Source organism: Zestomonas carbonaria (genome assembly GCF_904061905.1).
GTDB lineage: Bacteria > Pseudomonadota > Gammaproteobacteria > Pseudomonadales > Pseudomonadaceae > Aquipseudomonas > Aquipseudomonas carbonaria.
On the sequence record NZ_CAJFCI010000039.1, the window covers coordinates 54135 to 110260 of the forward strand.

General features: G+C 68.8%; 49 protein-coding genes and 1 tRNA gene (2 of these 50 cut by a window edge). 25 read left to right on the forward strand and 25 right to left on the reverse strand.

Annotated elements, in window-relative coordinates; genetic code table 11:
- The 3 genes in view from rsfS to PSEWESI4_RS09590 are tightly spaced (at most 13 nt apart) and all read right to left on the reverse strand, a layout consistent with a single transcriptional unit that may run on beyond the window.
- On the reverse strand, positions 1–299 hold the 5' portion of the coding sequence (rsfS, locus tag PSEWESI4_RS09580) for a ribosome silencing factor (protein WP_187670976.1). Its footprint begins 52 nt before the window's first position; 299 of the gene's 351 nt are visible here — the first part of the coding sequence; its start codon is at positions 297–299; its stop codon lies beyond the left edge, outside the window.
- 13 nt (positions 300–312) lie between these two features.
- Positions 313–972: a nicotinate-nucleotide adenylyltransferase gene (nadD, locus tag PSEWESI4_RS09585; protein WP_187670977.1), complete on the reverse strand. Its 660-nt coding sequence runs from the start codon at positions 970–972 to the stop codon at positions 313–315.
- Positions 965–2233 (reverse strand): glutamate-5-semialdehyde dehydrogenase, encoded by a 1269-nt coding sequence (locus tag PSEWESI4_RS09590; protein ID WP_187670978.1) that lies wholly within the window; start codon positions 2231–2233, stop codon positions 965–967. The genes nadD and PSEWESI4_RS09590 overlap by 8 nt, the downstream gene beginning before the upstream one ends.
- A gap of 280 nt (positions 2234–2513) precedes the next feature.
- On the opposite strand from PSEWESI4_RS09590, the gene PSEWESI4_RS09595 reads away from it, so the two are divergent.
- Positions 2514–3743 carry an alpha/beta fold hydrolase gene (locus PSEWESI4_RS09595; protein ID WP_187670979.1) on the forward strand — a complete coding sequence of 410 codons (1230 nt, stop codon included), beginning with the start codon at positions 2514–2516 and terminating at the stop codon, positions 3741–3743.
- Positions 3744–3957: 214 nt separating this feature from the next.
- On the opposite strand, the gene PSEWESI4_RS09600 is transcribed toward PSEWESI4_RS09595, so the two are convergent.
- A complete protein-coding gene (locus PSEWESI4_RS09600; protein ID WP_187670980.1) occupies positions 3958–4809 on the reverse strand; it encodes a class I SAM-dependent methyltransferase in 852 nt (283 codons plus the stop codon).
- A gap of 64 nt (positions 4810–4873) precedes the next feature.
- Between PSEWESI4_RS09600 and PSEWESI4_RS09605 the strand changes: the two genes are divergently transcribed.
- Positions 4874–5605, forward strand: a complete 732-nt coding sequence (locus PSEWESI4_RS09605) for a DNA-3-methyladenine glycosylase (RefSeq protein ID WP_187670981.1) — start codon at positions 4874–4876, stop codon at positions 5603–5605.
- Between the two features lie 3 nt (positions 5606–5608).
- Complete coding sequence (locus tag PSEWESI4_RS09610; protein ID WP_187670982.1) at positions 5609–6925, forward strand: bifunctional DedA family/phosphatase PAP2 family protein; 1317 nt, start codon at positions 5609–5611, stop codon at positions 6923–6925.
- 79 nt (positions 6926–7004) lie between these two features.
- Here PSEWESI4_RS09610 and PSEWESI4_RS09615 read toward each other — a convergent pair whose 3' ends face one another.
- Positions 7005–8033, reverse strand: a complete 1029-nt coding sequence (locus PSEWESI4_RS09615) for an AraC family transcriptional regulator (protein WP_187671087.1) — start codon at positions 8031–8033, stop codon at positions 7005–7007.
- Between the two features lie 166 nt (positions 8034–8199).
- Here PSEWESI4_RS09615 and PSEWESI4_RS09620 point away from each other — a divergent pair, with 166 nt between their 5' ends.
- The 9 genes from PSEWESI4_RS09620 (at position 8200) to PSEWESI4_RS09660 (ending at position 13561) form a co-directional block, all read left to right on the forward strand.
- Positions 8200–9060, forward strand: a complete 861-nt coding sequence (locus PSEWESI4_RS09620; protein ID WP_187670983.1) for a MaoC family dehydratase — start codon at positions 8200–8202, stop codon at positions 9058–9060.
- 137 nt (positions 9061–9197) lie between these two features.
- Entirely contained in the window at positions 9198–9503 is a 306-nt protein-coding gene (locus PSEWESI4_RS09625; RefSeq protein WP_187670984.1) for a nucleotide pyrophosphohydrolase, read from the forward strand.
- The gene (locus tag PSEWESI4_RS09630) at positions 9500–10249 is read left to right on the forward strand and encodes a methyltransferase domain-containing protein (RefSeq protein ID WP_187670985.1); all 750 of its coding nucleotides are present in this window, start codon (positions 9500–9502) and stop codon (positions 10247–10249) included. Before PSEWESI4_RS09625 ends, PSEWESI4_RS09630 begins: the two co-directional genes overlap by 4 nt.
- A 10-nt stretch (positions 10250–10259) precedes the next feature.
- Entirely contained in the window at positions 10260–10850 is a 591-nt protein-coding gene (locus PSEWESI4_RS09635) for a DUF4136 domain-containing protein (protein ID WP_187670986.1), read from the forward strand.
- A gap of 75 nt (positions 10851–10925) precedes the next feature.
- Positions 10926–11492 (forward strand): DUF4136 domain-containing protein, encoded by a 567-nt coding sequence (locus tag PSEWESI4_RS09640; protein ID WP_187670987.1) that lies wholly within the window; start codon positions 10926–10928, stop codon positions 11490–11492.
- 25 nt (positions 11493–11517) lie between these two features.
- Positions 11518–12006: a GNAT family N-acetyltransferase gene (locus PSEWESI4_RS09645; RefSeq protein WP_187670988.1), complete on the forward strand. Its 489-nt coding sequence runs from the start codon at positions 11518–11520 to the stop codon at positions 12004–12006.
- Complete coding sequence (locus PSEWESI4_RS09650) at positions 11999–12367, forward strand: DsrE family protein (protein WP_187670989.1); 369 nt, start codon at positions 11999–12001, stop codon at positions 12365–12367. The genes PSEWESI4_RS09645 and PSEWESI4_RS09650 overlap by 8 nt, the downstream gene beginning before the upstream one ends.
- Positions 12364–12819, forward strand: coding sequence for a glycine cleavage system protein H (locus tag PSEWESI4_RS09655; RefSeq protein ID WP_187670990.1), 456 nt, complete (start codon positions 12364–12366; stop codon positions 12817–12819). Before PSEWESI4_RS09650 ends, PSEWESI4_RS09655 begins: the two co-directional genes overlap by 4 nt.
- Positions 12820–12883: 64 nt before the next feature.
- A complete protein-coding gene (locus tag PSEWESI4_RS09660; protein ID WP_187670991.1) occupies positions 12884–13561 on the forward strand; it encodes a M15 family metallopeptidase in 678 nt (225 codons plus the stop codon).
- A gap of 82 nt (positions 13562–13643) precedes the next feature.
- Here PSEWESI4_RS09660 and PSEWESI4_RS09665 read toward each other — a convergent pair.
- From PSEWESI4_RS09665 to fdnG, 7 genes are all read right to left on the reverse strand, one after another.
- Positions 13644–13739, reverse strand: a tRNA-Sec gene (locus PSEWESI4_RS09665).
- 15 nt (positions 13740–13754) lie between these two features.
- Positions 13755–15674, reverse strand: a complete 1920-nt coding sequence (gene selB / locus PSEWESI4_RS09670) for a selenocysteine-specific translation elongation factor (protein WP_187670992.1) — start codon at positions 15672–15674, stop codon at positions 13755–13757.
- Positions 15671–17077: an L-seryl-tRNA(Sec) selenium transferase gene (selA, locus tag PSEWESI4_RS09675; RefSeq protein WP_187670993.1), complete on the reverse strand. Its 1407-nt coding sequence runs from the start codon at positions 17075–17077 to the stop codon at positions 15671–15673. Before selA ends, selB begins: the two co-directional genes overlap by 4 nt.
- Positions 17078–17127: 50 nt before the next feature.
- Positions 17128–18063: a formate dehydrogenase accessory protein FdhE gene (gene fdhE / locus PSEWESI4_RS09680; protein ID WP_187670994.1), complete on the reverse strand. Its 936-nt coding sequence runs from the start codon at positions 18061–18063 to the stop codon at positions 17128–17130.
- A 39-nt stretch (positions 18064–18102) separates the two neighbouring features.
- On the reverse strand, positions 18103–18729 hold the full coding sequence (locus PSEWESI4_RS09685; protein WP_187670995.1) for a formate dehydrogenase subunit gamma: 627 nt from the start codon (positions 18727–18729) through the stop codon (positions 18103–18105).
- Positions 18730–18891: 162 nt separating this feature from the next.
- Positions 18892–19818, reverse strand: a complete 927-nt coding sequence (fdxH, locus tag PSEWESI4_RS09690; protein ID WP_187670996.1) for a formate dehydrogenase subunit beta — start codon at positions 19816–19818, stop codon at positions 18892–18894.
- A gap of 8 nt (positions 19819–19826) precedes the next feature.
- Positions 19827–22901, reverse strand: a complete 3075-nt coding sequence (gene fdnG, locus PSEWESI4_RS09695) for a formate dehydrogenase-N subunit alpha (protein WP_187670997.1) — start codon at positions 22899–22901, stop codon at positions 19827–19829.
- A gap of 257 nt (positions 22902–23158) precedes the next feature.
- Between fdnG and PSEWESI4_RS09700 the strand changes: the two genes are divergently transcribed.
- Both PSEWESI4_RS09700 and PSEWESI4_RS09705 read left to right on the forward strand, forming a co-directional pair.
- The gene (locus tag PSEWESI4_RS09700; protein WP_187670998.1) at positions 23159–24415 is read left to right on the forward strand and encodes a DUF1835 domain-containing protein; all 1257 of its coding nucleotides are present in this window, start codon (positions 23159–23161) and stop codon (positions 24413–24415) included.
- Positions 24416–24494: 79 nt separating this feature from the next.
- Positions 24495–24944: a DMT family transporter gene (locus PSEWESI4_RS09705; protein ID WP_187670999.1), complete on the forward strand. Its 450-nt coding sequence runs from the start codon at positions 24495–24497 to the stop codon at positions 24942–24944.
- 67 nt (positions 24945–25011) lie between these two features.
- Here the strand turns inward: PSEWESI4_RS09705 and PSEWESI4_RS25555 are convergent, their stop codons facing one another.
- A complete protein-coding gene (locus PSEWESI4_RS25555; RefSeq protein WP_187671000.1) occupies positions 25012–26943 on the reverse strand; it encodes a methyl-accepting chemotaxis protein in 1932 nt (643 codons plus the stop codon).
- Positions 26944–27190: 247 nt separating this feature from the next.
- Between PSEWESI4_RS25555 and PSEWESI4_RS09715 the strand changes: the two genes are divergently transcribed.
- Positions 27191–28321, forward strand: coding sequence for a GGDEF domain-containing protein (locus PSEWESI4_RS09715; protein WP_187671001.1), 1131 nt, complete (start codon positions 27191–27193; stop codon positions 28319–28321).
- 6 nt (positions 28322–28327) lie between these two features.
- Here the strand turns inward: PSEWESI4_RS09715 and pbpC are convergent, their stop codons facing one another.
- Together pbpC and PSEWESI4_RS09725 are read right to left on the reverse strand one after the other, a co-directional pair.
- A complete protein-coding gene (gene pbpC, locus PSEWESI4_RS09720) occupies positions 28328–30667 on the reverse strand; it encodes a peptidoglycan glycosyltransferase PbpC (RefSeq protein ID WP_187671002.1) in 2340 nt (779 codons plus the stop codon).
- A gap of 4 nt (positions 30668–30671) precedes the next feature.
- Positions 30672–31169 (reverse strand): GNAT family N-acetyltransferase, encoded by a 498-nt coding sequence (locus PSEWESI4_RS09725; protein ID WP_187671003.1) that lies wholly within the window; start codon positions 31167–31169, stop codon positions 30672–30674.
- A gap of 92 nt (positions 31170–31261) precedes the next feature.
- Here PSEWESI4_RS09725 and PSEWESI4_RS09730 point away from each other — a divergent pair, with 92 nt between their 5' ends.
- Positions 31262–31555: a hypothetical protein gene (locus PSEWESI4_RS09730; protein ID WP_187671004.1), complete on the forward strand. Its 294-nt coding sequence runs from the start codon at positions 31262–31264 to the stop codon at positions 31553–31555.
- Positions 31556–31656: 101 nt separating this feature from the next.
- On the opposite strand, the gene PSEWESI4_RS09735 is transcribed toward PSEWESI4_RS09730, so the two are convergent.
- Positions 31657–31995 carry an endonuclease domain-containing protein gene (locus tag PSEWESI4_RS09735; RefSeq protein WP_187671005.1) on the reverse strand — a complete coding sequence of 113 codons (339 nt, stop codon included), beginning with the start codon at positions 31993–31995 and terminating at the stop codon, positions 31657–31659.
- Between the two features lie 170 nt (positions 31996–32165).
- Positions 32166–37070: an alpha-2-macroglobulin family protein gene (locus tag PSEWESI4_RS09740; protein ID WP_187671006.1), complete on the reverse strand. Its 4905-nt coding sequence runs from the start codon at positions 37068–37070 to the stop codon at positions 32166–32168.
- 292 nt (positions 37071–37362) lie between these two features.
- Between PSEWESI4_RS09740 and PSEWESI4_RS09745 the strand changes: the two genes are divergently transcribed.
- Both PSEWESI4_RS09745 and PSEWESI4_RS09750 read left to right on the forward strand, forming a co-directional pair.
- Positions 37363–38703, forward strand: coding sequence for an MATE family efflux transporter (locus PSEWESI4_RS09745; protein WP_187671007.1), 1341 nt, complete (start codon positions 37363–37365; stop codon positions 38701–38703).
- Between the two features lie 36 nt (positions 38704–38739).
- The gene (locus PSEWESI4_RS09750; protein WP_187671008.1) at positions 38740–39201 is read left to right on the forward strand and encodes a DUF2214 family protein; all 462 of its coding nucleotides are present in this window, start codon (positions 38740–38742) and stop codon (positions 39199–39201) included.
- A 316-nt stretch (positions 39202–39517) separates the two neighbouring features.
- On the opposite strand, the gene PSEWESI4_RS09755 is transcribed toward PSEWESI4_RS09750, so the two are convergent.
- The 3 genes from PSEWESI4_RS09755 to PSEWESI4_RS09765 are packed head-to-tail and all read right to left on the reverse strand — an operon-like array spanning position 39518 to position 41030.
- Complete coding sequence (locus tag PSEWESI4_RS09755) at positions 39518–39949, reverse strand: carboxymuconolactone decarboxylase family protein (protein WP_187671009.1); 432 nt, start codon at positions 39947–39949, stop codon at positions 39518–39520.
- Positions 39946–40578: an FMN-dependent NADH-azoreductase gene (locus PSEWESI4_RS09760; RefSeq protein WP_187671010.1), complete on the reverse strand. Its 633-nt coding sequence runs from the start codon at positions 40576–40578 to the stop codon at positions 39946–39948. The genes PSEWESI4_RS09755 and PSEWESI4_RS09760 overlap by 4 nt, the downstream gene beginning before the upstream one ends.
- Positions 40579–40592: 14 nt before the next feature.
- Positions 40593–41030: a GNAT family N-acetyltransferase gene (locus tag PSEWESI4_RS09765; protein ID WP_187671011.1), complete on the reverse strand. Its 438-nt coding sequence runs from the start codon at positions 41028–41030 to the stop codon at positions 40593–40595.
- Positions 41031–41123: 93 nt separating this feature from the next.
- Here PSEWESI4_RS09765 and pdxR point away from each other — a divergent pair, with 93 nt between their 5' ends.
- Entirely contained in the window at positions 41124–42539 is a 1416-nt protein-coding gene (gene pdxR, locus PSEWESI4_RS09770) for a MocR-like pyridoxine biosynthesis transcription factor PdxR (protein ID WP_187671012.1), read from the forward strand.
- Between the two features lie 436 nt (positions 42540–42975).
- Here pdxR and speA read toward each other — a convergent pair whose 3' ends face one another.
- The 4 genes from speA to PSEWESI4_RS09790 all read right to left on the reverse strand — a co-directional run bounded on the left by speA (position 42976) and on the right by PSEWESI4_RS09790 (position 47326).
- On the reverse strand, positions 42976–44889 hold the full coding sequence (gene speA, locus PSEWESI4_RS09775) for an arginine decarboxylase (protein WP_187671013.1): 1914 nt from the start codon (positions 44887–44889) through the stop codon (positions 42976–42978).
- Positions 44890–45006: 117 nt separating this feature from the next.
- Positions 45007–45378 (reverse strand): translation initiation factor Sui1, encoded by a 372-nt coding sequence (locus PSEWESI4_RS09780; RefSeq protein ID WP_187671014.1) that lies wholly within the window; start codon positions 45376–45378, stop codon positions 45007–45009.
- Positions 45379–45718: 340 nt separating this feature from the next.
- A complete protein-coding gene (locus PSEWESI4_RS09785; RefSeq protein ID WP_187671015.1) occupies positions 45719–46255 on the reverse strand; it encodes an NUDIX hydrolase in 537 nt (178 codons plus the stop codon).
- 3 nt (positions 46256–46258) lie between these two features.
- Entirely contained in the window at positions 46259–47326 is a 1068-nt protein-coding gene (locus tag PSEWESI4_RS09790; RefSeq protein WP_187671016.1) for a DUF2333 family protein, read from the reverse strand.
- A gap of 239 nt (positions 47327–47565) precedes the next feature.
- Between PSEWESI4_RS09790 and PSEWESI4_RS09795 the strand changes: the two genes are divergently transcribed.
- On the forward strand, positions 47566–49182 hold the full coding sequence (locus PSEWESI4_RS09795; protein WP_187671017.1) for a response regulator: 1617 nt from the start codon (positions 47566–47568) through the stop codon (positions 49180–49182).
- A 212-nt stretch (positions 49183–49394) separates the two neighbouring features.
- Positions 49395–51359, forward strand: coding sequence for a methyl-accepting chemotaxis protein (locus tag PSEWESI4_RS25560; RefSeq protein WP_187671018.1), 1965 nt, complete (start codon positions 49395–49397; stop codon positions 51357–51359).
- Between the two features lie 57 nt (positions 51360–51416).
- Here the strand turns inward: PSEWESI4_RS25560 and PSEWESI4_RS09805 are convergent, their stop codons facing one another.
- Positions 51417–52421 carry an extracellular solute-binding protein gene (locus PSEWESI4_RS09805; RefSeq protein ID WP_187671019.1) on the reverse strand — a complete coding sequence of 335 codons (1005 nt, stop codon included), beginning with the start codon at positions 52419–52421 and terminating at the stop codon, positions 51417–51419.
- 110 nt (positions 52422–52531) lie between these two features.
- Between PSEWESI4_RS09805 and PSEWESI4_RS09810 the strand changes: the two genes are divergently transcribed.
- The 4 genes from PSEWESI4_RS09810 to accB form a co-directional block, all read left to right on the forward strand.
- Positions 52532–53428, forward strand: a complete 897-nt coding sequence (locus PSEWESI4_RS09810) for a LysR family transcriptional regulator (RefSeq protein ID WP_187671020.1) — start codon at positions 52532–52534, stop codon at positions 53426–53428.
- A gap of 50 nt (positions 53429–53478) precedes the next feature.
- A complete protein-coding gene (locus PSEWESI4_RS09815) occupies positions 53479–55215 on the forward strand; it encodes a protein-disulfide reductase DsbD (RefSeq protein ID WP_187671021.1) in 1737 nt (578 codons plus the stop codon).
- Between the two features lie 142 nt (positions 55216–55357).
- Complete coding sequence (aroQ, locus tag PSEWESI4_RS09820) at positions 55358–55801, forward strand: type II 3-dehydroquinate dehydratase (RefSeq protein ID WP_187671022.1); 444 nt, start codon at positions 55358–55360, stop codon at positions 55799–55801.
- Positions 55802–55852: 51 nt separating this feature from the next.
- Positions 55853–56126 carry the 5' portion of an acetyl-CoA carboxylase biotin carboxyl carrier protein gene (accB, locus tag PSEWESI4_RS09825; protein ID WP_187671023.1) on the forward strand. It continues 185 nt past the right edge of the window, so 274 of the gene's 459 nt are visible here — the first part of the coding sequence; the start codon lies at positions 55853–55855; the stop codon falls past the right edge of the window.

A 56126-nucleotide genomic window follows, 5' to 3' on the forward strand; every position in this document is an offset into this window, starting at 1 on the left:
AGGTCGTAGAACTGGCGGGTGGCGACCTGCATCACGTGGACCACCACGTCGCCCAGGTCGAGCAGCGCCCATTCGCCGCCGTCCAGCCCTTCGCTGCCGAGCGGACGCACGCCCTGCTCCTTGACCTTCTCCAGCACGTTCTCGGCGAGCGCCTTGACGTGGCGGCTGGAGGTGCCGCTGGCGATCACCATGAAATCGGTGACGCTGGTTTTCTCGCGGACATCGATGGTGGTGATGTCCTGGCCTTTCAGGTCTTCCAGGGCCGCGATGGCGACCTTGGCCAGTTCTTCGTTCTGCATGTCTACCTCTGATTCAGTTCGGCGCGCGGTACAGGCCGTGCGCATGGATATAGGTGAGGACGCTGTCCGGCACCAGGTAGCGCACCGAGCGCCCCTCTGCCAACAACTGGCGAATCTGTGTGGCGGACACCGCCAGCGGCGTCTGCCAGACGAAACCGATCTGCCCGGCCGCTCCCTCGATGGCCTGCGGATCGTTGACACTGCGCGCGGCAAGCAGGTTGCGCAGGGCCTCCGGCGCCTCGCTGTCGGCATCCGGCCGCTGCAGCACCAGCATGTGGCAATGCAGCAGGAGTTCCTCCCAACGGTGCCAGGTCGGCAGGCCGCAAAAGGCGTCCCAGCCGAGCAGCAGGAAAAGCTGGTCGTCGACCTCCAGCTCGCCACGCAGCGACTCCAGCGTGTCGATGGTGTAGGACGGCTTCTCGCGCTTGAGCTCGCGATCGTCCACCCGCAGCGGCTCCACCCCGGCCACCGCCAGCTCGACCATCGCCAGGCGCTGCTCCGCCGAGACCTGCGGCGCCTCGCGGTGCGGCGGCCGCGCGCTGGGGACCAGGCGCAGCTCGTCGAGGCGGAACTGCTCGGCGACTTCCAGTGCGCCACGCAGGTGGCCGATATGCACGGGATCGAAAGTACCGCCGAGGATGCCGATGCGTCGGGCGCCGTTGCGTTTAGGCATTCTGGCCGCGCAACTGACCGTCGCCGATCACCACGTACTTCTCGCAGGTCAGGCCTTCCAGGCCGACCGGGCCGCGAGCGTGCAGCTTGTCGGTAGAGATACCGATCTCGGCCCCCAGGCCATACTCGAATCCGTCGGCGAAGCAGGTCGGCGTGTTGAGCATCACCGAGGCGGAGTCCACCTCGGCGAGGAAACGCCGGGCATTGCCCTGGTGCTCGGTCACGATGGCGTCGGTGTGGTGCGAGCCGTAGCGGTTGATGTGCTCTATGGCCTGCTCCAGATCATCGACCACGCGGATCGACAGGATCGCCGCCAGGTACTCGGTGCTCCAGTCCTCCTCCGTCGCCGGCAACGCCTCGATGACCGCCCGGGTACGTTCGCAACCGCGCAGCTCCACGCCCTTGTCACGGAACCGCGCCGCCATGCCGGGCAGGAACCGCTCGGCGACGGCCACGTCCACCAGCAGGGTCTCCATCGCCCCGCAGATGCCGTAGCGGTAGGTCTTGGCGTTGAACGCAATATCCAGGGCCTTGGCCAGGTCGGCATGGGCGTCGACGTAAACGTGGCAGATGCCGTCCAGATGCTTGATCACCGGCACCCGCGCATCGCGGCTTATGCGCTCGATCAGCCCCTTGCCTCCGCGCGGGACGATCACGTCGACGAACTCCGGCATCGCGATCAGCGCGCCGACGGCGGCGCGGTCGGTGGTTTCCACCACCTGCACGGCGGCCGCGGGCAGATCGGCTGTCGCCAGCCCTTTCTGGATGCAGGCGGCGATGGCGCGGTTGGAGTGGATGGCCTCGGAGCCGCCACGCAGGATGGTGGCGTTGCCGGACTTCAGGCACAGGCTGGCGGCATCGATGGTCACGTTCGGGCGCGACTCGTAGATGATGCCTATCACCCCCAGCGGCACGCGCATCTTGCCGACCTGGATACCCGACGGCCGATAGCTCATGTCGCGAATGGCGCCGACCGGGTCGGACAGCGTGGCGACCTGGCGCAGGCCCTCGATCATCCCGTCGATGCGCGCGGGAGTCAGCGCCAGGCGATCCAGCAGCGCCGGCTCCAGACCGCTTTCGCGACCTGCGGCCAGGTCTTTCTCGTTGGCGGCGGTCAGCTCGACGCGGGCGGCGTCGAGGGCATCGGCGGCGGCGTGCAGGGCGCGGTTCTTCTGCGCGGTGCTGGCACGCGCGAGCACCCGCGAGGCCTCGCGCGCGGCGCGGCCCAGGCGGGTCATGTAGTCGAGCACGGACTCGGTCATGGTCTCGGTGGTCTGGCAGTTGGGAAAAGTTGCTGATTATAGCGACCCCGCCGCCCCGCGCCCAGCAGCGTCGGGCGGATGGTAGACGGCGCGTTCCAGGCCGCACGCCGGTAACGGTCGAGGCGCCCGCCCGGCCCCCGCCCCGGCGAGACGGTGACACCCGGCCGGCCGTGCCGCCCGAAGGTTGGGTAAACAAAAACCGGCCCGCTGTTTACCTTCCATACAGCCCCACCGCCGGCGCAGTTTGCCGAACGACAAGAACAACAGCCGGAGCACCGCCATGCGTTACCGTACCGACTACTGCGCCAGCCTGCTGGTGGACGACCCCGCCACGCTCGACCTCGGCCCCTGGCAACTGCGTTACCTGGCGTTCTCCAGCCGCGCCGACGACCGCCGCTCGCCGGTATTGCTGCTCGGCGGCGCGTTCCAGTGCTTTCGTTCGTTCGCCGGCGAAGTGCAGGAACTGCTCGCCGACCACCCGGTGATCCTCCTCGACCTGCCCAGCCAGGGCTGCAACCTGCAACTGGCGCCGGAGCTGTGCCTGGAAGACCTCGCCGACCTGATCGCCGCCTTCGCCGAGGAACTGGGCCTGCCGCCGCTGCTACCCATCGGCCTGTCCTACGGCTCGGCGCTGGCCGCGCTGTTCGCCTCCCGCCACCCCCGCCACTGCGCGCGCCTGCTGCTGGCCGGGATCACCGCCTTCGGTCGTCCCGGCGCGCGGCGCCTGCTGGAGGAAAGCCTGGTGCTGCTGGACGAAGGCCGGCTGGGCGAGTTCGCCCAGGGCGCGCTGACCGGCCTGATCAACCCGCTGCGCCTGGACGAGACCGGCGTATCCCCGGTGTTCCGCAAGGCCCTGCTGCGCCAGTTGCAGCGCCTCGGCGCGGACGAGATCGAACGCTACCGGCAGAACAGCCGGCGCCTGCTGGCCTTCTCCGGCTTCGCCCGGCATCCGGATTGCCCGACCCTGGTGCTGGCCGGCGAACACGACCACTTCACCCAGCCCTGGGAGCACGCGCAGTTCGCCGCCGCCTGCGCCTCGGCCGATTGCGTGCTGATCCATGGCGCCGACCACCTCGCCCAGTTCGAACGCCGCGCCGCCTGTGCCGCGCAGTACCTGCCGTTCCTGCGCGGCGCCGAGCCGCCGCTCGCCAGCCCGGGCAGCACGCGCCTGGCGCGCAGCCAACTGGCCCACCTGGAACGCCGCCAGGAACCGCGCCACCCGCCCCGCAACCGCCGCGCCCGCCTGCGTCATATCGAGGGTGGCGAGTGGCCGGTTGAGATTGCCGAACTGGGCTTCTTCGGCTGCCTGCTGAATGGCGAACTGCCTGTGGGCCTGCCGTCGCGCAACTGGCTGCTGGTCCCCGACGACCTGCCGCCGCAGCCCCTGCTGCCGCTACGCCAGGATGCCAGCGGCCTGGCCTGCGTGTTCACGCACATCGACGCCCAGGCCAGCGCGGCGCTGGCCGAACTGGTCGGCGCCACGGAGCTACCGGCCGCGGCCTGTGCGTAGCGCGTAGGATGGGTGAAACCCATCGCTCCCTGCCATGGGGATTGGGTCCGCCCCTCACCCCAGCCCTCTCCCGAAGGGAGAGGGAGTCAGCCCGAGTTGTCGGTAAGCACGGTGCATGATTCCGACACCGAACGGCCCCCTCTCCCCTTGGGAGAGGGCTGGGGTGAGGGAACGCGCTTTCCCTCTACGCCACCACCGACCAGCAAAGCCATATCTACGCAGCCCGCGCCTCGATCACCCGCAACATGCTGGGCATGTTCAGCCTGGGCAGTTCGATATCGATGCGGTCGGGATCGTGCACCTCGACCTGGGCGAAACCGCATTTACGAAAGGCCGCGACGATCTCGAGCTCGTCGCGGTAGTGCAGCCAGTAGCCGCCACGGGTCAGCCGGCCGACCACGTCGATCCCCCAGCGCAACTGGCGGTAGCGCGGATGTTCGCGCAGGTCGGGATAGAGCTCGGTGAGGTAGATGCCCTGTGGAAAACCCGCCAGTTGCGCGGCCAGGCGCGTCCAGAAGCCCTCCAGCGCGGCCAGCGGGAAGTAGTTGACCAGCCCCTCGGTGATCACCAGTACCGGCTCGCTGCGATCCAGCTCCGCGAACAACGATGCCAGGCTCAGTTCGCCCTGCTCGGCGAGGATATCCACGTCGCGCACCCGGTGGCGGCTGTCCAGCCAGCCCTCGCCGTGCAGCAACAGGCGCTTGCGCGCGGCCATCGCCGGCAGGTCGGCCTCCAGGTAGCGCAACCGCGGGTAGCGCTGGCAGAAACGCCGGCCGCGCGGCGACAGGCCGCAGGCGATCTCCACCACCTGGCGCACGCCGCCCTGCTCGATGGCCTCGCCCAGCCGCGCATCGAGCAGCAGGTGACGCTGTAACAGGATGTTTTCCAGATCCAGCCCGGACAGCTCGCGCACGCCCCAGGTCAGCGGCGTCAGCAGGGTGTGGGCAAAGCGCCCGAAGCCTGTGGCGAAGGCCGGTTCGGAGAGTTCGTGGCGATACCAGACATAGCCGGTGTAGTGCGCGCTGGGGCTGATGTGGACGCTGTCGGTACGGGCACGTGGAGACATGGTCACAGCTCTTGTTGTTATCATCGCACCCAGCCTAAGCCCTACCGAATCCCCCTGACAGCCCATGCTCGCCGATCCCAACCTTGGTTTGTCCACCACCGCCTCCCCGTCCTGGCCCAATGGCCGCGCCCTGCCCGACGGCTTCTTCGACCGCGATGCGCAGACCGTCGCCCGCGCGCTGCTCGGCAAGGTGATCCGCCACCGTATCGAGGGCCTGTGGCTGGCAGCGCGGATCATCGAGACCGAGGCCTATTACCTGGAGGACAAGGGCAGCCACGCCTCGCTCGGCTACACCGAGAAGCGCCGCGCGCTGTTCGCGGACGGCGGCCACATCTATATGTACTACGCGCGCGGCGGCGACTCGCTGAACTTCAGCGCCCACGGCCCCGGCAACGCGGTGCTGATCAAGTCCGGGCATCCCTTCGTCGACGCGCATTCCGATGCCGACAGCCTCGCGCTGATGCAGCGCCTCAACCCCGATGCGCGCGGCAACCCGCGCCCGCCCGAGAAGCTGTGCGCCGGGCAGACCCTGCTGTGCCGCAGCCTCGGCCTGAAGGTGCCGGACTGGGACGCACAACGTTTCGACCCGGAGCGGCTGTTCGTCGAGGACGTCGGCGAACGCCCCGCGCAGGTGATCCAGACCACCCGCCTGGGTATCCCCCATGGCCGCGACGAGCACCTGCTGTACCGCTTCGTCGACGCCGCCTATGCCCGTCACTGCACCCGCAACCCGCTGCGCCGTGGCCAGATCGAAGGTCGCGACTACCATCTGCTGAACGACTCGAAAGGAAGCTGATCGATGAGCGAATGGCTCGACGGCCTGACCGGCTGGCTCGCCGCGCAGCCGCAGTGGCTGGGCCTGGTGCTGTTCCTGGTGGCCTGCATCGAGTGCCTGGCGATCGCCGGCATCATCGTGCCCGGCACCGTGCTACTGTTCGCCATCGGCGTACTCGCCGGCAGCGGCGCCCTGGAACTGTGGGAGACACTGCTGCTCGCCTACCTCGGCGGCCTGCTCGGCGATGCGATCTCCTACGCCCTGGGCCGGCGCTTCCACCAGAACATCCGCCGGCTGCCGGGCCTGCGCCAGCACCCGGAATGGCTGTCCGGCGCCGAACTGTATTTCCACCGCTACGGGGTGATCAGCCTGCTGGTCGGGCGTTTCATCGGCCCGCTGCGGCCGATGCTGCCGATGGTCGCCGGCATGCTCGACATGCCGCTCGGGCGCTTCATCGGGGTCAGCCTGATCGCCGCCGCCGGCTGGTCGGTGGCCTACCTGCTGCCCGGCTGGACCACCGGCGCGGCCATGCGCCTGCCGCTGCCGCCCGGCTTCTGGAGCGACGCGGCGCTGGTGGTCGGCGGCCTGGCCCTGGTCGTCGGCCTGATCGCCCACGCCAGCATGAGCGAACACCGCTGGGTAACACCGATGAGCGCCGGGCTCTGCCTGCTGGCGCTAATCGCCCTGCTGGTCGGCTGGCCGTACTTGCAGGAGCTGGACCAGGGCCTGCTGACGCTGGTCCAGGAACAGCGCAACCCCATCCTCGACCACTACATGGTGCTGCTCACCCGCCTCGGCGACATGAGCACCCAGGTGGTGGCCGGCGCCCTGCTCTGCGGCCTGCTGCTGTTCACCCGGCAATGGCGCGCCGCCCTGTTCGCCATCGGCGCGCTGCTCGGCACCGCGCTGGCCAACGGCCTGCTCAAGGCGCTGTTCGCCCGCAGCCGCCCGGACGTGCTGCTGCAACCGCTGGACAGCTTCAGCCTGCCCAGCGGCCACAGCTCGGCGGCCTTTGCCTTCTTCCTGGTGCTGGGGATTCTCGCCAGCCGCGAGCAGCCGGTGCGCTGGCGGCTGACCTGGCTGCTGCTGGCCTGCCTGCCGGCGCTGGCGATCGCCCTGTCGCGGGTCTACCTCGGCGTGCACTGGCCCACCGACATCATCGCCGGCTCCCTGCTGGCCGCCGGCATGTGCGCCGCCAGCCTGAGCATCGCGCAGTGGCGCACGCCGCTGGCGGCCCTGGCGCCGCGCATCTGGTGGCTGGTGCTGCCGGCCTGCCTGGCGCTGCTCGGCGGTTTCTCGCTGTGGGCGCTGCCCGAGGCGTTCCAGCGCTATGCGTATTGAGGTGGGGTGGTTTATTGGATCCCCGCGAACGCGGGGACCCAGCCCCCCTGGGCCCCAGAAAAAGAACAGGAAGTCCTTCCTACAAGGAACAGTCCGAGTCGACGGTTCTCGACGCCTCGGCCTTGCCACGCCGCCGGAACTCCACCGGCGTCTCGCCGACCCAGCGCTTGAAGGCCCTGTAGAACGTGCTCGGCTCGGAGAAACCGGTGCGCTCGACGATCACCTCGATACGCTCGTCGGTCTTCAGCAACAGTTCCTTGGCCAGCCGGCAGCGGTAATCGGTGATCAGGTCGTTGAAACGCACCCCGGCCATCGCCAGCCGCTCGCGCAGGCGGCGCGGCGGCATGTCGAGGCGGCTGGCGACCTGCTCCAGGGTCGCGCCACCGTTCACCAGCAGTTCGGCGATCAGTTCGCGGACCTGGCGCACCAGGTCCAGGCGCTCCACCTCGGCCAACTGGCGACGGGCCAGCGACTCGTGGATACGCAGCAGCTCCGGCGCCGCGTGGCGCGAAGGCTTGGCTAGCACGGCGGCATCGAACGACAGGGCATAGCGATCGGCGCCCAGCTCGGCGGGGCAGCCGTAGACCGCCCGGTAGCGCTCCGGCGGTGCGCCCTCGGTGTGCATGAGCTGCACCAGGCGCGGCCTGAATTCCTGGTCGGTGAGCGCACCGAACAGGCGGATCACCGCGCCGGCCAGCATCTCCGGGAAATGCCGGCTGCTGCCGAGCTGCATGCCGAGGGAAAGCACCGCCTCCTCGCCGTTCACCTCCAGGCGCGCGCTGAGGGTGTCGGACAGCAGGCGCACGTAGCGCAGCGAGTGCTGGAGGCCGGCGCCGAAGGTTTCGCTGGAGAGGAACAGGTATTCCAGCAACAGGCCGTGGAAGGCCGGCAGATGACCGGCCAGGTGCAGGCCGACATGCTCTTCGCCGCACTCCTCGGCAGCCGCCTTCCAGAACTGGGTCTGGGCGGCATGGGGGAAACGCCCGGCCGGCAGGCCGCCCGGCGCCAGGCCGACACGTCCCAGAACCCGGTCCGGGTCGGTGCCGCTCGCGCGCAAGGCGTCGATCACCGGGCGCATCAGCGCCACATCGTCGGTCAGATCACGCATCATCGTCGGTGAGGTTCTTGTTGTTCGTGAGGCGGCGTCATCTTAGGCAGTTTTGAGCCCGCGACTCAACCGATTGACCGGGTCGCCAGCGGCGGCCGCCAGACTGCCAATGCACACGCGGGCCAGCCGGCTAAGCTGCTGCCATTCGCATCGAGGAGATATCCGCATGGCCATCGACTGGCAAGACCTGCCCGCCCCTCCCGCCCTGCCCGGCCTGTTCCTGAAGGCCGCGCTGCGCCGCAAGGTGACCGGCAGGAGCCTGCCGGACCTCGGCCTGCGCAGCCAGCTCACGGTCGATCCCGGCCACCTCGCGCGCTACCGGCAACTCTGCGCGGCCAGCGACGACGGCTGCCTGCCGCCGGCCTATCCGCACCTGCTGGCCTTCCCGCTGCAAATGCGCCTGCTCACCGACAAGCGCTTCCCCTTCCCGCTGCTCGGCCTGGTCCACCTGGAGAACCGCGTCCGCGTGCTGCGCCCGCTCGGCGGGCTGGGGCCGTTCCAGGTCGGCGTGCGCCTGGCGGACCTGCAACCGCACGCGAAGGGTGCGGTGTTCAGCCTGATCACCAGCCTGGAGGACCAGCTTGGCCCGCTCTGGGAAGGCGACAGCCGCCTGCTCTGCCGCGCCGTGCGCCTGGACGGCACGCCGGCCGAACCCGAGACGCCCGCGCCGCTGGAGCTGGCGCCGCTGGCCGACTGGTCGGCACCGGCGGACATCGGCCGGCGCTACGCGCGGGTCTCCGGCGACTACAACCCGATCCACCTCAGCGCCCTCTCCGCCCGCCTGTTCGGTTTCCCGCGCGCCATCGCCCACGGCCTGTGGAGCAAGGGCCGCGCCCTGGGCGCCCTCGCCGGGCGCCTGCCGCAGGCCGGCTACGAAGTCGAAGTGCGCTTCCAGAAGCCGGTGCTGCTTCCCAGCCACGTCGGCCTGCTCGCCAGCGCGCCGGGCGAAAGCGGGCAGTTCCAGCTCGAAGGCGCGGAAAACCTGCTGCACATGAGCGGAAGCTGGCGGCCGCTGTCAGATGGGTGACAACCCATCGTCCTCGATGTGATGGGTTGTCACCCATCCTACGGACTGGATCCCCGTGTTCGCGGGGAACCCAAAACCCGCCAACGCTTGCCTGCCGAACGCGACAGGCCGAAGCTATGCGGCTGAAGGAGAGCCGCATGAACCTCGACGAACTGACCCAACGCCTGCACGCGATCCGCGACCGCAACGACTGGCGCCGCTTCCACAGCCCGAAGAACCTGGCCATGGCCGCCAGCGTGGAAATGGCCGAACTGGTGGAAATCTTCCAGTGGCTGGGCGAGGACGAATCGCGCCGGCTGTCCGCCGAACAGCTCGAGCACGCCGGCCAGGAAGTCGGCGATATCGTCCTCTACCTGCTGCTGATGTGCGCCGAGCTGGGCATCGACATGGAACAGGCGGTGCGCGCCAAGCTGGCCGACAACGAACGGCGGTTCGCGACATGACCGACCGCCATTTCGACGAACTGGCGACACGCTTCGCCGAGAAGATCTACGGCGGCGCCAAGGGCGCGATCCGCCTCGCCGTGTTGCAGGCCGACCTCTCCGAAGCGCTGCCGGACCGGCCGCTGCGCGTGCTGGACGTCGGCGCCGGGCTCGGCCACATGGCGCTGTGGCTGGCCCAGCGCGGCCACCAGGTGACCCTCGCCGAACCGGCCGAGCCGATGATCGAAGGCGCCCGAGAACGCTTCGCCGCCGCCGGCCAGGCCGCCACGTTCATCCAGGCGCCCTGGCAGGACCTGCTCGGCCAGCTCACCGAACCCTACGACCTGGTGCTCTGCCATGCGGTGCTGGAATGGCTGGCCGATCCGCACGCCATCCTGCCGGTGCTGCACCAGCTCACCGCGCCCGAAGGCCGGCTGTCGCTGGCCTTCTACAACAAGGACGCCCTGGTCTACCGCAACCTGCTCAAGGGCCACTTCCGCAAGCTGCGCAAACAGCAGTTCGCCGGCGAGAAACAGAGCCTGACCCCGCAGCGGCCGCTCGATCCGCGCGAGCTGGCGACGCAACTCGATGGGCACTGGGAGGTCGAAAGCAGTAGCGGTGTCCGCGTGTTCCACGACTACATGCCCGTCGAGTTCCAGGCCAAGGCCGAACTCGTCGACCTGCTGGAAATGGAACTGGCCTATCGTCGCCACCCGGCCTTCGCCGGTCTCGGTCGCTACCTGCACTGGGTCTGCCGACCGCTGTAGGAGGGTCGTCATGAAACGTTCGCTCGTCCTCTTGCCGCTCTGCTTGGGGCTTCTGGCCTGCCAGAGCCCCAACCCCTACAGTGCCGACTCCGCGCCGATGCCCCCGGCGCCCGCGCACGCGGCCGATGCCATCGACCTCAGCGCCTACCCCGCTGCACCGCTGGACTTCGCCCGCTACCGCACCTGGAGCTGGCTGGCGCCGCCGAACGCGACCGGCTCGCTGAGCGCCGAGCAGATGCAGCAGATCCTCGGCAGCGGCTTCGAACAACGCGGCCTGCGCCAAGCCCAGCCAGGCAAGCCCGCCGACCTGCAAGCCCGTGCCAACGTGCGCATCGAACAGCGCATGTACCAGGCCTACGACGACGTCGGCGTCTCGTACGGGTATGGCCACTACCCCTACTGGCGCGACCACTATGGCCTGTACGGCCGGGTTCCCATCGTGCGCACCTACCAGCGCGAGGTACTGGTGCTGCGCATCGACCTGTTCGACGCCGGCAGCGGCCAGCCGGTGTGGAGCGGCAGCGGCGAAGCCTATGCCGACGGCAGGGAAGCGTTGCGCCAGGCGACCCGAAACGCGCTCGACCAGTTCCCGCCCAACTGAGCCACGGCGCCGCCGGAACTTGCCGGCGGCTGCCGCTTGGGCTTCGCTAAAAGCTCTAGCACCGGAGATTCCACCATGTCACTACGTTTCCTTTTACTGCCTGCCCTGCTCCTCCTGACGGCCTGCGAAAGCATCGAACTGAGCCGCGACTACGACCGCAGCAGGGACTTCGCCAGCTACCGTAGCTGGAGCTGGAAACAACCCATCCTGCTCTACACCCCGAACGATCCGCGCATCAAGAGCGACCTCACCGAACAGCGCATCCGCGAAGCCACCGACCAGCAACTCGAACAACGCGGCCTGCGTCCCGCGCCGGCCGGCAGCCAGGGCGACCTGCAAGTGCAGGCCGCGCTGATCGTCGAACAGCAGCAGGACCTGGTCAGCACCAGCTACGGCAACTACTGGGGCGGCTATTGGGGAAGGGGCGGCTACTGGGGCGGCCCGATGGTCACCGAGACCCGCAACGTTACCTACAAGATCGCCACCCTGCAGATCGACCTCTACGACAGCAAGGACGGCAAGCTGGTCTGGCGCGGCAGCGGCGAACAGGTCATGCGCAGCGCCCCGCCGAGCCCGCAGGAGCGCGAAACGGCGATCCGTGAAACAGTAAGCAAAGTGCTATCACAGTATCCGCCACACTGAAGCGTCTCTTCAGGAAGCCATCGCCATGCCGTCGCAGTACCTCAGCCATCGTCCAGCCAACGCCGCCGACCTCGGCGAAGTCGTCACCTTCGTGCAAGACCCGGACGAACTGTTCTTCGCCTACCCCAAGGCGGCCTGGCCGCTGACCGTCGGCCAGCTCGCCGCCGTCATGGCCGAACGCCGCGACAGCATGGTGGCGCTGCTCGACGGGCGGGTCGCCGGCTTCGCCAACTTCTACCAGTGGCAGCACGGCGAAAGCTGCGCCCTCGGTAACATGATGGTGGCGCCCTGGGCGCGCGGACACGGCGTGGCGCAGTACCTGGTCGGGGTGATGGAACAACTCGCCCGCCAGCACTTCAAGGCGCAGTCGATGCGCATCTCCTGCTTCAACGCCAACGCCGCCGGGCTGCTGCTCTACACTGCGCTGGGCTACCGGCCGCAGGCCATCGTCGAGCGCCGCGATCCGCGGGGCGGCCGGGTCGCCCTGGTGCAACTGGAGAAGTACCTTGAGTGAACCGCAACGCGTGCTGATCCTCGTCAACAGCGGGCCGAGCACCCCGGCACGCTGCGCCGCCCCCTTCCACACTGCCACCCTGCTGGCCTGCATGGACGCCGAGGTGACCCTGTTCCTCAGCGGCGAAGGCGCCCAACTGGCCCGCCGCGAAGTGGCGGAAAACCTGCGCGCCGCCGAGGGCGGAGAACCGCTGCTGCACTTCATCCGGCAAGCCAAGCTGGCCGGCGCACGCCTGCTGATGTGCCGCGCGCCGGGGCTGGAGATCGACGAGCAGGCGCTGATCGACGAACTCGACGACATCAGCAGCGGCGGCGAACTGGCGCAAATGATCCTCGAATACGACCGGGTACTGAGCCTATGAAACTGCACGGCCTGGAGTTCCCCGACCACCTGCTCTACGCGCCGGACTACAACCTATGGCTGCGCGAAGACGGCGACACCGTGGTGATCGGCCTGAGTGCCTACGGCTGCGCGATCTACGGGCAGATCTTCGCCTTCACCCCCAAGCGCGACGGCTGGCACATCGACAAGGACCGCGGCTTCGGCGTGGTCGAATTCGCCAAGGCCGCCGCCTCGGCGCGCAGCCCGCTATCCGGCACGCTGCTGGCCAGCAACGAAGCCGTGGTGCGCCGCCCGGCGCTGATCAACCAGGACTGCTACGGCGAAGGCTGGATGGTCCGCCTGCAACCGGACGACTGGCCGTCGGCACGCCACGAACTCCTCAGCGGCGAGGCCGCGCTGGCCGCTTTCGCCGAACGCATGCGCCTGGACGGCTTCGACCCGGAAAACCAAGGAGTGCAGGCGCTCTCGTAGGGTGCGCCGCGTGCACCGAATCGCTCCCTCACTCACAGAAGCGAACCGGGAGGGCAGGATGAAGATGAAAAAGCCCCAGACCTTCGCACTCCTCCTCGCCCTGCTCCTCCTGCTGGCCGCCTGTGCGACGCAACGCCCGGACGGCTTCGTCCACCTCGACCAGATGCTGCGCTCGGCTACCTACGACGTGCGCTACTACAACGGCGACAACTTCGTCGGCACCCGCATCGACGGCTACGAAGCCGGCCGGGTACTGCTCAGCCGCGAAGCCGCGAGCGCCCTGGCGGCGGCCGAACAGGAACTGGAGACAGAAAGCCTGCGCCTGAAGATCTTCGACGGCTACCGCCCGCAACTCGCGGTGGAACACTTCAAACGCTGGGCCGCCGACCCGCACGACACCCGGATGAAAGACCGCTTCTACCCCGACCTGGAGAAACAGGACTTGTTCCGCCTCGGCTACATCGCGGAACGCTCCGGCCACTCACGCGGCAGCACCGTCGACCTCACCCTGGCCGACGCCGGGACAGGCCAGGAACTGGACATGGGCAGCCCCTTCGACTTCTTCGGCCCCATCTCCCACCACGACACCCCGCTGATCACCCCGCAACAGGCCCGCAACCGCGAACGCCTGAGAAACTTGATGATCCGGCACGGCTTCAGGCCCTATGCGGAAGAGTGGTGGCACTACACGCTGGAGAACGAGCCTTATCCCGACAGCTATTTCGACTTTCCGGTGCGGTAAGACGATGAGGTTGTAGGAGCCAGCTTGCTGGCGATCATTGGCAACGCAACGGCATCGCCAGCAAGCTGGCTCCTACAGGGATTGGCGGAAGGCAGTGAGAGTCGAACTCACCCAGGAACGGCTGCCGTCCCCCACCGGGTTTGAAGCCCGGCCACGCCACCGGGCGTGATTGCCTTCCGTGTTCGTTGTCCGGTCAGGGATCGCCGGGGTTCATCATCGCCAGCGCCGAGTCGGTCCTGACCTTGCGTTCGTTGCCGTGTCGGCGAGTAAAGCCGATGCGGTCGAAATATTCGAGTATCTGGATGCCGCGCTTGCGGCCGATGGCGATGCGGTCGCGGAAAGCGGCGGTGCGGATGACGCCTTCCTCATCCTGCAATCGCAGGACCTGCGCGGCCAATTGGCGGATGGTCGCATCCGGGTAGAACAGGTCCTTGACCACCTGGTGCAGCAGGCCGAGGCGCGCCAGTTTGCGTAGCAGCAGTCGCACGGCGGCTTCGTCGGCCTTCAACTCGCGGGCCAGGTCGCGGACCCAGGGTGGGTCGAAGGCGCCGGCTTCCAGTAGCGGCCAGAGGCGCGTCCTCAATGCTTCGTCGGCGGCGTTGAGTTGTACCTGGTGGTCGGGCAGGTGCAGCCAGGGGCCGCTGGCCTGGATGTCGCCGGCGGCCAGCGCCTGTTCCAGCAGGGCGATGAACACCGGCCGCTCCAGTTGCGGCAGGGCGTAGCGGCGCAGGCGGTCGCGGTCGGGGCCGAGTTCGTCGGGCTGTTCGGTGTGGAAACGCGCCAGTGCCGCCAGCAACTCGGTTCCCAGGGCTTCCCAGCGTTCCGTGGCGAATAGCCGTGCCCCCAGGCGGGTGGTGATTTCGAGGACGCCTTCCGGCAGTCGCCAGGTGCTCGGCGCACGGTTGAACTGGCGCTCCAGCACGTTCGGATCGAGACCGTTGGTGGCGGTTTCCAGCAGCACCGGCAGCGCCGCTTCCAGGCTGGACTCGCGCAGGGCCGCCAGTTGCGTCAGGCGCGTCGGGCTGCGCCGATCCCTGGCCGGGGCGAAGGGGTCGAGCACCCGGCCGCCGCCCAGGGTGCGTTGCGCCGACTGGTCGCGCAGCACCAGTCGATCGCCGTGCACCGCGTGGGCCGGGGCGTTGAGCAGCAGTTGGGCGAAGCCGCGCTCGCCCGGCGCCAGGCGCTCGCCTTCGAGCAAGGCGACGCGGGCGGTGACGTCCTGGGCGCCGAGGTGGACGTGCACGGGCGTCCAGTGCGCCAGTTCGCGCGCTTCGCCCGGCAGCAGGTGCAGGTCGATGTCGAGGCGCGTGGTCGGTGCGTGCAGTACCGGCGCCAGCAGCCAGTCGCCGCGCCGGATGCGCTCCACCGACAGGCGTTCGCCGGCGATGTTCAGCGCCACCCGCTGGCCGGCCCGGGCGGTCTCGGCGACGCGGTTCTGCGCGTGCAGGCCACGCACCCGCACCCGTTGGCCGGAGGGGCTGAGCAGCAGTTCGTCGCCGATCCGCACCTCGCCGGCGAAAGCGGTCCCGGTGGCCACCACGCCGGCGCCGGAAACGCTGAAGGCGCGATCCACCGCCAGGCGAAAATGCCCTTCGGCACTCCGGGCCTCCAGTACCCACGCTTCTTCCAGCAACGCCGCGCGCAGGGCATCGACCCCCTCGCCCGTCAGGCTCGACAGCGGGTGGATCGGCGCCCCGGCCAGCGGTCCGTTGGCCAGCAGCGCGGCGATCTGTTCGCGCACTTCGTCCACCCGCTGCGGCGTGGCGCGGTCGCATTTGCTCAGCGCCACCAGCGCGCGCGGGATGCCGAGCAGTTCGACGATCGCCAGGTGCTCGCGGGTCTGCGGCATCACACCGTCGTCGGCGGCCACCACCAGCAGCACCAGGTCGATGCCGCAGGCGCCGGCCAGCATGTTGTGGACGAAGCGCTCGTGGCCGGGTACGTCGATGAAGCCGGTGAGCTGGCCATCGCCGAGGTCGGCGTAGAGGTAGCCGAGGTCGATGGTGATGCCACGCGCCCGCTCGGCCGGGCGGCGGTCGCCCTCGATGCCGGTGAATGCGCGCAGCAGCGCGGTCTTGCCGTGGTCGATGTGCCCAGCGGTGCCGACGATCAAATCCCGGCCTCCGTCAGCAGCGGCAACTGGGCAAGGAACGCCGGCTCGTCGTCGAGCTGGCGCAGGTCGAGCCACAAGGCGTCGTCGTCGAGGCGACCGAGCACCGGGATCGGCAGGGTGCGCAGGCATTCTTCCAGTTGTCGCAGCGCCCTGCCCCGCAACCGCCTGGGTTGCAACGGACGAATGCAGAGCGCGGCGCTGGGCAGGCGTGCCACCGGCTGGGCGCCGCTGCCGATCATGCCCAGGGCGTTCTCGGCGCCGACCTGCCAGCCCTCGCCGAGTTGTGCGGCCAGCAGTGGAGCAAGGCGCTCGGCCTGGGCGCGGATGTCCGCCTGCGGACGGCTGAGCAGGCGCAGGGTGGTCAGCCGCTCGGCCAGCCGGTCGGGGTCGCGGTAGAGGTTGAGCACCGCTTCCAGCGCCGCCAGGGTCAGCTTGTCGACACGCAGGGCGCGCTTGAGCGGGTTCTTCTTGATCCTGGCGATCAGCTCCTTGCTACCGAGGATCAGCCCTGCCTGCGGACCGCCGAGCAGCTTGTCGCCGCTGAAGGTGACGATGTCGGCGCCGTCGGCCAGGGCTTCCTGCACGGTCGGTTCCTTGGGCAGGCCCCAGCGGGTGAGGTCGACCAGGGTGCCGCTGCCGAGGTCTTCCAGCAGCGGCAGGCCGTGGGCATGGGCGATGCCGGCCAGGTCGCGGGTCGCCACGCTGGCGGTGAAGCCCTGCACGCTGTAGTTGCTGGTGTGCACGCGCATCAGCAGGCCGGTGCGCGGGCCGATGGCGGCTTCGTAATCCTTGGCGTGGGTGCGGTTGGTGGTGCCCACCTCGACCAGTTTCACGCCGGCGCGGGCCATGATGTCGGGAATGCGGAAGGCGCCGCCGATCTCGATCAGTTCGCCGCGCGAGATGACGCCTTCCTTGCGCGCGCCCAGGCTGTTGAGCGCCAGCAGCACGGCGGCAGCGTTGTTGTTGACCACGGTGACCGCCTCGGCGCCGGTCAGCTCGCGGATCAGGCCGGTGATCAGGTCGTCGCGGTCGCCGCGCTTGCCGCTGGCCAGGTCGAACTCCAGGTTCAACGGATAGCGCGCGGCCAGGGTGATCGCCTCGATGGCTTCGTCCGGCAGCAGCGCGCGGCCGAGGTTGGTGTGCAGCACCGTGCCGGTGAGGTTGAAGACCCGCCGCACCCGGCTGGCGTGGTGGGCGGCCAGGCGTTCGCCGGCGCGACCGGCGAGCACCGCGTCGCTCAGCTCGACCTCGGCGAGCTGGCCGTGACGCACCGGCTCGCGCAGTTCGTCGAGCAGGTCGCGCAGGGTTTTCAGCAGGGCCTCGCGGCCGTAGCGCTGTTGCAAGGGCTGGCAGGCCGGGCTGCGCAGCAGGCGGTCGATGGAGGGCAAGCGAATGGCGGTCAAGGCACGAACCTCGCGACGATGGACCGTTTGTCAGTGTAGGCAATGGCGCTTCAGTCTTCTCCACCGGGCGCCAGCAGCAGGTTCGGCGCGCGGCGCAGGTAGCCCTCTTCGGCCAGCAGCAGGTCGAGCGCCAGACTGGCCAGGTCGTCGGCCTGTGCTTCGGCTTCTGGCGCGTGCTCGCGGTAGAACTGCTTGAGATAGCCCTGGCAGTTGGGGCAGGCCTCGGCGCGCAGCGGCGCCTGCTCGGCGGCGCGGTCGTCGCGCTCCAGCGACAGGTAGGCGAGTTGCTTGCTCTCCTGGCAATAGCTGCATTTGACCCGCACGTAGTGCCATTGGCAGGAGCACAGCGAGCAGGCCAGGTAGCGCAGGCCGTTGTGCTTGCCGCGATGGTGGATGACCCCGGCCACCGGCGGCGAACCGCAGGCCGGGCACAGGGTCTGCGACTCGCTCTCCACCAGCAGCCCTTGCGGCAGGGCCAGGAGCAGGTGGCTGAAGGCGACTTGCAGGGCCGCGCCGAGGAAAGGCACCAGCGCCGCCGGCAGCAGGTCGAACTGGCCGCTGAGCAGGGCGATGGCCCAGGCCTTGCGCTGGCCGGGATCGGCTTGCCGCAGTCGGGCCAGGGCGTCCGCCACCGCCGGGCTGGCGCCGGGTTCGAGCTCATCCAGCAGTTGGTCGAGCAGCCCCAGCCAGGCGTCTTCGCGCACGGGTCCGTCGTAGGCCAGCGGCGGCATGCCGTGCTCGAGGCTGCGCGCCAGCGCGTCAGGGTCCGGGGACGGCAGTCGCGGCGGTGTGTCGAGCAGCCGTTGCTGGGCATCGCAGAGCCTGGCGATCAGGCGCAGGTAGTCTCCCAGCGGATGCCCTTCGGCCAGTTGCCGCAGGCGCTCGGCGCGGCGGGCGAACAGGTCGGCCGGCGGCAGCAGGATGAAGGGCGGGATGTTGGCGGCGGCTTCGATCTGCCCGGGTTCGAGAATGGTGGTGCCTGACACGCAGGACTCCTTGCGTTGTGTATTGGGGAAACCAAAAACCTACGGTTCGCGTCCCTTGCTCACGTCCTTCAGCCAGCCGCCATGGTGCTTGCGCGCCCAGCCACGGCTGACCCAGCCGGAGAGCATCGCGCCCATCGAGCCTTTGACCCAGAAGCCGGCGTAGATGTGGACGATGATGCTGCAGATCAGCACCCAGGCGGCGAAGGCATGCAGCAGCGCGGCAAGGCGGATGATGTCGATGCCGAACAGGTGGCTGAAGTACTGGCGCCAGATGATGAAGCCGGTCACCAGCAGCACCAGCATGCTCAGCAGCAGGACCCAGAACAGCAGTTTCTGGCCGGCGTTGTAGCGGCCGACTTCCGGCAGCTTTTCCTCGCGGTTGTTGACCACGTCGCGCCACTGCTTGAGCCATTGCAGGTCGCGGCGCTCGATCCAGTTGTGATGGGCGAAGCGCATGGCCAGCCAGAGGAAGAACAGGAACATGCCCAGGCCGAGGAACGGGTGCAGGATGCGCGTCCACGGTCCGCCGCCGAACAGGTGGCTGAGCCAGAACAGCGCCGGGTGGAACAGCGCCAGGCCGGACAGCGCGGCGAGCACGAAGAGGATGGCCACCGCCCAGTGGTTGCTCCGCTCGGAGGCGGTGTAGCGCTGGATGTCTTTGTTCATCGTGGACTCCTGATGCTGTGGGGTTCACGAGAGGTCGGCCCCTCACCCCAGCCCTCTCCCGAGGGGAGAGGGTGTTTGCGCGTGCCCTGGCGATACACCATGCCGGCTCCCGGTAAATGGTGCGCACGGCGCACCCTACGGTTTCGCTGCATGCGACCTCCGCTACGGCCGTGGCTCACGCGGGTCATAGTCATGCACCGACGGATCGACCTGGCGCACCGCCGGGTCGGGGCCGTGCTCGTCTTCCTCGACCACGTTGCGGCCGACCCGCACGTAGTGGAAGAAGCCGAACAGAGCGACCAGGCCCATGCCGAGCAGGCCGAGCGGCTTGGTGACGCCCTTCCACAGGCTGACCATCGGGCTGATCGCCGGCTCGTCCGGCAGGCCGGAATACAGCGACGGCTTGTCGGCATGGTGCAGCACGTACATCACGTGGGTGCCGCCGACGCCTTGCGGGTCGTACAGGCCGGCCTGGTCGAAGCCGCGCGACTTCAGGTCCTCGATGCGCTCCTCGGCGTGGTGCTTCATCGCATCCTTGGTGCCGAACACGATGGCGCCGGTCGGGCAGGTCTTCACGCAGGCCGGCTCCAGGCCCACCGAGACGCGGTCGGAACACAGCGTGCACTTGTAGGCCTTGTGGTCCTTCTGCGAGATGCGCGGGATGTCGAACGGGCAACCGGCAATGCAGTAGCCGCAGCCGATGCACTTGTCCTGGTTGAAGTCGACGATGCCGTTGGCATACTTGACGATCGCCCCGGGGCTCGGACAGGCCGCCAGGCAGCCGGGCTCCTCGCAGTGCATGCAGCCGTCCTTGCGGATCAGCCACTCCAGGGTGCCGGCCTCGGTCTCGTGCTCGCTGAAGCGCATCAGCGTCCACGACTCCGCGGAGAGGTCCGCCGGGCTGTCGTAGGTGCCGTGGTTCTGGCCGACTTCGTCGCGCAGCTCGTTCCATTCCGAGCAGGCGACCTGGCAGGCCTTGCAGCCGATGCACTTGGACACATCGATGAGCTTGGCCACCTCGTCGACCCGGCGCACCGAGGGCATCGGCGTGGTGGTCGCGGAGCGGGCAGTGATGTCTTGGCTACTCATGGTTCACCTCATGCCTTTTCCACGTTGACCAGGAACGACTTGAACTCCGGTGTCTGCGTGTTGCCGTCGCCGACGAAGGGAGTCAGGGTGTTGCTGATGTAGCCGTTGCGCGCCACGCCGGAGAAGCCCCAGTGGATGGGGATGCCGACCTGGTGCACGGTCTTGCCGTCCACCGTCAGCGGCATGATGCGCTTGGTCACCACCGCCACCGCCTTGATGTAGCCACGGTTGGAAGCGACCTTGACCCGCTCGCCGGCGACGATGCCCAGCTCCTTGGCCAGCGCCTCGCCGATCTCGACGAACTGTTCCGGCTGGGTGATCGCGTTGAGGCGGCAGTGCTTGGTCCAGTAGTGGAAGTGCTCGGTGAGCCGGTAGGTGGTGGCCACGTAGGGGAACTCGTCGGCCTTGCCGAACACGTCCATGTCGCCCTTGAACACCCGCGCCGCCGGGTTGCAGGTGGCCTGCGGGTTGTCCGGGTGCAGCGGGTTGCGGCCGATCGGCGTCTCGAACGGTTCGTAGTGCTCGGGGAACGGCCCCTCGGCCATCTTGTCGACGGCGAAGAAGCGCGCCACCCCTTCCGGGTTCATGATGAACGGGCTCATGCCGTCTTCCGGCGGCGAGTCGGCCTTGAAGTCGGGAACGTCGGTCCCCGCCCAGGCCTTGCCGTTCCACCACACCAGGCGTTTCTTCTCGGGGTCCCAGGGCTTGCCGCTGGGGTCGGCCGAAGCGCGGTTGTAGAGAATCCGCCGGTTGGCCGGCCACGCCCAGGCCCAGCCGAGGGTCTGGCCCATGCCGTAGGGGTCGGCGTTGTCGCGCCGCGCCATCTGGTTGCCCTGCGCCGTCCACGAGCCGCAGAAGATCCAGCAGCCACTGGCGGTGCTGCCGTCGGCGCGCAACTGGGCGAAACCGGCCAGTTGTTCGCCAGCCTTGGCCAGCAGCGCGCCGGTGGCCGGGTCGGTGAGGTCGGCCAGGGCCTTGCCGGAGAACTCGCGGGCCAGCTCTTCCGGCGTCGGGTCTTCCGGTTGCAGGTAGGGCCAGTCGAGGTTGAGGATCGGCTCCGCATAGGCACCGCCGTCCTTGCGGTACATCTCGCGCATGCGCTGGAACAGACCGGCCATGATGGCGATGTCGGTACGCGCCTCGGCCGGCGGCTCGGCGCCTTTCCAGTGCCATTGCAGCCAGCGGCCGCTGTTGACCAGCGAACCGTTCTCCTCGGCGAAGCAGGAGGTGGGCAGGCGGAACACCGTGGTCTGGATGTTCGCCGGGTCGACATCGTTGAAGTCGCCGGCGTTGTGCCAGAACTCCGAGGTGTCGGTGGCCAGCGGGTCCATGATCACCAGGTACTTGAGCCGGGCCAGGGCGGCACCGACCTTGGCCTTGTTGGGGAAGGCGGCGATGGGGTTGAAGCCCTGGCAGAAGTAACCGTTGATCTTGCCCTCGTACATCATGTCGAAGACCTTGAGCACGTCGTAGCCGGGGATGTCCAGCTTGGGCAGCCAGTCGTAGCCCCAGTTGTTCTCCGCCGTGGCGTTCTTGCCGTACCAGGTCTTCATCAGGCTGACGTGGAACTTCTCGTAGTTCTGCCAGTAGGACAGTTGCCCCGGACGCAGCGGCTTGGTGGTGCGCTTGGCGATGTACGCGGCGTAGTCCTGCTCGCCGTCCGCCGGCAGGGTCAGGTAGCCGGGCAGCAGGTTGGAGAGCAGGCCGAGGTCGGTCAGGCCCTGGATGTTGGAGTGACCGCGCAGGGCGTTCATGCCGCCACCGGGCATGCCGATGTTGCCGAGCAGCAGTTGCACCATGGCCCCGGTGCGGATCATCTGCGAACCCACCGAGTGCTGGGTCCAGCCGAGGGCGTACATGATGGTCATGGTCTTGCCCGGCGCCGAGGTCTCGGCGATGGCTTCCCAGACCTTGAGCATGGCGTCCTTCGGCGTGCCGCAGATGCTGCTCACCATATCCGCGGTGTAGCGGCTGTAGTGCCGCTTCATCAGGTTGAACACGCAGCGCGGGTGGGTGAGCGTCGGGTCGGTCAGCGCGTAGCCGTCCTCATCCAGCTCGTAGCCCCAGTCCGACTTGTCCGGATAGCTGCGCCGGCCCTGGTCGTAGCCGTTGAACAGGCCGTTCTCGAAGTCGTAGCCGGCCTTCACGATGAAGCTGACGTCGGTGTAGTTGCGCACGTACTCGTGCTGGATCTTGTCGTTCTCGAGCAGGTAGTTGATCAAGCCGCCGAGGAAGGCGATGTCGGCCCCGGCGCGGATCGGCGCATAGAAGTCCGCCACCGAGGCGGAACGGGTGAAGCGCGGATCGACCACGATCAGCCGCGCCTTGTTGTGCGCCTTGGCTTCGGTGACCCACTTGAACCCGCACGGGTGCGCTTCGGCGGCGTTGCCGCCCATGATCAGGATCAGATCGGCGTTCTTGATGTCGACCCAGTGGTTGGTCATGGCTCCTCGGCCAAACGTCGGGGCAAGACTTGCCACCGTCGGGCCGTGTCAGACACGCGCTTGGTTGTCGAATCCCAGGATCCCGAAGGAACGCACCACCTTGTGGGTGATGTAACCCGCTTCGTTGGACGAGGCCGAGGCCGCCAGGAAGCCGGTGCTCAGCCAGCGGTTCACCGTCTGGCCGGCGTCGTTCTTCTCGATGAAGTTGGCGTCGCGGTCTTCCTTCATCAGCTTGGCGATGCGGTCCAGCGCCTCGTCCCAGCCGATGCGTTTCCACTCGTTCGAGCCGGCCTCGCGCACCTCGGGGTACTTCAGGCGGTTCGGGCTGTGGATGAAGTCGAGCAGGCCGGCGCCCTTCGGGCACAGGGTGCCACGGTTCACCGGGTGGTCGGCGTCGCCTTCGATGTGGATGATGTTCTGCGCGACGTTCTTCGCCCCGTCACCCTGGCTGTACATGATCAGGCCGCAGCCGACCGAGCAGTAGGGGCAGGTGTTGCGCGTCTCGATGGTCCGCGCGAGCTTGAAGTGGCGGACCTGGTCGGCGAAGGCAGTGGGCGGTGCCACTCCCAGTGCCGCCAGGCTCGATCCTCCAAGGCCCACAGCGCAGACCTTGAAGAATTGCCGACGGTTCATATCCATCGTGCGTCTCCTGAATCAGGCGGTGATCCCGGTACGTTGCCGGGGTCTTAACCTTTCTAAAGATAGTCCAGCGAGGGCACAGCGCCAGCCGGACCCCGCCAGGCCCCGTGCCAGACGGGTGCGAGTGGGCTATAGTGCGGACCGGCGTTCGCCACGCCACCCGTCCGCGGAAAGGGCTGCGCCCAGGCTGCACATCGCCGATTCCGTCATACGACTCCCGGCCTCCCAGCGGACCAGGCCACGCACGAGGGGCTCGTATGTCCGATCACACCCGCTTTGCCTCGGCCTGCACCGATGGCCGCATCAACCTCGAACAGCAACGCAAGCGCGCCAAGGAATTGCTGCGTAGGCTCAAGGCCGACGCCCCGGATGCCTGGCAGGCCATGCGCGCCCATGGCGTCGCCGCCAGGCCGGACGACGTGCGCCTGGCCGACGCGCAATGCCTGATCGCCCGGCAACTGGGCTTCGCCAGTTGGCCCAGGCTCAAGACCCACATCGACGCCATCGACTTCGCCGCGCGCCATCCCGGCTTCGTCGCCGACGACGAGGCCGGCACCCTGCACCTGCGCTGCGGCAACGACATTTCCCACAGCCTGCGCCTGGCCGGTTTCCAGGGCGAGTTCCAGACCTTCATCGACCCGCTGGCGATGGGCCCGGTGCCGGACCTGCCGCTGGACGACTTCCTCGCCGTGCGCGCCGACTTCATCGCCCGCAGCTTCGACCTGGAGCGCGCCCGGGTACTGGCCGACGAACGACGCGAGTACGCCCTGATCGAGCGCCTGCACGAGTATCCGCGAGTGGTGCTGTGGTGCGAGGCGGACGCCTACGACCAGTTGTTCCTGGTCCGCATACTGGCCGGCCTGCGGCGCCCGCCGGCGCGCCTGGAGCTGATCGGGATCGACCGGGTGCCGGGTGTCGAGCGGTTCATCGGCATCGGCCAGTTGGCGCCCGACCTGCTCGCCTGGTTGTGGCCGCAACGCCGGGCGCTGGGCGAAGACGCTCTGGACCTGGCCCGCTGCGCCTGGGCCGCCTACAGCAGCGCCGACCCGCGCGCCTGGGCGGCATTGGCCCATGCACCGACACCCGCCCTGCCGCTGCTCGGCCCGGCGCTACGCCGCCAGTTGCGGGAGCTGCCGGGGCTGCGCGACGGCCTGTCGCTGACCGAGCGGCTGAGCCTGCGAATCGTCGCCGAACTGGGCGAACCGACCTTCGGGCTGGTCTTCGCCCACCTGATGCAGCACCACGAGCCACTGCCCTGGCTGGGCGACCTGATGCTCCACGCCCTGCTGCGCCCGCTGATCGACGCGCCGACGCCGCTGCTGATCGAGCAGCAGCCCCAGCTACCCTGGGCGAAACGCCCGCTGTCCCTGACCGACCTGGGCCGCCAGGTGCTGGCCGGCGAACGCCACTGGCTCGACTGCCAGGCGCCGGAACGCTGGGTCGGCGGCGTATGCCTGCGCGCCGGGCAACCGAGCTGGTGCGTGGACGACGCGCTGCAACCAACCCTACGGTGAAATGCTCCGCATTTCGTATACGGAAAAGCCTGCTTCTGGCGGCATAATTGCCGCCCCTTTTTCTGCCTGGAGACCGTCCATGCCCGCCCCCGCCTGGTGGTTGCTCGCCCTTCCCCTCGTCGCCGGCGCCTGCCTGCCGCTGCAGGCCGGGATCAACGGCCAGTTGGCCAAGCACCTGACCAGCGTGTTGGCCGCCGGCTTGATCTCCTTCACCGTCGGCACCCTGGCCCTGTTGCTGGTGGTGCTGGCGCAACGCGAGATGCCAGGTTTCGGCGTGCTGCGCGGGGTGAGCTGGTGGCAGTGGTGCGGCGGCTTCCTCGGCGTGTTCTTCATCGTCACCGCCGCCTTCGCCGGGCCACGGATCGGCGCCCTGCTGTTCATGGTGCTGGTGATCGCCGGCCAACTGGGCATGGCCGTGCTGCTCGACCACTTCGGCTGGGCCGGCTTCCGCGAGGCGCCGATCAGCCTCGGCAAGATCGCCGGACTGCTCCTGATCGTCGGCGGCATCTGGCTGATCCGCCGGGGCTGAATGACGCCCCCCGCAAACGCGGCCTGGCACAGCCCCGCGCCCGCAACTCGACGTCGCCCCCGCAAGCCTAGAGCCGGAAGCTCCCCATCTGCCGCGCCAGGTCGTCGGCCAGCGCGCGCAGGGCCCGGCAGTCGGCCTGGCAGCGCTCGGTGTCGGCGGACGTGGCGTGGGCCAGGTCAGCGATGCCCTGCACATTGCGGTTGATCTCCTCGGTGACCGACGACTGCTCTTCGGTGGCCGCCGCCACCTGGGTGTTCATGTCGCTGATCCGCTCGACCTGCTCGGTGATCGCCCCCAGCGAGGTGCCGGTGCGCTGGCTGGCTTCGACGCCGGTGCCGGTGGCCGCCTGTCCCGCCTGCATCGAGCCGACCGCGCTGTCGGCTCCGCTCTTCAGCCGTTCGATCATCCGCTGGATCTCTCCGGTGGACGCCTGGGTGCGGCTGGCCAGGGTGCGCACCTCGTCGGCGACCACCGCGAAGCCGCGACCCAGCTCGCCGGCACGCGCCGCCTCGATGGCGGCGTTCAGCGCCAGCAGGTTGGTCTGTTCGGAAATGCCATGGATCACCGCCAGCACCTGGTCGATGGAGGCCACTTCCCGGGCCAGCTCGCCGACCGCCGTCGAGGCATCGCCGATCTCGCCGGACATCCGCTCGATATGGGCGATCGAGTCGCCGACCACCTGGCGCGCCTGCAACGCCTCGTGGCGCGCGCTCTGCGAGGCTTGCGCGGCCTGGCTGGCGTTGCGCGCGATCTCCTGCACGGTCAGGCCCATCTCGTGCACGGCGGTGGCCACCATGTCGGTCATCTCGCGCTGGCGACCGGCGCGGCCGGCGGTGTTCTCCACCACCTGGGCGACCTGCTCGACCGAGCCGCGCAGGCGCTGACTGGTGGCCAGCACCTCGCCGATCAGGCTGCGCTGGCTTTCCAGGAAGCGGTTGAAACCACGCGCCAGGTCGCCCAGCTCGTCGGCGCGCGACTCGTCGAGGCGGCGGGTCAGGTCGCCACCGCCTCCGCCGATCTCCACCAACGCGGCGGTGACCTGCCGCAGCGGACGTACCAGCCCGCGCGCCAGCCAGGCCACCAGGCCGAGGAACAGCAGGGCCACGCCGCCGCCGACCAGGCTGGTGAGCAGCAGCGCGCGGCGCGCCTCGGCGTAGATTTCCGCTTCCGGCACCTCGCTGACCAGCAGCCAATCGATGCTCGCGAACTTCTGCGCCACCGCCAGGAAGTCCTCGCCATCGCGCTGGAAGCGCACCGCCCGGCCATCACCGACCAACAGTTGGCGGGTGGCATCGGCACCGATCAGTCCGTCCAGGCTGGCGCTGCCGCTCAGCGCGGAATCCGGGTGCACCTTGACCCCGCCCCGGCCGTCGACCAGGAACACCTGGCCACGCTCGCCGAAACGGAACTCGCCGATCATCCGCGACATGTCCGCCAGGTCGTAGCCCAGCCCGGACACCCCCAGGGTCTTGCCGTCCCGCTCGATGCGCTGGTTGATGAACAGAGTCGGCAGGCGGGTGGTCTTGTCGATGTCGATTTCCAGCACCCGGTCGCGATCGCTGTCGACCAGCCGGTAGAACCACTGGTTCTCCGCCTGGCTGCGGTCGATGGTGCGCGCCAGCCCCGCGCCGGTGGTGTAGTTGCCGCTGGCCAGGGCGGCGATGGAGGTGGTCCTGGCGTTCTGCTGGGCGCGCACGCCCTCCAGGTAACGGGCGAACTCGTCGCGCCGCGCCGGGTCCTCGCCGGCCGCCAGCCAGTCCTGCACCAGGCTGTTCCCGGCGATGGAGGCATTGGCGGTGATCGGCGCGGTAAGCACCCGCTCCAGATCGTTGCGGATCGCCTGCACCCGCGCCGGCAGGGCCTCCTCCACCAGGTAGCGATCGGCCAGGCGATCGACCACCCAGGCGTAGATGCCGATGACGAGGAGGATGCTGATCAGCAGGGCGGCGCCCATGCCGAGGGTCAGTTGCCATTGGATGCTGCGTTGCCAGATGCGCATGGTCGGTCCCGTATGGAAATGATTGCCTGCGCTCGGGTTATCGGCCGCCGGGAACGGCGGCTTTATAGTTGTATACAAAAATAAATACAAACACGCACAAAAGTACCAGCTACAGGGTCGACACCGATGGGGACATTCGACGCTGGCAGCCCTCGAAATATATAAACGACGGAATACCGGCACATTGCTTCCATTGCACCAAGAGCGACGTTATGCTGTCACACGGCCGAATTTGTGATCACAGCACATGGCACCCGACCCTCGTCTCCCTCCATCCGATTACTTCGCTCTCTGGCGGGAGTCCCAGGACACCCTGACCCGCACGCGCCTGGGCGGTATCTACTATCTGCTGGCCTGGCTGCTGACCTGGGGCTTCTCCACCGAACCCTCCGCGCTGCTGCCCCTCGGTATCGCCGGCAGCCTGTTCTTCACCCTGCTGCTGACATTGCGCTGGCTGCACTGCCTGCCCGTGCAGGAGAACGAAGCCAACCTGCGGCACTGGATAGACCGCCACTGGACCCTGATCTTCATCACCGCCCTGGGCTGGGGACTGGTGCACGCCTGGGTCCTGTACAGCCCCGAATTCGAAGCCTCGCGGCTGATCGCCACCCTCAGCACCCTGGCCTTCAGCACCGCCATGGCGTTCACCTTCTCCATGCGCAAGCGGCGCTGCGTGACCGCCCTCCTGCTGCTCTACCTGCCGGGCCTGGCGGTGCTCGCCCTGCAAGCGCGCGAGCAGATGGCCGTCCTGGTGACCCTGGCGCTCTACCTCAGCTACCTGCTGCTGGTGCTCAATCGCAGCCATCGCGAGTACCACGCCAGCCTCGCCCTGAAGCAGCAACTGATCGAGCAGCGCGAACGCTTCGAGCAGCTCAGCCGCACCGACACCCTGACCCAGTTGGGCAACCGACTGCAGTTCAACGGCCTGTTCCCGTCCATGGTCGCCAGCGCGCGACGCCAGCGGACGCCCCTGTCGCTGGTGCTGCTGGACATCGACCTGTTCAAGCGCATCAACGACGAGTTCGGCCACGCCAGCGGCGACGCCTGCCTGTACGCCTTCGCCGAGCACATGCGCCGGGTGTTCCGCCGCGACAGCGACATCCTGCTGCGCCTGGGCGGCGAGGAGTTCGGCGTGCTGATGCCGGGAACCCATCTGGAACAGGCCCACGAGTTGGCGGAACGCTTCCGTGGAGAACTGGCCAGCGAAGGCTTCGAACTGCACGGCCAGCACCGGACACTGACCGCCAGCCTGGGCGTCGGCAGCTTCGACCCTGAACGCGACGACAGCGCCGAAGCCTTCTTCAAGCGCGTCGACGACGCCCTCTATCGCGCCAAGGCCGACGGCCGCAACCGCCTGACCCTCGCCATCCCCGGCTGATCCGGCTCAGTCGGAAACCCGGAACTCCACCCGCGCGGTCTGCCCGCTTTCATCGAGCACGCTCAACTGGTAGCGGCCCGGGCGCGGCAATGCCTGGCTGACCGGCGCATCCGCCATGCTCTCGGCTACCGGCGCGCCGTCGAGGAACCACCAGCGCCGCCCGCCGCCACCCAGGGCGGACAGTTGCAGACGCAACGGCTCGGCGCTGGAAGCCGGGCGGCGCAACTGGTCGCCGGGGCGCACGCCGACGATGGATAGAGGCGCCGGCAGCGGCTCGGCCAGCGCCGGGCAATCCGGGTCGATGGCGGGCAGCCGCGCCGCGCGGCGCTCACGACGCGGCAGCCAGGGCTCCAGGGCGGCCGGCCAGAACGCCAGCTCATGGGCGCTGGCATCGGGGCAGCCGGGCGCGACGCGCAGGCCCGCCGGGTTCAGCCAGACGGTCTGCCGCAGCCCCAGGCCGAGCGGCTGGTCGGCCGCCGGCAGGGTCGGCGGCACGGTGCCGTCGAGGGTCCAGGCGAAACGCTGGCGACGGCAGTTGGGATCGTTCCTGGGCATCGCCTGGCCGAGCGGCCAGCAGATCGCCGCCACGCCGATGCCGGCCGGTACCGCGTCCACCGGCTGGGCGATGCCGCGCTGGCCGTCGCGGTTGACCAGCAGGTCGTGTACCTGCAACAGCAGCGGCGCCGCCGAAGCAAGGCCGAACTGGCCGGGCACCGGGGTGCCGTCCGGGCGGCCGAGCCAGACGCCGATCAGGTAGCGCGGACCGACGCCAATCGCCCAGGCGTCGCGGAAGCCGTAGCTGGTGCCGGTCTTCCAGGCCAGGCTGGGGCGCTGCGCCAGTTGCGCGCGCGGGTCGCGATCCGGCCGCGACTGGCCGCTGAGGATGCGCCGCACGATCCACGCCGCGCCGGGCGAGAGCAGGCGCCGCTCGTGCAATTCGTCCTGCGCTTGCAGGCGCGGCCGCGCGGTCTTGCCGGCGCGGGCGAAGGCGCTGTAGCCGGTGACCAGGTCCTCCAGCCGCGCGCCGCCGCCGCCGAGGATCAGCGCCAGGTTCGGCTCGGCCAGGGGCGGCAGGGCGAGCGGCAAACCAGCGCCGCGCAGTTCGCCGGCGAAGCGCTTCGGCCCGTAGGCTTCCAGCAACTGTACCGCCGGCAGGTTGAGCGAGGTGGCCAGCGCCTCGCTGGCCGACACCGGGCCGGTGAAGCCGCTGGAGAAATTGCCTGGCCGGTAGTCGCCGTAGCGGCGCGGCACGTCCTGCAACAGCGACGCGGAATGAATCAGCCCGGCGTCCATCGCCATCCCGTAGAGGAAGGGTTTCAGGGTCGAGCCGGGCGAACGCAGGGCCTGGACCATGTCGACATGGCCGAAGCGCCGCGCGTCGTTGATGTCGACCGAACCGAGGTAGGCGCGCACCGCCATGTTCTGCGCCTCGACCACCAGGATGCCGGCCGAAGTGGCTTCCGGCAGACGCGCGCGCCAGCCAAGCAGCAGGTCCTCCAGGCGACGTTGCAGCGGTGCATCGATCAGCGTGCGGATCAGCGGCGGGCTGCCGGGGCGGTTCAGGCGCCGCGCCAGCAGCGGGGCGAGGCGTGGCTCCTGGCGCGGGGCGAGCAGCACCGGCTCCTCCAGCGCCTCGTCCACCGCCGCCCGCGACCATACCTCGAAGGCGGCGAGGCGCTGGAGCACCTTGTCGCGCGCTGCCTGGGCGCGTCCGGGATGGCGATCCGGACGCAGCCGGCTGGGCGCCTGGGGCAGCACCGCGAGCAACGCCGCCTCGCTGCGGGTCAACTGCCCCGGCGGCTTGCCGAGGTAGGCCCAACTGGCCGCCGCCACGCCCTGCAGGGTGCCGCCGAACGGCGCGCGGTTCAGGTACAGGGCGAGGATTTCGTCCTTGGAGAGGTGCCATTCCAGTTGCGCGGTGCGCCACAACTGCTTGAGCTTGCCCGGCAGCGAGCGCGAATGCGGATCGAGCAGCCGCGCCACCTGCATCGACAGGGTGCTGCCGCCGGACAGCACGCGCCCGCCACTGAGGTTCTGCCAGGTGGCGCGCGCCAGGGCCAGCGGGTTGACGCCGGGATGCCGGTAGAACCAGCGATCCTCGTAGGTCAGCAGCGCCTCCAGGTAGTACGGCGACACCTCGTCGGCCGTCACCGGGTAGCGCCACACGCCGTCGGCATCGGCGAAACGCCACAGCGGCGTGCCGTCCTCGGCGAGCACCACGCGGGCCAGGTCGTCGCCCGGCAGGGGCAGCGGAAACAGGCGATCGGCCGCCCACAGCAGGAGCAACGCCAGCAGCGGCCAGCGGCCCCAGCGCCAGACGCAGCGCCTCCCTGCGCGCCAGTTCATCGGCTCAGTCCGTCAGCCGCCGGCCGACGATGACCAGGTCGCGTTCGACGCCATCCAGCACGGCGACGCGCGGCAGCTCGCCCCAGCGCTGGAAGCCATAGCGCTCGAACAGTCCCAGGCTCGGCAGGTTGTGGCCGAAGATGAAGCCGAGCAAGGTATCCAGTTCCAGCTCCGGCGCGATGGCGATGGCCTGCTCCAGCAGGTAGCGGCCGAGGCCCTGGCCCCGGAAGGCTTCGTCCAGGTAGATGCTCAGCTCGGCGGTGCGCGCGTAGGCCGGGCGGCCGTAGAAGTCGGAGAAGCTCAGCCAGCCGGCGATCTCGCCATCCCGCTCCACCACCCACATCGGCCGCCGCCCGGTGTGCTCGGCGAACCAGCGCTCGCGGCTCTCGACGCTGACCGGCTCGAGGTCGGCGGTGACCAGTCGCGAGGCGACGGTCGAGTTGTAGATCGCGACGATGCGCGGCAGGTCGGCACGGTTGGCCGGACGGTGTTGCCAGGACATGGAATACTCCAGCGAAACGACGAGGGAACTCGCGGCGGGCGCGAGCGGCCCAAGATGGAACAGGACAGGCCCTGAGTTCAAGGACACCGACGATGCGCGTAGAAAGCTTTTTCGAATGGCTCGGCGAAACGCTGGGCGCGATCATCCGTTTCATCGTCGAGGGAATTGGCGGTTTCTTCGCCCAGATCGGCCGCGCCGGCGCCGACTTCCTCGACGGCCTGGCCCGCGCGCTGGGCATGGACCCCACCTGGCTGAGCATCCTCGCGCTGATCATCGGCCTGTTGCTGCTGGTCCACGCGGTGCGCGCGTTTCTGCGTGGCTCGGTGGTGTACGGGTTGGTGGTGCTGTTGGTGGGGTTGTGGATGTTGAGTTTGTTGATTGGCTAGAACAGCGGCCCTCTCCCCCGACCCCTCTCCCGTAAACGGGAGAGGGGTGACTGGGCTGGCCGCATCCGGGTGAAGATCACTTCCCATTGTGCTGGAACACTTTATGGGAGAGGGCTGACAGCCAGGCGAATCGCCTCCAGAACAGCCTCCGTTTCTCCCAGCACCTCATGGTTCCAGAACCGCAGCACCCGGAAGCCGCGCGCCTGTAGATAGCGGTCGCGCGTTCGATCCCGCTCTGCTTGCTCCTGATGCTGCCCGCCATCCAGTTCGATGACCAGAAAGCGTTCCAGGCAAACGAAGTCGACGATGTAGGGGCCGACAGGCTTCTGCCGCCTGAACTTGAGCCCCATGAAGCGGTGGCCGCGCAGGTAGTACCAGATCCGTGCCTCGGCATCGGTCATGTTGCTGCGCAGCCGCTTGGCGTTTTCGCGCAAGCGCATGAAAGCCTCCTTGCTTTCGTTCCTTGCCCTCTCCCCAGCCCTCTCCCATAAATGGGAGAGGGAGCCGTCCGAGCCGGAGGATACGACAACGTTCATTGAAACTCCGAGCTGTCGTCCTCGTCACCCCTCTCCCGTTTACGGGAGAGGGGCCGGGGGAGAGGGTATTCCAGCTATCGCTCCCTAACCACCAACTCCCCCACACTCTCCCCAACCGCCTGCCAATTAGGCCGATACATCGACTCCACCTGCGGCGGCGGCACACGATAACTGCCGGGGGTGACGGCGCGGGCCAGGTAGAGCAGGTGGGTGGTGGCATAGCCGCTCAGGTCCAGGGCGGCGACGTAGCGGTCGTCGCGGTATTCCTGGTGCTTGATCGAGGCGTTCTGCATCGAGCGCAGCCACTCCTTCACCGCGCCGCTGGCGTCCTCCAGGCTGGCGGCGCTGCCGGCAAGGTTCTGGTTTTCCAGTTCCAGGCCGGCCGGCAGCAGGTCGACCACCAGGGCGTCCGGCACGCGTTCGCGGGCTTCCAGGGCGATATGCACCAGCACCAGTTCGCCGCTGGCGAGGTCGTCGAGCTGCAGCGGTTCGCCGTCCAGGCCCAGGTATTCGCGGCGGATGGCCAGGTTCTCGCCGCCGGCCCTGGGCGGTTCGACCGGGTAGCCGGAGATGTCCAGGCGCTGGTACAGCGTCTCCTCGCCGGGGTTGCGCAAGGTCAACGGCTCGGCCAGGGACTCGCCGGCCAGCTTGACGCCCGGCGCGGCGTTGCTGAGTTCGCGCGACTCGCCAGCCACGCCGAGCTCCGCGCGCCAGTCGCGTTCGGGCCTGGTCAGCAGATCGCGGCCGGCGAGGAACAGCGCATTGCGTTCCTGGGTGGACAGGTAGGGGCGTCCGGCCAATTCGTCGGCGAGGCTGAACAGGCGTTCCTCGCGGTGGGTCGCGGCGAGGTCGTGTTCCTCCAGCAGGGCGAGGATCAGCGCCTGGTCGCGCAGCGGGCTGCCGTAGTCGCCCAGCCAGCGCTCGCCCTCGCGGGTACGGGCCAGGCCGGCGGCCAGGACGTCGTCGGCGCGCGGTTGGTCGCCCATCTTGCGCAGGGCGACGGAAAGCTGCACCAGCGGCAGGCCGGATCTGGCATCGGCGCGGCGCTCGTAGAGGCTGCGCAGGGCGCCGAGCGGCGCCTGCTCGCTGCGCGCCAGGACGTAGCCGGCGTAGGCCTGCACGGCGAAGCGGCTGTGGTTGGCGTCGTCGCTGTAGCCGACTTCGATCAGGTTGCGCTCCTGCAGGTAGCGCAGCAGCCGCTCGCTGGCCTTCTTCAGCGCCTCGGCCGGCACGCCGAAGCCCTGTTCGCGGGCGCGCAGCAGGAAGTCGGTGACGTAGGCGGTCAGCCAGTATTCCTCGTCGCCGTCGGCGCTCCACAGGGCGAAGCTGCCGTTGTGGCGCTGCATGCCGAGCAGGCGTTCGATGCCGACCTCGATCTTGCGCCGGCGCTTGTCGTCCGCCTCGCCTTCGATGCCCAGGCGCTTGAGGCTGGCGGCGTCGGCGTAGAGGCTCGGATACAGGCCGCTGGTGGTCTGCTCCAGACAGCCGTAGGGATAGGCCTGGAGCGCACGAATCTGCTCGGCAAGGTTCAGCGGCGGGCGGCTGGAAACGCTCAGCAGCGCCTCGCGGCCGGCCGGCTCGAAGGCTGCCAGGGTGCCGCTGGGCAGGCTCCAGGGCTCGCCCTTGAGCACCGCGCGGAAACTCCTGACCTGCGCCGGATAGGCGGGGCGCACGCCGATCCGCCAGTCGCGCGAATAGGCCGGCAGGTTCTCGCCGGGCAGCTCCAGGCCATTGACGCTGACCGTCACCCGGCCGGTCCCGTGGCCGCCCTCGGCGCGCACCGGGATCTTCAGGGTAGTGCGCTGGCCAGGTTCGAGGCTGATCGGCACCTGGCGCTCGCCGCTGCCTTCGGCGAGCGCCAGTTGGCCTTCCGCGCGCAGAGTGACGTCGAGTTGCTGCGCCTGCTCCGTGAGGTTGCTGAGGTCCAGCGCCAGGCTGGTGCGGTCGCCACCGGCCAGGAAGCGCGGCGCCGACAGCTCGGCGATCAGCGGCGCGGCGACCACGGTCTTGGCCTCGGCCACGCCGAAACGGTCGTCCGTCCAGACCTGGGCCATCAGCCGCAGTTCGCCGTTGAAGTCGGGGATGTCCAGGCTGACCTCGCCCTCCCCCTGCGCATCCAGCGTCAGCGGCTGGCTTTGCAGGGCGACGATGGTGACGCTGGTGTCCGGGCGCTTGCCGCCGGCCGCCAGCGCCGCGTCGCCGCCGAACGCCAGGCTGGCCAACCGGCCCTGCCCGGCCTCGATCAACTGGCCGTAGACGTCGAGTTGGTCGGCGCCATAGGCCTTGCGGCCGAACAGGCTGGCGAACGGATCGGGCGTCTTGTACTCGGTGATGTTGAGGATGCCGACGTCCACCGCCGCTACCAGCACCCGCGCCTCGCGGGCCGGCGCACCGCTGGCGTCGCGGGCCTGCACGCGGATCTTGAGCGGCTGCCTGGGACGCATCTTCTCCGGCGCCAGCAGGCTCAGTGCCAGCTTGCGCTCGGCGCGTTCGAGCGGCAGGTGCAGCAGGCCGACCGCGCGCTTGGGCGTGACGTTGGCCTTGCGCTCGCCAGGACGGACCACCAGGGCGCTGACGTACAGGTCGTGGCGCGCCCAGTCCTTGGCGATGGGGATGTCGAAGCTCTTGCCCTCGGCCGGCACCTCGATTTCCTGCCACCACAGAGGCCCTCCGCTGGACTCCACCAGCAGGTAGCCGTTGCCGGCGGTCGGCGGGGTTACGGTGACCCTGGCGGTCTCGCCGTCCCTGTAGGCCGGCTTGTCCAGCGCCAGCTTGACCTGGTCGGGACGCACCGCGCCGCCCTCGGCGTTGTCCTGCCAGCGGTAGCCGGCCCAGAAGCGCAGGCTGCTGACCAGCCTGGTCCGCGGGTCTTCGACCTCGACGCGGTACGGGCCCCACTCGACCGGGAAGCTCACCTTGGCGGTGCCGCCCTCGGCGACCTTGACCGTCTCTTCGCTGAGCTGCAGGTACTTCTCGTTGTAGTGGTAGCTCCAGCCGTCGCTTTCCGAATAGTTCCAGTAGTAGTCGCGGCGCTCGCGCACCAGGCGCACCTTGAGATCGTCGGCGGCCAGCTTGCGGCCTGTGGAATCGGCAACCAGCAGTTCGAACTCGGCGAGGCCGTCGGCGTCCACCGAGTCGCCGTCGAACAGCCCGCGCACGCCGGGCAGGCGTTCGGCCGGCCATACCGGCTGGACGATGCGCCGGGTGATCGGCCGGCCGCCGGACTCCTGCAGGCTGGCCTGGAGGATCAGCTTGAGCGGCGACCTGGCCTCGGCCCATTTGCTCTCGATGTCGAGGGTGGCCTTGCCGTCGGCGTCCAGGCTGGTTTCGTCGATGTCGAGGTTCTGGCTCAGCTCTTCTTCGACCACCGAGCCGAACTGGTAGCCGGGCAGGCTGGCCACCGCGTCGCGCAGCGGGCGCACGTAGAGCTGGCCGGAGAGGCGGTTGCCGGCGGCCGGCGCGCCGTACAGATAGCGGCCTTCCACCCGGAACTGCGGGTTGTCGGCGGGCCGCAACGGCGTGTCGCTGCCCTTCAGTTCCAGGGCCAGGCGTTCGGGCAGGAAGTCCTCGACGAGAAATTCGTAGAGCTGCGGCTTGCCGTCGCCGAGGTCGAAGAGCAGTTGCCACTTGCCGGTCGGCGCCTCGCCGGCCAGTTCCAGGCGGTATTGGTAGAGGCCGCTGTCGTCGGCGCTCCAGACGAACTTGCGGCTGACCTGTTCGTCCGGGCGGCGCACTTCGACGTTGACCGGCTGGGCTTTCACCGGCTTGCCGTCGGCATCGCGCAGCAGGCCATTGAGCAGCACGGTCTCGCCGGGACGATAGAGGTCGCGCGGGCCGAACACGAAGAACTGCAACGGATGTGCCCGAGGCCCGGCGATGTCGAATTCGGCCAGGTCCAGCGCGGCGGTGTTCAGGCGCAGCAGGCTGGTCTGCCCGTCCTTGCGGGCCAGCAGCACCTCGGCCTTGTCCGGCAGCGCCAGTTCGGCGTGGCCGGCCTTGTCGGTCTTGCCGGAGCCGAGGCTGCGGCCGTTGCTGTCGAGCAGTTCCAGCTCGATGTCGGCCAGCGCCTTGCCACCTTCCAGGGCCTGGGCGAACACGTCGAGGCGGTCGCGGTAGCGGTGCACGGACAGGCCGATGTCGCTCAGGGTGAACAGCGTCGCCGGCTGCGTGTAGGCGTAGCTGCCGGCCTCGCGCATCACCGCCAGGTAGACGCCCGGCTGCTTCAGCGGGTCGATGCCGCCGATCGGCAGCAGCAGGGTCTCGCGGGTGTTGCGTGCCGGGTTCAGGTCGAAGCGGCCGCCGTAGACCAGCTCGGCCATCGGCAGCAGATCGCGGGCTTCCCAGGTGTCCAGGCTGCTGGCACGCCCCCAGCGGCTGAGGAAGGCCGGCAGCGCCTGCGGCTTGATGCGGAAGAACTCGACGTTGACCTTGTCGACGTTCAGGGCGATCACCGGCAGCCCTTCGGCCAGCCGGGTCGGCAGCAGCGAACCACGGCTGGCGAAGCCGACCGTGGCCTGCAAGTCGCGGGTGGTGAGACGGGCGACATGCTCCTTGGCCAGGGTCGCGCCGTTCACCGCGCGCAGCCCGGCGTCGGCGGTGAACACCAGCTTGCGGCGCGGCTCCAGGTGGCGCAGGCGCACTTCCATCAGGCTGTCGGACAGCTCCCAGGCGCCATCCACCTTGCCGTCCTTGCTGTCCACCAGGTGCAGCCGGTCGGCCAGGGACTGGTCCGGGTCGAGCGGCACCGAGAAGCTCACCGACAGCGCGCTGGCGCCGTCGACCTGGATTTCCGAGACGTCCACCACCTCCAGCTCGCGGCCGGCGTAGCGCTGCGCCAGGGCCTTGGCATCGGCCGCGGGACGCTTCTGCTGTTCGGCGGCAGGTGCCGGGGTGGCGGTTTTCGGTGCTTCGGGGGTGGAAGAATCGCAGGCGCTCAGGAAGGCGAGCGCAAGGGCCAGAAACAATCCCTTGTACGGCATGACAGGCTCCCGGAATGGGGGTTGCGGAGGCTGGCAACTATAGCCGAGGGGGCCGGGTCGCGCCGGTCGGCCGTGGGTTTGGGCTCCTACGGCTCGACGGTGGGCTGAAGCCCACCCTACCATTCCCCCTTCGCGTATGAGCCTGCCCACGATCTGCTGCGCGTCGGCAGAACGGCGTTGAGAACGACTTCGGACTGCTCATTTACAGTCGTAAACTCCGCTTCCTCAGCCGGTCTCGCCACCGTTCCGCTCTAGCTCGCGAGATCGTGAACAGGCTCCAAGGAACCACGCAATGCCCTCCCTGATCGACGCCTGGCGACACCGGCCGACCCACCACAAGGTGTGGGCGCTGGCGCTACCGATGATCCTTTCCAACCTGTCCGTGCCACTGGTGGCGCTGGTCGACAGCGCGGTGGTCGGCCACCTGCCGCATGCCCACCAGCTCGGCGCGGTGGCGGTCGGCGGCATGCTCTACACGCTGATCGTCGGCATCCTCGGCTTCCTGCGCATGGGCACCACCGGCTTCGCCGCGCAGGCGGCCGGGCGCGGCGACGGCGGCGCGCTGCGCCAGGTGCTGTTGCAGGGACTGCTGCTGGCGTTCGGCCTGGCCCTGCTGCTCGGCCTGCTGGCGGTGCCGTTCAGCGGGCTGGCGCTGGGGATGATGACCCCCTCCGCCGCGCTGGACGACCTGACCCGCGAATTCTTCCACATCCGCCTGTTCGGCCTGCCGGCGGCGCTGGCCAACTTCGCGCTGGTCGGCTGGTTCCTCGGCAACCAGAACGCCCGCGCGCCGCTGGCCATCCTGCTCACCACCAACCTGCTCAACGCGGCGCTGTCGGTGCTGTTCGTGCTCGGCCTGGAATGGGGCGTGGCCGGCGCGGCGCGGGCGGCGGTGCTCGCCGAATGGAGCGGCGCGCTGCTCGGCCTGGCGCTCAGCCGGGGCGCGCTGCGCCGTCATCCGGGGCGGATCGACTGGCCGGCGCTGCGCCGCTGGGCGAACTGGCGGCCGCTGCTGGCGGTGAACCGCGACATCTTCATCCGCTCCCTGGCCTTGCAGGGCGTGTTCTTCCTGCTCACCGTGCAGGGCGCCCGCCTGGGCGACGCCACGGTGGCGGCCAACGCGCTGCTGCTCAACGGCCTGCTGGTCACCGCCTACGCGCTGGACGGCCTGGCGCATGCCATGGAAGCGCTGTGCGGCCACGCCATCGGCGCCCGCGACCGCCTGGCGCTGCGCCGCGCGCTGGTGGTCACCGGTCTCTGGGCGGTGCTCGGCAGCCTGGCCTTCAGCGCGCTGTTCCTGTTCGGCGGGCGGCTGTTCATCGGCATGCAGAGCGATATCGCCGAGGTACGCGCGGTGGCCTACGTCTACCTGCCGTACCTGGCCGCGCTGCCGCCGCTGGCGGTGGTCAGCTACCTGCTCGACGGCCTGTTCATCGGCGCGACGCGCGCTCGGGAAATGCGCGATGCGATGCTGATCGCCGTAGTGCTGGCGCTGCCCATCGGCTGGTGGTTGCAGGCATTGGGCAATCACGGCCTGTGGCTGGCGTTTCTATGCTTTATGCTGATCCGGGGCTTGAGCCTGGGTGCGTTCGCCTGGCAGTTGCAGCGGCGTGACGGCTGGTTCGGCCAATAACGATAAAAGCCTGATGACCAGAAGGAGAGCCTGAGCATGGCCCAAGCCATCGTCGCGTACCTGCATTTCCTGTCGATCTTCGTACTGTTCGCCCTGCTGACCATGGAGCACGTGCTGTTCAAGAGCGCGCTGGAGGACGTGGAGCGCGCGCGCAGCCTGATCCGCATCGACATGGCCTACGGCGTCAGCGCCGTGCTGGTGCTGCTCACCGGTTTCGCGCGGGTGCTGTGGTACGCCAAGGGCGTCGACTACTACCTGAAGAACTACCTGTTCCACGCCAAGCTCAGCCTGTTCATCCTGGTCGGGCTGATCTCCATCCTGCCGACCCTCACCTTCCTCAACTGGCGCAACACGCTGAAGGCCGGGCAACTGCCGCAGGTCGCCCCCGGCCGCTCCAGGCTGGTGATCATGGCCATCCGCCTGGAACTGCTCCTGCTGGTGATCATCCCGCTGCTGGCGGTGCTGATGGCACGCGGCTACGGGATCATCGGCGGCTGAGGCGCGTGGCCCGGGGAACCATGTAGACGCGATGCCACCCATCGCGCGCATGGCGCGCTCCTACAAGTCAGCATCGTAGGAGCGGCCCATGGCCGCGAATCGCAGGCGTCCACGGAGCCGGGCTTCGCAGGGTGGAAAACCGCGAAGCGTTTTCCACGGGAAAGCCGGTGGATGTGAAAAGCGACATCCACCCTACATCTCTGGATTCCCGCGTTAGCGGCGGCCCGCGTAGGGGAATGACAGCCCGTAGGATGGGTGCAACCCATCGATCATGACCCCATCGCCCTACAAGATTCGACGAACGGGTCAGGCCGAGCTACAGGCGCATCCCCACCGCCGTGCGGTTGAGGGCGTTCATCAGGGCGATGGCCAGGGTCAGGTCGGAGATCTCCTTGTCGCTGAAGTGCGCCTTGAGCGGTTCGTAGTCGGCGTCCGCGGCGTTGCTGCGCGCCACGTCGGTCAGCGACTCGGCCCAGGCCAGCGCCGCCCGTTCGCGCGCATCGAAATGCCCGCTGACCTTCCAGCCGGCCAGGCTGTCCAGCTTGACCTGCGACACGCCGTCTTCGCGCAGCGACTTGCTGTGCTGTTCGAGGCAGAAAGCGCAGCCGTTGATCTGCGAGATACGCAGGTAGATCAGCTCGACCAGCGGCTTGCCCAGGGGGCTGTCCTCTAAGGCCTTCTTCGTCGCCAGCAGACCGTTCACGGCCTCAGTGGACAGTTCGTAATAGGGCAGACGCAAAGCACTCATGGGAGTTCTCCTAAGGGACTCAAGGATGGGAAATGGGGGCTGAAGCGCAGTTGCCGGCGCGCCTCGGCGAGGGCGGCGCCCACCTGTTCGGGGCCCTGGGTCAGGCCCTGTAGATGGACGAACTCGACCTCGTGGATGCCGATGGTGGCCAGCACGTGCCGCAGGTAGGGGCTGAGGAAATCCGGCTGGCGCGCCCGCTCCCCCCGGTAGAAGCCACCGGCGCTGACCACCACGAAGGTCGGCCGATCGGCCAGCAGGCCGACCTTGCCCTCGGGCGTGGCGGCGAAGCTGCGGTGGATGCGCAGCACATGGTCGATCCACAGCTTGAGCGTGGCCGGCACGGTGAAGTTGTGCATCGGCGCGGCGATCAGCAGGCAGTCGCTGCGCTCCAGTTCGTCGATCAGCCGTTCGGAAAGGGCGAATGCCGGGTCATCCATGGCACTCGTCGAGGTGATCGCCCGGGCGTAGGCGGCGTCCAGCGGCGGTAGCGACTCGCGTCCCAGATCGCGCTCGATCAGACGGGCCTGCGGATGGCGCTGGCGCAGGCAGTCGGCCATCTGGCGCACCAGGCGGCTGCCATGGGCCCGCTGGCCGTGCGGGCTGCATTCGAGCAGGAGGATGTGGCGCATCGCCGATGCCCTGCTCACAGCGATTGTCCGAAGTGCAGGCCGGTCGCGAGCAGCCCCTGGCGGAAGTAGAAACGCTGGGCCAGCGCATTGCCCAGCCCGGTATCCAGCACCAGGCGGGCGCAACCGAGGCGTCGCGCTTCCTCGCGCGCGGTCTCCAGCAGGCGCTCGCCGATCCCGCCGCCACGCCGGTCGGCGCGGGTCACTAGGTCATCGACGTAGAGAAAGCGGCCGTAGATCAGGTTCTCCTGCAAACGGCAGCCGGCCAGGCCGAGCACTTCGCCATCCTGCCGGCCGGCGAGTAGGCGGTAGCCCTGCCCGGCCTGGCGCGCCAACTGGCGGACGAAGGACTGCGGGTCGTCGAGGTGCGGACGCAGCTCGCGCATCAGCGGGAAGCAGGCCAGCAGCTCCTGATCGTTGTCGAGCCAGTCCAGGCGCAGTTCGGGGTCGTTCATGGTCACGCTCCTGATCGTCGGAGCTGTCACTCTAGGTTTCGCATGGCATAGTCGGTAGAGCCAAGAATCGACTTAATGACTGGGACATCGACCATGCGCGACATCCCCCTCGCCCCGGACCGAGACCAGCCCACGCCGGTCTACTTGCAGCTCTACCAGCGCTTCCGCGACGCCATCGCCGAGGGCCGTTTGCGCCCAGGCGAGCGCGTGCCGGCGGTGCGCAGCCTGGCCAGCGAGCTGAACCTGGCGCGCGGCACGGTGGAGGCGGCCTACCAGTTGCTGATCGGCGAAGGCTACCTGCTCGCCCGGGGCCCGGCCGGCACCGTGGTGTCGCCGCAACTCGAACATCCGCCCGCCGCCAGCCTCCCGCTCCCGGCGGCGGGCGAACGGCGCACTCCGGACAGCCATGCCCGGCAGGTGCCGCTGCCTTTCCAGCTCGGCCTGCCGGCGCTGGACGCCTTCCCCCGCAAGCTCTGGAGCCGCCTGGCCGCACGGCGGCTGCGCCGACTCGACCCGGCCGGCCTGGCCTATCCGGAACCCTGCGGCCATCTGCCGTTGCGTCACAGCATCGCCCGCTACCTGGGTATCTCGCGGGGTATCGCCTGCGATGCCGAACAGGTGTTCATCACCGCCGGCTATCCCGGCGCGCTGGAGCTGATCTGCCGCAGCCTGCTCCGGGAGGGGGACGCCTGCTGGTTCGAGGACCCCGGCTATTTCCGCGCCCGGCATCTGCTGGAGGGAGCCGGCGCGCGGCTGGTGCCGGTCCCGGTGGACGCCGCCGGGCTGCGCGTGGAGCATGGCCTGGCGCAGGCCCCGGATGCCCGTTTCGCGGTGGTCACGCCATCGCACCAGAGTCCGCTCGGCGTGTCGCTGGCGCTGCCTCGTCGCCTCGCCCTGCTCGACTGGGCCAACGCCCGCGACGCCTGGATCATCGAGGACGACTACGACAGCGAATACCGCTATGTCGGCCGTCCGCTGCCGGCGCTGAAAAGCCTCGATCGCGCCGGGCGGGTGCTCTACTGCGGGACCTTCAGCAAGGTGCTGTTCCCCGGCCTGCGCCTCGCCTACCTGGTGGTGCCGCCGTCCGAGGTGGAGCGCTTCGCCGCGACCGCCCGGGTGTTCGATCCCGGCTGCTCCGAGCTGTTGCAGGCGACTCTCGCCGACTTCCTCGACCAGGGCCATTTCGCCCGCCACCTGAAGAAGATGCGCAGCCTCTATGCGAAACGCCGCGGCTATCTGTCGGCGGCCCTCGAAGAGGTGTTCGGCACGCGCCTGCGGGTGGAATTGCAGGCCGGCGGCATCCACCTGCTCGTTCGCCTGGACGAAAGCGAGGACGACCGCGCCCTGGCCGAACGCGCCCGCGCCGCCGGGCTGGCGGTATCGGCGCTGTCGAACTGGGGATTGCAGGCATCCTGCGGGGCGGGGTTGCTGCTCGGCTTCACCAATGTCGCCAGCGCCGAGCAGGCATTGCACCTGGCCCGGCGGCTGCGCGAGGCGTTGGAGGAGTGATGGACCTGGGTCGATTGGATTCCCGCGTTCGCGGGAATGACAATGACGTGGCTGGAACGCCGGCGTCCACCTGTCATCACACTAACGCGGGGAACCACACCCATCGCGCGCATGGCGCGCTCCTACAGGTCGGCATCGAGGTTGTGTGCGTAGGAGCGGCGGGGACGCCCAGCTCCATGGCCGCGACCCGCAGATGTCCACGGAGCCGGGCTTCGTAGGGTGGAAAACCGCGAAGCGTTTTCCACGGGAGAGCTGGTGGATGTGAAAAGCGACATCCACCCTACGGGGATTCCCGCGTTAGCGGCAGCCCGCGTGGGGGAATGACAGTCCGTAGGATGGGTGCAACCCATCGGTCATGACTCGTAGCCCTACGTAACACCTGTAGGAGCCAGCTTGCTGGCGATGTGGGATCGCCAGCAAGCCGGCTCCTACACGATCACGAGGAGAGGTAGGAGGAGCGGGTCAGGCCGAGGCGCAGGGCGTCGAGGAACTGGGTGCGTTCGCGGGCGCTGATCTTGGCGCTGGCCACCTTGTCGCGGTAGTGGGTCATCAGCTCCTCGGGCGACAGGTGCACGTAGCGCAGCATGTCCTCGATGGTGTCGTGGGTCTCGATGCCGGCGTGGTACACGCTGCCGTCCGGGTGCTGGTAGATGTTCACCGAGTCGGTGTCGCCGAACAGGTTGTGCATGTCGCCGAGGATTTCCTGGTAGGCGCCGACCAGGAACACGCCGAGCACGTAGTCCTCGCCCTCGCGCACTTCGTGCACCGGCAGGCTGGTCTCGATGCTCTGCTCGTCGACATACTGGCGGATCTTGCCGTCCGAGTCGCAGGTCAGGTCCTGCAGCACGGCGCGGCGCATCGGCTCCTCGTCCAGGCGGGTGAGCGGCAGGATCGGCAGGATCTGGCCGATGGCCCAGGTGTCCGGCAGGCTCTGGAACACCGAGAAGTTGCAGATGTACTTGTCGGCCAGCTTGTCGTTGAGCTCGTCGAGCACCTGGCGGTGCGAGCGCTGGCGTGCCTTGAGCTGGTTGTACAGGCGGCGGCAGATGGCGAAGTAGCACTGCTCGGCCAGGGCCTTCTGCGGCAGGTCGAGCTTGCCGGCCGAGTACTGGGCGGCCACTTCGTCGATGTAGTGGGTGGCGCGCCAGTAGGTCTCGGCGACCATCTCCGGATCGCTGTCGCCGAGCAGTTCGATGAGCACCTGCAGCACTTCCGGCTGCTCGGCGGCCGGGTCGATCTGCGGCATCGCGTCGTTGTGCCGTTCCACGTCGGTGACCTGCACCAGCAGCACGGCATGGTGCGCGGTCATCGCCCGGCCGCTCTCGGAGAAGATGTGCGGATGCGGGATGCCCTGGCGGTCGCAGAACTCCTTGAGCATGTCGACCACCGCGTCGGCGTAGTCCTGCATGTCGTAGTTGATCGAGCTGGCGTTGCGCGAGTGGGTGCCGTCGTAGTCGACGCCCAGGCCGCCGCCGACGTCCACGTGGTCCACCGGCAGGCCCAGCCCGCGCAGCTCGCCGTAGTAGCGGATGGCCTCGCGGAAGCCCTTGCGGTAGTCGGCGATGTTGGCGATCTGCGAGCCCATGTGGAAGTGCAGCAGGCGGATGCCCTGGTCCAGCCCGGCCTGCTTGAAGCGCTCGACCACCGACAGCACCTGGGCGGCGGACAGGCCGAACTTGGACTTCTCGCCACCGGTGTCGGCCCACTTGGACGACGCCAGCGAGGACAGCCGCACGCGCAGGCCGATCTGCGGCGCGACCTTGAGCTCGGCCGCCTCCTCGATCACCAGGCGCACCTCGGATTCCTTCTCGATCACGATAAACACGTTGTGGCCGAGCTTCTGGCCCATCAGCGCCAGGCGGATGAACTCGCGGTCCTTGTAGCCGTTGCAGACGATGGTGCCGCCCTTCGGCGCCAGCGCCAGCACCGCCAGCAGCTCGGGCTTGGAGCCGGCTTCCAGGCCGATGGAGACGTTCTGGGTGGCGATGATGTTCTCTACCACCGCTTCCTGCTGGTTGACCTTGATCGGGTACAGCGCGGTGTAGCGGTTCTGGTATTCCAGGCGCTCGATGCTCGCGTCGAAGGAGCCGGTCAGGCGCCGCACGCGGTCCTGCAGGATGTCCGGGAAGCGCACCAGCAGCGGCAGCGAAAGGCCGCTCTGGCGCAGTTCGTCGACCTGGGCGAACAGGTCTATCGGCGCGCTCTCCGGGCCGTTCGGGCGGACTTCGACACGCCCGGCGTCATTGATGGAGAAATAACCGGCGCCCCAGTGGCGGATACCGTAGACACTGCGGCTGTCCGCGACTGTCCATTGGCTGCCGTCATCTTTGCGTGTGCGTCGTGCGGACATCAGGGTCCCCCTTGAGGAAATAGAAATGAGCGCTCCCGGCGTCCAGTTTGCCGGGGGCAGATGACGATTGCTGGAGAGTCGACCCCAGCGCTTCAGCGAAGTTTAGAGAGAGGCTGGTCAGCCGCCGGATTTCTTGGCCTTGAAGCCACGCTTGACCAGTTCGGCGAGCAGCAGGTCGACGTGGTCGCCCTGGATCTCGATCACCCCGTCCTTGAGCGCGCCGCCGGTGCCGCAACGCTTCTTCAGGGCGCTGGCCAGTTCCTTCAGCGGCTCTTCGGCGAGCGGTACGCCGCTCACGGTGGTCACCGTCTTGCCGCCACGGCCCTTGGTCTCGCGGCGCACGCGGGCGATGCCGTCGCCCTCGGGGATCGCCGCTTGCTTGCAGATACAGGCGCCCACCGGCTGGCCGCAGTCCGGGCAGTGCCGGCCGCTGTCGGTGGAATAGACGAGACCGCCCAGGGCGGAAAACGAAGAGGCTTTCTTGACCACCGGCTTGTCCTCGTGGGCTGGTCAGGATAGCGACTGGCCGGCGGGTGCCGACCGCGAAGCCCCACTCTGGCAGGGGCAGCGCAGACCGGACTGGCGTCCGGCTTGAAAAGCGGCGCAGTTTAACGGCAAAGATCGCGCTTGCTAAGTACGGATTTGCGCCATTAATCGGCGGATTGGCGACGCCGTTCGGCATCGTGCACGGCAACGCTCGGAATCCCGCACGAAAGGCACCTCGCAGGATGGGTGAAACCCATCGTTGCCGGCTGATGGGTTTCACCCATCCTACGAGCGCGGCCTTCCGTAGGGTGCGCGGCGCACCCTACGGTCAGGCGATGAGGGGTCATCCCATCGCTGCCAGGTAGCGCTCCAGCGCTGCCAGGGAGTCCGGGCAATAGGGTTTGCGGCGGGTGTCCGCCAGGGCTTCGTCGAGGCTGATGAAGCGCGCCTCCAGCACTTCCTCCGGTTGCAGCACCAGCGGCGCGTCGGAGACCGCCGAGTAGGCGGTGCACCAGAGCCGGCTTTCCGGGGCGTCATAGAGGAAGTGGGCGTGTTCGACCAGCTCCACCCCGGCGATGCCCAGCTCCTCGGCCAGCTCGCGCTCGGCGGACTCGGTGTAGCTCTCGCCCTCCAGCACCATGCCGCCGGCGGCCACGTCCCAGTAGCCGGGATACAGCGCCTTGCTCAGGGTGCGGCGGTGCACGCACAGCTCGCCAGCGGAGTTGAATAGCAGGATGTAGGTCCCCCGGCCGATCAGCCGCCGCGCGCGCAGTTCGGCACGGCTCACGCCACCGAGCGGGCGATCCTGCTCGTCGACCCAGGCGACCCGTTCGGCATCCGAGGCGGCGCGGTGGGCCGCCTCATCCACGGAGCGCGTCATCGATCAGCCCTGGCTCAGCAACTGGCGCAGATCGATCACCGCCGCATTGGCGCGGGAGATGTAGTTGGCCATCACCAGCGAGTGGTTGGCGAGGATGCCGTAGCCGCTGCCGTTCAGCACCATCGGGCTCCACAGCGGCTCCTGCGCGGCCTCCAGCTCGCGGATGATCTGCCGCACGCTGACCGTGGCGTTCTTCTTGGCCAGCACGTCGGCGAAGTCCACCTCGATGGCACGCAGCAGGTGCGACAGCGCCCAGGCCTGGCCACGCGCCTCGTAGAACACGTTGTCGATCTGCAGCCAGGGGGTTTCCACGCGACGCTCGCTGAGGTCCGGCGCCTCGCCCGCGACCACCTCGCCGCTCGGCGCCGAGTCGGTGTCCAGGCGGACCCGGCCGACACTGGCGGACAGCCGCTGGGACAGCGAGCCGAGACGGGTGGCGACGTCGCCCAGCCAGTTGTTGAGGTTGTCGGCTCGCGAATAGAACTGCGCATTCGGCTGGCCCGGGTCGGCCAGGCGGCCCAGGAAGCGGTCCAGCGACTTGAGGCCTTCCCGGTATTCCGACTCGGCGGACGGCAGCGCCCAGCTCTTGTTGTCGAAGTTGAAGCGCGGCTCGGCGCGGGCCAGATCGGAATCCTCGGTGGATTGCGACTGCGAACGGGCGAAGTCCTTGCGCAGCGCCCGCGACAGGTCGCGCACCTGCACCAGCACACCGTATTCCCAGCTCGGCATGTTGTCCAGCCACAGGCCCGGCGGGAACAGGTCGTTGGACAGGTAGCCGCCCGGCTTGTCGAGCAGCGTGCCGGCCACCTGCTTGAGGGTCTCCACCGTGGTGTAGCCGGTCACCGGCTGGCGCCCCGCCTGCTCGGCGGCCGCCTGCACATGCTGCTGCACGGAGAACAGCTCCGGCTCCTGGCTCCAGTACCAGCCGACCACCAGGGTCACCAGCAGGTACAACCCGACCAGCCCTCCCAGGGTCCGGCTCCACAACCCGGAGAAATAACTGCGCGCGCCATCCAGCGAATCCGCGGTGCGGGCACGCGCGCTACCGGCGCGCTTCTTCCAATCCAGCATGAGATTGTCCTTTACGTGAACCAATGCAGAAATTACCGACCACGGTACCCCGCCAGGGTTGCCCGCAGCCACCGCCACTATAAGTTAAGCAGTCGAAAGGACGCAGCCGCGGACGGGCAAACTTTGAGTGGGAGAAAGCGCGGCGGGAATGATCGACGGTACTAGCGTACCTGTAGCGATACAGTGATAGCATTGAGCCATCAAACTCCTGATCCCTCGCCAGAGCGAGAAGTCGAGCAATGAGCGAACACGAAGACCTCAGCCACGACCGCCTCAAGAACCACTTCGCCCAGCGGGTGATCCACCAGGCGCGGCAGGTTCTGGAGGTCTGGCAGCGCCTGCAGCAGCACGAGTGGAGCGGTGCGGACATGGCCGAGATGAGCGAGGCCAACATCCGCCTGCTGCGCTATGCCGAACGCTTCGGGCAGGCCGAGCACGCCGACCTGGCGCGCGCCATCGATCATAGCCTGAACGCCGTGCTGGCCAACAAGGGACGCCTGAGCAGCGGCCTGATCAGCGAACTCAACCTGGCGATGCAGCGCTTGTCGCGCACCGGCCTGCGGCATGGCGACCAGTTCGAGCAGACCTTCCTGCCGCCGCTGCGCAAACCGGTGTACCTGGCCCTGGAAGACGGCGAGCGCGCCGAACGCCTGGCCCAGCAGATGGAATCCTTCGGCCTGATCGCCCAGCCACTCGGCAGTGCCGATGCCTTCCACGCCGCCATGGCCGAGCGCCATCCGGCGGCCATCGTCATGGACGTCGACTTCTCCGGTCCCGGCCGTGGCCTGGCGCTGGCCGAGGCGGTGCAGCAGAAACTCGAACAGAAGCTGCCGCTGCTGTTCTACAGCCACGCCGACACCGACACCCCGACCCGCCTGGCCGCGGTGCGCACCGGCGCCCAGGAGTTCTTCACCGGCACCCTGGACGCCTCGACCCTGATCGAGCGCATCGAGATCCTCACCCGGGTCGCCCAGTACGAGCCCTACCGGGTGCTGGTGGTCGACGACTCGCGCGCCCAGGCCACCCACACCGAGCGGGTGCTGAACAGTGCCGGGATCGTCACCCGCACCCTCACCGAGCCGATCCAGGCGCTCGACGAACTGGCCGAGTTCCAGCCGGACCTGATCATCCTCGACATGTACATGCCCGAATGCAGCGGCACCGAGCTGGCCAAGGTGATCCGCCAGCACGAGCGCTACGTCAGCGTGCCGATCATCTACCTGTCCGCCGAGGACGACCTGGACAAGCAGCTCGATGCCATGAGCGAAGGCGGCGACGACTTCCTCACCAAGCCGATCAAGCCGCGCCACCTGATCGCCACCGTGCGCACCCGCGCCACCCGCGCGCGCAACCTCAAGGCGCGCATGGTGCGCGACAGCCTGACCGGCCTGTACAACCACACCTACACCCTGCAACTGCTGGAAGACGCCGCCTCGCGGGCGCGCCGCGACGGCAAGCCGCTGGCCTTCGCCATGCTCGACATCGACCACTTCAAGAAGGTCAACGACAGCTACGGCCACCCCATGGGCGACCGGGTGATCAAGAGCCTGGCGCTGTTCCTCAAGCAGCGCCTGCGCAAGACCGACTACATCGGCCGCTACGGCGGCGAGGAATTCGCCGTGGTGCTGCCGGACACCGACGCCGCCACCGCGACCCGGGTGCTCGACGACATCCGCCGCCGCTTCGCCGAAATCCACTACCCGGCGCAACCGCTGGACCTGACCTGCACCTTCAGTTGCGGCATCGCCGAGCTGGAAGATGGCCTCGACGCCGCCGCACTGTCCAAGCGCGCCGACCAGGCGCTGTACGCCGCCAAGCACGGCGGACGCAACCGGGTGGAGATCTACCAGGGCTGATCTCTCAGGCGCACCCTACGAAGATCAGCCCACCAACGACGCCGGCATGAGCCCGATGGGTTGTCACCCATCCTACGGCGCCTACGAAAACCGACCCCGCTGCTTCGTCCAGCCTCGAGCCTCCAGCGCCTTCATCGGCCCCTCCCCGTCATCTGCCTGAAACAAAAACGCAATACGCTCAAGGACCTACCGTTCCGTTGTCGGTATGTCCCATGCGCCTGAAGTCCCTCGCCAACCTCAACACCCTGCTGCTGGTGGTCGTCTGCCTGGCCCTCGGCGCCACGCTCTGGTGGTCGCAGCGCGCCCTCGAACGCCCGTACCTGCTGATGAGCCAGTACCTCGGCCTGTCCCAGCAGTTCGAGCAAGCGGTGGCGGGCAATATCCGCGACTACCTGGCCAGCGGCGACGCCCTGCGCCACCAGGCCGTCAGCCAGGCGCTGGAAGAGCTGGCCGGGCAACTGGATACGCTGCCCGAACCACTTGCCGAGCCACTGCGACCCAGCCTCGACGAGCTGCGCCAGTTCTCCGCCGGGGACCTGCTCGCCGCCGGCAAGCTGGCCGGCGATCCCCAGGGGCTGCTGATACAGGCCGAGCGCGAGCTGGCCGGTCTGCTCGATCAACTGGAACAGTACGCCGATGCCAGCGACAGCCCGGCTGCCGCCGGCTACCGCGCGCCGCTGCTGCGCGCCAGCCAGCACCTGCTGCGCCTCAGCCATGCACGCGACAAACTGGTCGCCAGCGGCCGCGACGAACTGCTCGCCGAACTCGAACGCGAACTCGCCGCCCTGCGCCAGCAGGCCGAACGCCTGGAAGCCCTGCCGCTGCTCGACGTGCGCGAAGAAGGCCGCTCCGGCGCCGACGACTTCGCCGCCCTGCTCGGCCTGGCCGGCGACGATCGACAGGCACAGGGCGAAGACCGGGGCGTCGGCCTCAAGCGCGAACTGGCCAGCCTGCTGGGACGCTACCCGGGCGAACTCGCCCGCACCCGCGAACTGATCCGCCAGCGCGGCGAACTGGCCGCCGCCACCGGCGCCAAGGTCGCCGCGCTGCAACAGGCGCTGCTCGCCGGCGAACCGCTGCTGCGCGCCGAACACGCACGCATCCAGGGCGAGGTGCGCCTGCTGCAGGGCCTGATGATCGGCCTGATCCTGCTCATCGCCCTGGCCGTCGACCGTATCCAGCGCCGCCTGGCGCAGTTGCTCGGACAACTGGCGCCGGCCCTGTCGACCTGGGCGCGCGGCGACTTCACCGCGCCCGTCACAGTGCCCACGCGCATCCGCGAACTGGGCGACATCGAGGAATCGCTCAACCGCCTGCGCCAGTACCTGGTCGAACTGGTCGCCGGCCTGCGCAGCCACGCCGAGCAGGTCGCCGGCAGCAGCCGCACCCTGGCCGAACTGAGTGGCGGCCTGCACCAGGGCGCCGAGCGCCAGGCCGGCGACACCGCGCAGATCCGCGATGCCCTCGGCGAACTGGAAGCCACCATCCAACAGGTGGCCGGCAACGCCAGCCAGGCGGCCGCCGCCAGCCGCGTCGCCGACCAGGCCCTGGAGCAGGGCCAGCGGGTGATCGGCGAAAGCCTCGGCAACCTGCACACCCTGGTCGACGAAGTACGCGACAACGCCCAGTCGATCGAAAGCCTGGCCGAGGAAACGGCGACCATCGACAAGGTGCTGACGGTGATCCGCGGCATCGCCGAACAGACCAACCTGCTGGCGCTGAACGCCGCCATCGAGGCCGCGCGCGCCGGCGAACAGGGACGCGGCTTCGCGGTGGTCGCCGAGGAAGTGCGCTCGCTGGCCCAGCGCACCAGCGGCGCCACCGGCGAGATCCAGCAACTGATCGGCCGCCTGCAACAGGCCGCGCTGCATTCGGTGGCGGCCATGCGCAGCCAGGTCGAGCACGCCGAAAGCAGCGCCCGCCAGGCTCGCGCCGCCGACGGTGCGCTCGACGAGATCGTCGCGGCGATCCACACCATCGCCAGCATGGCCGAGCTGATCGCCGCCGCCAGCACCCAGCAGAGCGGCGCGGTCAGCGACATCCGCGACCACAGCGAACGCATCCACCGCCTCGGCGACGACAACCTGCAACGCATCGGCGAGAACCGCCGCCAGGGCGAGCAACTGCTGCAACTGGGCGACCGCCTGTACACCGCGGTGCAGGCCTTCCGCGTGTAGAAGCGAATTCATTCGCGAACTGCAAACGACTCATATCGCGAGTGGATTCGCTCCCGATCACCAGCCCAGCGAGCCCCGGCTGCGCAGGCTTGCCCACAGCCGCTCGCGGCGGCGCAGCTCCAGCGGCTCCTGGGCCTGCTCGACGAAGCCTCGGCGCAGCGACTCCTCCGTCAGTGCCAATGCCGTCGCTCCGCGCGGCTCGCGTCCGGCGCCGTCCAGCCGCCATTGCTCACCGAGCACGGCCATGACCTCCGGACGCAGCAGGTAGTCGATCAGCGCATGGGCCTCGCGTGGGTGGCGGGCATCGCGGGGGATCGCCAGCACCTGGAAGTCGATCAGCGAGCCTTCGCGCGGCAGCGCATAGCCCAGCCGCCCGCCAGCGCGACGCAACGCCTCGCCCGCCTGATCGCTCGGCAACAGGGCCAGGCACAATTCACCGCTAGCCAGCGCCCCGCCGATATCCGCCGCCTTCGGCCGCCGCAGGTGCTGCTGCACCTCGCGCAGCAGCAGGCGCGCTTCCTCCAGGGCGGTGAACTCGCTGGTGTGCGGGGCATGGCCGAGGTAGTGCAAGGTGACCTGCAACACCTCCTGCGGCGTGCCGCCGAGGGCAGCGCCGCAATCGGCCAGGCGCGCCAGTTGGCCGGGATGGAACAGCAGGTCGAGGCTGTCCGCCGGCTGGCGCGGCAGCCGTTCGGCCAGCGCCGCACGGTCATGGACCAGGCCCAGGGTGCTCCAGGCATAGGGCACGCCATACTGGTTGCCGAGATCGACATCCGCCAGCTTGCCGAGCAACGCCGGGTCGAGATGGCCGTAGTGCGGCAGGTCGAAACGCCGCACCGGCTGCAAGCGCCCCTGCCCGATACCGTCGGCCAGCTCGGCGGCGCTGAGCAACGCCAGATCCGCCTCCGTCTCGCTGTATGCGACGCGGATACCGCTTTCCGCCTCGAACCCCGCCAGCAACGCCGCCGGCAAGCGCTGCGCGCCGCCCGGCAGCCATACCCGCCTTTCCTCCGCCTGCGCCGCCATGCCCAGCGCCAGCAGCATCACCAGAAACGAACGCATCGCCTTGCCTCCCTATGGATTGGAGGAGGCATCCTCCGACGACGCGCAGTCGCAAAAAATACCCGGTGTTCTAACTTGGCATAGGCGTTTCCATATGTGTGGAGCGGGCCATGCTCACCCAACTGCGCGACCTCGACCTGCAACTGCTGCGCCTGTTCGTCACCGTTGCCGAGTCGGGAGGGTTCAGCGCGGCGCAGGGCGAACTGGGCATCAGCCAGCCGACCATCAGCATGCAGATGGCCAAGCTCGAGACGCGGCTCGGCTTCCGCCTGTGCGAGCGCGGCAAGAGCGGCTTCCGCCTGACGCCCAAGGGCGAGCAGGTGCTGGAGGAGACCCAGCGCCTGTTCGAGGCCATCCGGGTATTTCGCGAACGCGCCCAAGGGGTGGCCGACAAGCTGCTCGGCGAACTGCGCATCGGCCTCAGCGAATCCCTCGACGCCGACGTGCGCCTCCGCCTGGCCGACAGCATCCGGCGCTTCCGCCAGCGCAACCAGGAAGTCGACATAGAACTGCTCACCGCTATGCCCGCCGATCTCGAACGGCAACTGGTGCAGGACCAGTTGCACCTGGCGATCGGCTACTTCTCCGGGCAGCAGTCGGCGCTCGACTACCGCTTCCTGTTCGACGAGGAACAGGCCCTGTACTGCGGTGCCGGCCACCCGCTGTTCGACTGCCGGGAGCCGACCCACGGCGATCTGCGCGATCTCGACCAGGTCCACCACCCCTACTACTTCAACGGCAACAGCGAGCCGTTCCGCTCGACGCGCAGCAGCGCCTTCGCCGAACAGGTGGAGGACACCCTGACCTTCGTGCTTTCCGGCCTCCACATCGGCTACCTGCCGCGACATATCGCCGCGGAATGGGAGTCCCGGGGGCTGCTTCGCCCGCTGCTGGCCGCCGAACTGGGCTTCACCGTGGAGTTCCAGTTGGCCAGCCATCGCGGCCGCCAGCCCAGTGAGGCCCAGTTGGCATTCACCGAAGACCTGCTGGCGGCGTTCGGCGCCTGACTCGCCACTTTCCGTTATCATGCCGGCACCTGTCGTCGAGATGTCGCGAGATGCCGTTGCGTCGCCTGTTGCTTCCCCTGCTGCTCCTGTTCCTCGCCCTGCCGGCCGCCGCCAGCCTGTTCGACAAGCGCCCCAACCCCGAGCTGGGCGCGCCACTGAACAACAGCGCCGACTTCCTGCCGGTGCGCGAGGCGTTCCGCCTGAGCCTGGTCGACAGCACGCCGCAGTCGGTCAAGCTGCGCTTCGTCGCCGCCGACGGCTACTACCTGTACCGCCACCGCTTCCAGTTCCGCGTCGAGCCGGCCGACCTGGCCGCCGGCGACGCGCAACTGCCGCCCGGCGAAGAGAAGACCGACCAGTATTTCGGCGACGTCGAGGTCTACTACGGCGTGCTCGACGTCGAGCTGCCGCTGGACAACCCCTACGAGCTGCCCTACAGCCTGCACGTGACCTACCAGGGCTGCGCCGACAAGGGCCTGTGCTACCCGCCGGAAACCGAACGCCTGGATATCGGCGACGTCGCCGGCACCCCGCCCGCCGGGGAAACCGGCTGGAGCTGGCACGCCCTGGCACTGTTCTTCCTCGCCGGCCTCGGCCTGACCTTCACCCCCTGCGTGCTGCCGATGCTGCCGATCCTTTCCGGCGTGGTGCTGCGCGGCAAGATCGGCGGGCTGCGCGGGCTCAGCCTGTCGCTCGCCTACGTGCTGCCGATGGCCGCCTGCTTCGCCGCGCTCGGCGCGCTGATGGGCGTGTTCGGCGCCGAGCTGAACCTCCAGGCGCGCCTGCAATCGCCCTGGGTGCTGGTGCCCTTCGCCGCCTTCTTCGTGCTGTTCGCCCTGGCCATGTTCGGCCTCTACGAACTGCGCCTGCCGCGCCTGATCAGCGAACCCCTCGACCGCCTGGCCGGCAAGGCCGAGGGCGGCTCGCTATGGGGCGCGGCGCTGCTCGGCGTGCTGTCGTCGCTGCTGGTCTCGCCCTGCGTATCGGCGCCGCTGGCCGGCGCGCTGCTCTACATCAGCGCCAGCGGCGACGCCCTGGGCGGCGGCCTCAAGCTGTTCGCCCTCGGCCTCGGCATGGGCGCGCCGTTGGTGCTGTTCGCCACCGGCGGCGGCGCGCTGCTGCCGAAGTCCGGCACCTGGCTGGTCACCGTGCGCAACACCTTCGGCGTGCTGCTGCTGGCGGTCTCCGTGTGGCTGCTCGAACGCGTCCTGCCCGGCCCCGTGGCCCTGGCCCTGTGGGCCCTGCTGGCCGCCGGCGCGGGCTGGTTCCTGGCCCGGCGCGGCCGCCTGCGCCTGGGGCTGGGCCGTCACCTGAGCCTGCTCGGCGGCGTGCTGCTGATCGGCTACGCGCTGGTCGCCAGCGTCGGCGTCGCCCGTGGCGGCTCCGATCCGCTGCGCCCCTGGGCCGGCGCCCTGGCCATGGGCGAATGGCAGACCCTCGCCGATCCCGCCGCCCTGGATCGCGCCCTGGAGTCCGCCAAGGGTGCCGGCGAGCCGGTGCTGCTCGACTGGTACGCCGACTGGTGCATCAGTTGCAAGGTGATCGAGCGCGAAGTGTTCGGCGCCGCGTCGGTCCGCGAACGCCTCGGCGACTACCGCCTGCTGCGCTTCGACATCACCGCCAGCACCCCGGAACAGCGCACCCTGCTCGACCGCTACAAGCTGTTCGGCCCGCCGGCGATCCTGTTCTTCGCCGCCGACGGCAAGGAGCGGGCCGACCTGCGGGTGGTCGGCGAGGTCACCCTCAAGGAGTTCGCCGAACGCCTGGACAAGGCTGACCGGCGCTGACCTTCCGGTCACAAGCGGACGAAACAGCCATTTCGTCGTTCTGCAACGAAAAAACGCCATCCTGCAGGCTACGTCGGGAAACTGGACAGCCTGCTCGGCCGTCCGGCATAGTCCCGCCATTCCCACCTCCAGGAACCCTTCCATGGCCAACCTGCTGGTCCTCCACGGACCCAACCTGAACCTGCTCGGCACCCGCGAGCCGGGCGTCTACGGCGCAGTGACCCTCGATGCGATCAACCAGGACCTGCAACGCCGCGCCGAGGCCGCCGGCCATCGCCTGGGCTACCTGCAGAGCAACGCCGAGCACGTGCTGATCGAGCGAATTCACGCCGCCAGGGGCGAAGGTGTCGACTTTATCCTGATCAATCCCGCCGCTTTCACGCATACCAGCGTCGCATTACGTGACGCATTGCTGGCAGTGAGCATCCCATTCATCGAAGTGCATTTGTCCAACGTGCACAAACGCGAACCTTTCCGCCATCACTCCTACTTCTCCGACGTCGCGGTGGGAGTGATCTGCGGCCTTGGCGCCAGCGGCTACCGGCTGGCTCTGGAGGCTGCCCTGGAACAACTGGCCGCCGCGTGACCCGCGGACGCGTCCGAACGCCCGTGAACAGACCTTGGGAGTTGATGCTTAATGGATATTCGTAAAGTCAAGAAACTGATCGAGCTGCTGGAAGAGTCCGGTATCGACGAACTGGAGATCCGCGAGGGCGAAGAGTCCGTGCGCATCAGCCGCCACAGCAAGGCCGTCGCCGCCGCCCAACCCATCTATGCCGCCGCCCCGGCACCGGTCGCCGCCCCGGCACCCGCTCCCGCCCCGGCCGCCGAAGCCGCCGCTCCATCCGCGCCCAAGCTGAACGGCACCGTGGCCCGCTCGCCGATGGTCGGCACCTTCTATCGCGCCGCCT

Excerpts from the sequence above, each read along its gene's own strand:
- nadD (WP_187670977.1), bottom strand. The coding sequence starts at position 972 with ATGCCTAAACGCAACGGCGCCCGACGCATCGGCATCCTCGGCGGTACT.
- PSEWESI4_RS09590 (WP_187670978.1), bottom strand. The coding sequence starts at position 2,233 with ATGACCGAGTCCGTGCTCGACTACATGACCCGCCTGGGCCGCGCCGCG.
- PSEWESI4_RS09595 (WP_187670979.1), top strand. The coding sequence starts at position 2,514 with ATGCGTTACCGTACCGACTACTGCGCCAGCCTGCTGGTGGACGACCCC.
- PSEWESI4_RS09600 (WP_187670980.1), bottom strand. The coding sequence starts at position 4,809 with ATGTCTCCACGTGCCCGTACCGACAGCGTCCACATCAGCCCCAGCGCG.
- PSEWESI4_RS09605 (WP_187670981.1), top strand. The coding sequence starts at position 4,874 with ATGCTCGCCGATCCCAACCTTGGTTTGTCCACCACCGCCTCCCCGTCC.
- PSEWESI4_RS09610 (WP_187670982.1), top strand. The coding sequence starts at position 5,609 with ATGAGCGAATGGCTCGACGGCCTGACCGGCTGGCTCGCCGCGCAGCCG.
- PSEWESI4_RS09615 (WP_187671087.1), bottom strand. The coding sequence starts at position 8,033 with ATGCGTGATCTGACCGACGATGTGGCGCTGATGCGCCCGGTGATCGAC.
- PSEWESI4_RS09620 (WP_187670983.1), top strand. The coding sequence starts at position 8,200 with ATGGCCATCGACTGGCAAGACCTGCCCGCCCCTCCCGCCCTGCCCGGC.
- PSEWESI4_RS09625 (WP_187670984.1), top strand. The coding sequence starts at position 9,198 with ATGAACCTCGACGAACTGACCCAACGCCTGCACGCGATCCGCGACCGC.
- PSEWESI4_RS09630 (WP_187670985.1), top strand. The coding sequence starts at position 9,500 with ATGACCGACCGCCATTTCGACGAACTGGCGACACGCTTCGCCGAGAAG.
- PSEWESI4_RS09635 (WP_187670986.1), top strand. The coding sequence starts at position 10,260 with ATGAAACGTTCGCTCGTCCTCTTGCCGCTCTGCTTGGGGCTTCTGGCC.
- PSEWESI4_RS09640 (WP_187670987.1), top strand. The coding sequence starts at position 10,926 with ATGTCACTACGTTTCCTTTTACTGCCTGCCCTGCTCCTCCTGACGGCC.
- PSEWESI4_RS09645 (WP_187670988.1), top strand. The coding sequence starts at position 11,518 with ATGCCGTCGCAGTACCTCAGCCATCGTCCAGCCAACGCCGCCGACCTC.
- PSEWESI4_RS09655 (WP_187670990.1), top strand. The coding sequence starts at position 12,364 with ATGAAACTGCACGGCCTGGAGTTCCCCGACCACCTGCTCTACGCGCCG.
- PSEWESI4_RS09660 (WP_187670991.1), top strand. The coding sequence starts at position 12,884 with ATGAAAAAGCCCCAGACCTTCGCACTCCTCCTCGCCCTGCTCCTCCTG.
- PSEWESI4_RS09685 (WP_187670995.1), bottom strand. The coding sequence starts at position 18,729 with ATGAACAAAGACATCCAGCGCTACACCGCCTCCGAGCGGAGCAACCAC.
- fdxH (WP_187670996.1), bottom strand. The coding sequence starts at position 19,818 with ATGAGTAGCCAAGACATCACTGCCCGCTCCGCGACCACCACGCCGATG.
- PSEWESI4_RS09700 (WP_187670998.1), top strand. The coding sequence starts at position 23,159 with ATGTCCGATCACACCCGCTTTGCCTCGGCCTGCACCGATGGCCGCATC.
- PSEWESI4_RS09705 (WP_187670999.1), top strand. The coding sequence starts at position 24,495 with ATGCCCGCCCCCGCCTGGTGGTTGCTCGCCCTTCCCCTCGTCGCCGGC.
- PSEWESI4_RS25555 (WP_187671000.1), bottom strand. The coding sequence starts at position 26,943 with ATGCGCATCTGGCAACGCAGCATCCAATGGCAACTGACCCTCGGCATG.
- PSEWESI4_RS09715 (WP_187671001.1), top strand. The coding sequence starts at position 27,191 with ATGGCACCCGACCCTCGTCTCCCTCCATCCGATTACTTCGCTCTCTGG.
- pbpC (WP_187671002.1), bottom strand. The coding sequence starts at position 30,667 with ATGAACTGGCGCGCAGGGAGGCGCTGCGTCTGGCGCTGGGGCCGCTGG.
- PSEWESI4_RS09725 (WP_187671003.1), bottom strand. The coding sequence starts at position 31,169 with ATGTCCTGGCAACACCGTCCGGCCAACCGTGCCGACCTGCCGCGCATC.
- PSEWESI4_RS09730 (WP_187671004.1), top strand. The coding sequence starts at position 31,262 with ATGCGCGTAGAAAGCTTTTTCGAATGGCTCGGCGAAACGCTGGGCGCG.
- PSEWESI4_RS09735 (WP_187671005.1), bottom strand. The coding sequence starts at position 31,995 with ATGCGCTTGCGCGAAAACGCCAAGCGGCTGCGCAGCAACATGACCGAT.
- PSEWESI4_RS09740 (WP_187671006.1), bottom strand. The coding sequence starts at position 37,070 with ATGCCGTACAAGGGATTGTTTCTGGCCCTTGCGCTCGCCTTCCTGAGC.
- PSEWESI4_RS09745 (WP_187671007.1), top strand. The coding sequence starts at position 37,363 with ATGCCCTCCCTGATCGACGCCTGGCGACACCGGCCGACCCACCACAAG.
- PSEWESI4_RS09750 (WP_187671008.1), top strand. The coding sequence starts at position 38,740 with ATGGCCCAAGCCATCGTCGCGTACCTGCATTTCCTGTCGATCTTCGTA.
- PSEWESI4_RS09755 (WP_187671009.1), bottom strand. The coding sequence starts at position 39,949 with ATGAGTGCTTTGCGTCTGCCCTATTACGAACTGTCCACTGAGGCCGTG.
- PSEWESI4_RS09760 (WP_187671010.1), bottom strand. The coding sequence starts at position 40,578 with ATGCGCCACATCCTCCTGCTCGAATGCAGCCCGCACGGCCAGCGGGCC.
- PSEWESI4_RS09765 (WP_187671011.1), bottom strand. The coding sequence starts at position 41,030 with ATGAACGACCCCGAACTGCGCCTGGACTGGCTCGACAACGATCAGGAG.
- pdxR (WP_187671012.1), top strand. The coding sequence starts at position 41,124 with ATGCGCGACATCCCCCTCGCCCCGGACCGAGACCAGCCCACGCCGGTC.
- speA (WP_187671013.1), bottom strand. The coding sequence starts at position 44,889 with ATGTCCGCACGACGCACACGCAAAGATGACGGCAGCCAATGGACAGTC.
- PSEWESI4_RS09785 (WP_187671015.1), bottom strand. The coding sequence starts at position 46,255 with ATGACGCGCTCCGTGGATGAGGCGGCCCACCGCGCCGCCTCGGATGCC.
- PSEWESI4_RS09790 (WP_187671016.1), bottom strand. The coding sequence starts at position 47,326 with ATGCTGGATTGGAAGAAGCGCGCCGGTAGCGCGCGTGCCCGCACCGCG.
- PSEWESI4_RS09795 (WP_187671017.1), top strand. The coding sequence starts at position 47,566 with ATGAGCGAACACGAAGACCTCAGCCACGACCGCCTCAAGAACCACTTC.
- PSEWESI4_RS25560 (WP_187671018.1), top strand. The coding sequence starts at position 49,395 with ATGCGCCTGAAGTCCCTCGCCAACCTCAACACCCTGCTGCTGGTGGTC.
- PSEWESI4_RS09805 (WP_187671019.1), bottom strand. The coding sequence starts at position 52,421 with ATGCGTTCGTTTCTGGTGATGCTGCTGGCGCTGGGCATGGCGGCGCAG.
- PSEWESI4_RS09810 (WP_187671020.1), top strand. The coding sequence starts at position 52,532 with ATGCTCACCCAACTGCGCGACCTCGACCTGCAACTGCTGCGCCTGTTC.
- PSEWESI4_RS09815 (WP_187671021.1), top strand. The coding sequence starts at position 53,479 with ATGCCGTTGCGTCGCCTGTTGCTTCCCCTGCTGCTCCTGTTCCTCGCC.
- aroQ (WP_187671022.1), top strand. The coding sequence starts at position 55,358 with ATGGCCAACCTGCTGGTCCTCCACGGACCCAACCTGAACCTGCTCGGC.